We start from the raw sequence: 57671 nt of genomic DNA on the forward strand, positions 1-57671 counted from the left end.
GTGCGCTTAACTCGTTGGCTTTGTTTATATTCCATAAAATAAGTCTCCAATGTGTAAACTTATTTCAGGACGGGACAATAAATTTGCTTAAAAAGCCTCCATTTTGGAGGCTTTTTATCTATGCCAATATGTAATACGAAATATAGTTAAAACGCATTCTTATGGCGAATAGGGGCGATTAACTATCAAGTTCTGCCATTACTTCATCTGAGAATTCAACGTTGGTATAAACGTTTTGAACATCGTCTAGATCTTCAAGCATATCAATCATTTTTAAGATTTGTTTTGCTTGATCGATATCTGTAATATCGGCTTTAGTTGATGGGCTCATAACAACTTCAGCATTGTCTGATTTTAGTCCAGCAGCTGAAAGTGCATCTTGTACCAGACCAAAACTCTCAGGAGTGGTAATGACTAAGATGCCATCTTCATCAACTTCAATATCTTCAGCACCAGCTTCAAGTGCAACGTCCATGATTTGGTCTTCTAAGCTTACATCTTCAAAAGAGATTTCACCACGTTGAGTGAATAGGTAAGCAACTGAGCCAGAAGTCCCTAGGTTACCATTTGTTTTAGAAAAACAATGACGAACGTCTGGTACTGTACGGTTTAAGTTGTCGGTCATTGTTTCAACTAAAACAGCAACGCCACCAACACCATAACCTTCATAGGTGATTTCTTTTAAATCATCATTGTCTTCACCACCAGCACCACGTTGAATAGCACGGTTAATGGTGTCACGTGTCATATTTACAGAAAGTGCTTTTTCCACGACAGCACGTAGACGTGGATTACTAGCTGGATCAGGACCACCAAGTTTTGCTGCTGTAACCAATTCACGAATATATTTGGTAAAAACTTTACCACGACTAGCATCTTGTTTTGCCTTGCGATGCTTAATATTGGCCCACTTAGAATGACCCGCCATGCGTAATTTGCTCCTAAAAGACTGGGATTAGCCAGAAAAACTGTAGCGATTCTAACATAAGCGCTTTTTATTGAGAAACAGCATTAACTGGCTTTTTTTAATTTGTTAGCCGCTATGTTGTTGTATTTGTGTTTAAAGCAAGCATTATTGTGTCACTATTTTCTGTGGCTCAGGAATAATGACATTTAAACCAGTATGTTCAAGGTAGAGTTGTTGAATTGTTTTTAAATCTTGATCCAAATCAGATGGATAAATTTTAGCGAAAACACCACCTTGTTTTGTTTTAGCATTTGCAAACATTAAAACAATAGGTACATTGGCGGCTTTAGCGATATGCCAAAATCCTGTACGAATTGGCTTACGTATTTCACCATTTTTTGCTCGAGTTGCTTCAGGTGCAATGACCAAATTAAACTCTTCATTTTCATTGAATAGTTTAACCATTTGCGCAACGATGTCTTTGTTTGCATGACGATCTACAGGAATTGCACCAATCGCATGTAAAAATGGTTTAAAGGGCGCTTTAAATAGTTCTTTTTTCATTAGTGTGTGGATTTTAATGCCACAAATTTGAAATAGCGCTAAAGATAAAACAGCATCCATCATTGAAGTATGCTCAAAACCAATAAGAACTTGTTTTTTTTCAAGGATATTTTCCTCAACACGATAGTTCCAACCCGAAAGTTTGAAGGTTAATTTGCCTAATTGCTTTTTCATTGATGGTTCCTGAAAGGGGGCGACTCAAAAAGATTGATGATTCTGAGAGAAATTATCTAAAAATACAATGTTGTATTACATGTATTTATATAAATTGTTAAATAAGTTTGTAGAGCATACATAACTGTTGAGAAAATAAGCAGAGTTTAGGGCATCACCGCATTGTTTTAAGGTGTGATTTGATTGAATGAAGCTGCAATGCGTTGGATAGAATAAGCAGTGTATTGATGGATAAGGTGTAGTCTATTTACTCAGATTGAGTATTATTTGTAGAAGATAAATAAATGAAATCGCTAGGTTATCTTTAATGAAAGCTCATTAATGAATAACACTAGCGTATAGGGATTACATTAGATATGTCTAAAGAGTGCTGAGCGAGATTCTCCAGAAGCACCATCAGCAGCACTTAAGAAACGCTCAGTATGAATGTCTCGTTCAAATAAACGACTTTGCATGAGCGTTGAAATGGCTGCATCAATCATAGGTGGTGGACCACAGAGATAAGCTTTGTGACCACTACATTTATTTTCAAAAAAATCTGCAACAGCTTCATGGACAAAGCCAGTAAAGCCAGTCCACGCATCCTCAGCTTTTGGTGCATTTAAAGCTGGAATATAGCGGAAGTTTGGATATTTTTTCATTAAATCTTCAAACAGTTCACGATTATATAGTTCAGCCACATCACGTGCACCTTGGAACAAATAAATCGTACGTGTGTCACCATCATCAAGTAAGTCGTGAATCATTGACTGAGGGCTTGATAGGCCTGAACCACCTGCAATAAAGATGACATCTTTTTCATCTGATTTGCGGACAAAGAACTGACCATATGGTCCAGAAACTTCTAACTCATCACCAACATTGAGTTGCTCGTGAACATAGGTTGTAGCAACACCGCCTTGTACTTGGCGAATATGCAGCTCAATAATACCTTCTTCACTTGGTGCATTTGCAATAGAAAAAGCACGTGTGCCTTCAATACCTGGCAACTGAAGGTTGATGTATTGACCTGCTTGGAATTGCATAGTGCGATCAATCTCTAGACGCACGCCTTTGATTGTTGGTGAAAGGTCTTTAATTTCGATGACCTTAGCTTGGTAATCCTCAACCAAATAGCCTAAGAAATCTTCGTCTTCATCAACGTCAGCTTCAATGACCATGTCTGATTCAGGTTTACAGCAGCAAGCAAGAACTTTATTTTCTTCACGCTCAATGTCCATTAGGGCAAATGGTGAAGCATCACCGAGGTCATAAAAACCATCGGTAACTTGAACTTTACATGTTCCACAGGTACCGTGACCACAAGCAAAGGGTAACCAAACACCTTGACGTAATGCTGCATCAAGAATAGTTTGATCTTCTTCAACTTCAATTGTTGTACCAATTGGTTCTATGGTGACTTGATAACTCATCTTGCACCTCGCTTATACATGACTGCCGTTATACCCAGCTAGACCTGGCGTATTAAAACGTAATAAAGATTTATGACCAAAACCTAAGTCTGCTAATTTTTGCTCGGGTTGTGGCTGAATTTTATTGTGGTCAACAACATATTCCACCTTCGACCAATCAATGTTCGAAAAATCTGGATGCTGTGAAAAACCTGCTGGAAGTAGTTCATCAACAAGTTGTTGAAATGTTGCTTGAGGTGAAATTAAAAATGCTTTTGCAGAACAAAATAAAGTGTGATGATCCCAACCAATATAAAGCAAGATATTATCACCATAATTGCTCTGGGTATCGCGCGCAGCGAATTCATAATTTGGGGTAATTGCACGGACTGCCATAGTCATTCTCCTTGGAGCAAGAGTTGAGCGTTAAACTCTCTCAACTCTGCTGATATCCTATATATTTGATAAATTCAGTTGAACGGAATCAGATTAGGCTGTGTTGCCTTTCCATTTATTCCAACGTTGTTGGTCAGGAGAGCCTTCAATATCCATATTGTCTGCGCCTACATTCATGTTGTAATAGTCACGTAAAATAGATTCTAGATCAGGACCACCACAATTACCTTGTAGGATTTGGTTCACAGGTAACCATGCTTGTGCATATTTTTCTGGTTCACGTTCAAAGATGTCATGACAGCCATCTGAACAGGTATGATAACGTTCGCCTTTATAAATACTGTCGCGATAACTAAACATAGTTTGGTCACCATCCATCTCAGTAAATGTCATTGGAATCTGACAGATCTGGCAAAGTTGTGGTAAACCATCTGAATAGAAGCGTTTACCTTCTGCTTCCATTTTACGTGCAAGTTCCCAACGTGGACGATAATACTTATCAAAAGTATCTGGGTATTTTTCAGATAACCAATCCATTTCTTCGTCAGTTGGAATCCAAGTATGGAAGCCTGCAGCATGACCAAAGTTATAGAAAATCCACCATGCTTGATGTGAGACGTGTTCTTTTTCTTTCACGATCACATCAGAGTATTTAGGCATACGAATACCATAGCGGCTTAGGTCTTTAAACAATGCGCCACCCGCTTGTTCAAAGTAAACTTCCCAAGCTTCTTTCCATGACATCACTTTGTTAGGAAGCATATAGTCCATCATCATGCCGACAATCGATAGAAGTCGGGTACCACGCCAGAACCATTTGTCGATCCACTCTTGAACGATTGGCACGTTATCTTCATGTTGTTCAAGCAAGAATTTAACAATTTCAAGCCCAAGCGTCATATGACGAGCTTCATCTGATTGAGCACTAAAGCCAAATGTAACTGTAGCCATGTCACCGTTATAAGCCGCACCAGACATAAAAGGTACAAATAACAAGTTGGTGAGTACATATTCAAAAGCAAAACTAATTGCTAATAAAAACTCAAATGGACCAGCAGAGCGAGCATCTTCAAAGAAGGATTTAGGTACAGATAAATACCAAACGCGGTCATGCATGTGGGCCCAATCTTGGAAGCCATCAAAAAACTTATTGTAATGGCTCATTGCATGAATTTGAGTCTGTACATGACGTAATTCATCAATCGATTGCATTTGTGAGGCAATACGTGCACCAATACCACTAAATTGACGACCTACATGGGCATAACCTTGATATGCTTGATATTCAAGAGGTGTTACTGCTGTGAGGAACAATTTAATAGCATTTAAATAACGTTCGTTAGAAACGTTCATTTGGCCATTGTTTTGCGCAAAAGCATCAAAAATAGCGTAAAGTTTTTTCTCTTTTTCTGCTTGATACTTCCAGTAAGAATCCATCGTTAAACGAAATGGATCTTCCCATTTTGACCAATCAGTAATTTTAATCCCTTCAAATTCTTCATAAGGGAAAGCATCCTTACGATCTACATAGGAAAAATCCCAATCAAGATCGCGGCTAAGCATGCGGTAACGGTCTTTGGCATTGAGTTTCTTCGTTGCCGTCTTGGTGTTGTTTTTTGCTGGACTATTCATGCTGATTATCCTTTTCAATCTGTTTGAACATATGTGTTAACTTGGCTTTTGCTGGGTTAGACAGACATATCATTCAAAAGTTTTAATTCCACTTTAAAGTAAAGCTATCGTCGTCTTCATCTACGTTACCACCGAGGGTAATCATGTTGAGTTGTAAGGCTTGAATATCCCATTCTTGGCCAAGCTTCTCAGCAACAGTTTCAGCACGAACAACCAGTTGACCTTCACACTCCACACGGATCATAGCCGGTAAGTATTGGATCGTCGCTTCAGGATTATCTTCTTCAATCGCTTCAATGATGTAACGAGAAACATCATTATCTTGTAGTGCTAAATAAACTTTAGATGTCATGTTGATACTCCTTATACCGCGGCATCTAGGCTTAAGCCGGCTTTTTTACAACGTTCAGAGATGAGGTTTAATCCAGCATCAATTGCATCAGTTCCAAGTGCAGTCGTAGACCATGCAGAGAAAGCAGTTTTAATCAATGGTAGATATTCTTCGACCCATTGCTGCATAAGTGCTTTATTGTGCTCAGATTCAGCAACAGCTGTTTTAAATACAGTGTCTGACCATTTACGTAAGTCGTTTAGACAGTCCTGCATAAACTCTGTCAGCATGGCAACATCGCGTCCGCCATTGTTTACCAACCATTGGTCAAATTCGCCAAAAACCATACCTTGTAACATACTGTCGATAAGCAAGTTTTGTAATGTGAATAACTTAAACCAGTCTTGTTCAACTAAGCTTTCTTCACAGAGACGACGCAAAGGTTGCCAGCTTGCATCTTCCATCCATGCTTGTTTAGCAAGTTGAAGTGTTTCTCCAGTATTGTTATCCAGCAGTAGACCAATACGTGAGATATATTGAGCCATACCCAAACGATCCATTGCAGCGAAAATGCAGGCCTGAGTAATGACAGTGCCATAACCATAAGCACTACCAGACATCATATGTAAATTGGCTGTTTGCTCTACATAACGTAATGGTAATAAACACTTCGTGATTTGAGTTTTTACTTCATCAGAAAAGTTATCTGCCAAAGAACGTTTTTCGAAGAAGGCGTAATTACTTTCAGCAATATCTTGCAAACGAGCGCGGTGCTGTACATAAGCGCCATAATAAAACTGGCGAGGATCTTTAAATGCATACCAATCTTGCATTTGTAAAGCAGTATGTGTTTGATCATTTAATGTTTTTTCAGGCTTCCACAATGGGCGGTAGTGGAAGTTAGCAGCGCCTTGAACATCAAAGCTTACTTCTTGATAGCGGGTCGCAGGCTTTTTACCAAATCGACGTTCGATATAGGCATAAGTTGGGCGAATTGGTTCAAGATTGGATGTTTTAATTTCTAAAGTCATCGCTATCTCCTTATTGACTTAGGATTGATCTTCTTGATCAAGGTGTTGGCGTGCTGGGCTGAGGACAGTCGGTTCTGTACCATAACGCCATTTATCTTCTTGGGCATCATTCCAAGCTTGTTGTTCTGCCGTCATTTCCACGACTTGATTAATTTCGCAAAAATGTTGGAAGGCTTGTTGAGGCAAAACCAGTTCAACAAAAAGTGTTGGATCATGAATGGCAAAATCAAACTCAACAAATGTTGCATTACGATCACCTGTAATGCGTATGTACTTGGTGAGCTGCGTATTTTGAGGTACTTGAGTCATGTGCTTTTCCTTCTGTCTCTCTGTACTGATCGTGAAGACAACGAACAGTAACGCGACCTTGCGTTTGCTATAGCTATATCAAAAGTCGTGCCAACTTTATAAGTTATTGTTTTTTATGATTTATTTTTACATGGTCATTTAGTAATGAAAATCAATGATCTAATTTTCATGATATGATGAATTTTTTAAATCAATATTTTCAGCAAAAGATGAACATTTTCAGATAATCTTTACTAAAACAGTTGTGATTTAAGTCGAGTCTTTTACTGCGGTTTTTTTATATACTTAAAAGGTATAAAAACATGAAATTATGCTACTCAACTTTGACCACATTTTTTAGGTAATATTGAAGTCAGACATTTAGCCAAGGATGGATTTGGCCATGCCTCAAGCCAAGGATGCAAGGTTCTACAAACAGTTGTTAGAACAAAATAAAGAAATTCAGGATCTACTGGATAAAATTCACTTTGATACACAACATGGACAGATTTGGTTTGAAGAAAATCGCATGTTGTTAATGCATACAAGTATCTTAGGTTTTTTACGTAAGGACTTGTACCAAATGCTAGGTTGGGAGCGAACGAAGCGTTTTTTTATCCGCTGTGGTTATCAGGCGGGTATGCGTGATGCAGAAGTCACCATTCGTATGCGACCTAATTTGTCAGAAGAAGAAGCTTTTATGGCAGGGCCACAGATGCATGGCATACGTGGCATGGTAAAAGTGGAAGTGAACCAGCTCGAACTTTGCCATGATAAGAAAAAGTTTTATGCTGATTTTAATTGGCATAACTCTTTTGAATCTGAAGTTCATTTGAGTGACTTTGGTAAATCTGATGAGCCAGCATGCTGGATGTTACTCGGCTATGCCTGTGGCTATACCAGTTTTGTTATGGGTCAAACTATTATTTATCAAGAAGTGAAGTGTGTTGCTCAAGGAGATGATTGTTGTCAGATTATCGGTAAGCCTTTAGCTGAATGGGAAAATGCCGATGAGCTGATTCAGTTTATGTCGCCAGATTCTGTATCTGATGAAATTATAGCCTTACAGGCTGAACTCAAGCAGTTAAAAAAGAATATTTACACCGATGCAGAAGCTGACTACACCATGTTTAATTCTGTTGGTGAGTCACAAGCGTATCGTAATGTTTGTGATTTATTGAAGAAGGCAGCTGGAAGTAAAGTGGCTGTATTACTACAAGGTGAAACTGGGGTAGGTAAGGAAGCTTTTGCTCGAGGTATTCATCAAGCGAGTCAACGTAAGCAGCAGCCCTTTATTGCGGTCAACTGCGCATGTATTCCTCCTGATTTAATTGAAGCCGAACTCTTCGGTGTTGAGAAAGGTGCTTTTACAGGTGCTGTTCAATCACGTATGGGTAAATTTGAACGTGCACACGGCGGAACAATATTTCTTGATGAGGTGATTGAGCTTTCACCGCGGGCACAAGCAGCATTGTTAAGAATGCTTCAGGAAGGTGAGTTTGAGCGTGTTGGAGACTATCAAAGTCGAAAAGTTGATGTACGTATTGTTGCTGCGAGTAATGAGGACCTTCAACAGGCAGTGAAAGCAGGGCGTTTTCGTGCAGATTTATTTTATCGTTTAAATATTTTTCCTGTGAGAATTCCACCGCTACGTGAACGCCGTGAAGATATTCCTTTGTTAATTGCCCATTTTTTAAATCGTTTTGAAAATATGTATGGCAAAAATCTTAAAGGGTTGAGTGATCGCGCTAAAAGCCAGTTAATGAACTATGATTGGCCAGGAAATATTCGAGAATTGGAAAATATGCTAGAGCGTGCAACATTGCTCACTGAGGATCAACAGGAAATTAAATTGAATCATTTATTTCCAGATATATCCGAATCGCAAATGTCTGCTGTTCAACAACATGAGCATATTGATGACTTATTTAATGAGGAGTTTTCCTTAGATCAATACGAGCAAAAGATCATTCAAGCAGCGATGGATCGTAGTAAGCAGAATATTTCTGAAGCAGCACGTTTACTTGGAATTAGTCGTGCAACATTGGATTATCGTTTAAAAAAAATAGCGCAAGTCGCTTAGTGTATTGAATCGACATACGTTATAAATTTCATTTTTTAAAATGTTATAAATTGACCTAGCTGAATAAAAACTGAGGATGTTAGGCTTAAAACTTAATAGAAGATTAAGTTGAGTTGGCATATGTTTTCATTCGCATCAATCGCACTATATTTTGCAGCAGCACTCAGCTTCGCGGCCGCACTTTTACACTTTATTTGTGTGTATTGGGGAGCTGAGGGTTTTCGTTTTCTTGGCGCTGGAGAGAAAATTGTTAAACAGGCTGAAAATGGTCAATGGTATCCAAACGCTATGGCAATTATTGTCGGTTTGATATTGAGTATATTTGCGATATATGCGTTTAGTGTCGCACAAGAAAATATTTTTTTGCCATTGAGTAAATGGGTATTATCATTCATCTCACTAGTTTTGCTTGCTCGTGGTTTTGGTTTTCCTTTGATCAAGTCTCGTTTTAAGGGTAATAGTGATTTATTTTGGTATGTGAGTTCAAGTATCTGTATTGTGCTGGGTAGTTTATATGCTTTTGGTACTTATCTTGTATTTTATTCAAAATAATCTTGTTGAACTATCGGCATAATATGATGCCGATAGTGCATTTAAATGGTGGGGATTGAGTGTTTATTGCTGGGTATTTGCATTGGCCCAAGTTTTAATATCTAGTCCAGATGGTGCTTGATAAATGTTTAAATCAAATAAAGGAATAATTGCAATTAAATGATCAAAGATATCGGATTGGATCGCTTCATATTCTGACCAAGCGGTTGTGGTTGTGAATCCATAAATTTCTAAAGGTAAACCAGTGCTAGTCGGTTGCATTTGACGTACGATTAAACTGTCTTTTTGCGATACTTGTGGGTGTCTTTTTAAGTAGTATTCTACATAGGCACGAAAGGTTCCAATATTGGTTAATTGTCTTTGATTTTGATGGGCTAAATGTTCAATTTCGTGATTATAATGAGCTAATTCATTTTGTTTTTCTCTTAGATAATCTTGTAAAATTTCAAAGCCAGAGAGTCGTTTAATCGCAGCATCATCTAAAAAATGAATACTATTTTGATCAATAAAAATAGAGCGTTTAAAGCGACGAACTCCAGCATTGGACATGCCACGCCAGTTTTTAAATGTATCGGTAATGAGCTTATTGGTTGGAATAGTGGTAAAAGTTTTATCAAAGTTCTCAACAGTGACGGTATGTAAAGATATATCTACCACCGTGCCATCAGCATTAAGTGAGGGCATTTCAATCCAATCCCCAAGACGCACGATTTCATAAGATGCAATTTGTACTGAAGCAACGAGGGAAAGAATGGTATTTTGAAATACCAACATAAGAACGGCAGCCATAGCTCCAAAACCAGCTAAGACATTCAAAATATCCTTCTGTAAAAAAGTTCCTAAAATAAGTAATCCACAAACAATAAACATAATCAGTTTAATGAGCTGTAAATAACCTTTAATAGGCTTATCACGAGACCGTGGATTATCCTTGTACATCATATTAAATGTATTGAGCAGACCACTAAGTGCTAAAGTAATAGTCAAAACTATAAATGCTTGGGCCAACATTTGAATAAAGGTAATCGCTTTAATCGACAGATGAGGTACGGTGACAATCCCATTTAAAATAACCAGTGCAGGTGCTATATTGGCTATGCGTTGTACAATACTATTTTTTATGTATTGATTATAATGAGTGGCTTTAAATTTACCTAGTATAAAAAATATTCCGCGTACAACGATATATTTGGCAATGAAAGTTATAACTATTGCAATAGCAATTAAAATACCTAAAGAAGTAAGCATTTCTAACCAAGGATAATTATCAATCCAATCTTCTAGCTTTTGAATATAAGTGGGTTGTAACAAAAGTTTATCCTCATATTTTATTTATCCTCATTTTATGAAATGTAATTTACAAAAAAATTGAAATACACCTTTTCTATACATGAAGTGTTCAACTGCACTATTGACTATAAATTTATAGATTTAAAATAAGAACAGTTGTTAGATTAAATGATCAAAAATATTTATATGTTGTTCAAACTACTGAATCGCTAAATGTATGGGTGCATAGAAATGGTATAAAATGCTCATTTCAAGGTAAATATAAATGATAAAAAACCTTAAATAAGAAAAAAATACTATATATATTGTTAAAAAGAGAAAATTTTTTAAAAATGAGTGCGAAAAAGCATGAATTGAGGGAAATAATTAATGCTGAGTATTGTTACCTTATACATCAAGGGTGAGACGGGGATCGAAGAGAGTAAGTTTAGCAAAATTTGGGAGAAGGGCGCTAAACATACCCACAAGGTCTCGATTCGGCTTAGGACGCTATAGACCAAGAGTTTATAGGCACAGGCTCTGACTTACAAAGTTATGGTTGTTGAAGTGAAACATGTTGTTTTCCCTTGACCCCTTAAAAATTTTTCAGAATAAAATCTAAATAATAATTTCGTGTTTTCATCTTATTTAATTAAGCATTCCAATCCGTTAAAAATCATATTCAACATCTTTTTGAATAGCTCTATGAGTGCGTTTCATCACATTATAACCATTCAAATCCTAGCTTTGACTCCCTATTTTTCTGAGATTATTACCAAATGGTGCGTAAAGCCCTATCGTTCACGTTGGGGGGGATATAAGTGACCAGTCGTATATGCGTAATCTGACGTATTGTGGGTTTTACTCTTGAATCACACAATGAAGGAGATGAATGAGGAAGTTCATCCTATTTTAAGGAGTAAATACGATGCGACATGGTGATATTTCAAGTAGTCCAAATACAGTAGGTGTAGCGGTCATTAACTATAAAATTCCACGTCTACATAATAAGGCCGAAGTATTGGACAACTGTCGTAATATAGCGCAGATGATTAAGGGCGTGAAACAAGGACTACCAGGATTAGATCTCATTGTATTCCCAGAATACAGCACGATGGGCATTCTATACGATCATGATGAAATGATGGATACGGCAACGACTGTCCCTGGTGATGAAACTGCCATTTTTGCTCAAGCTTGTGTAGAAGCAAACGTTTGGGGTATTTTTTCGATCACGGGTGAGCGCCATGAAGAACACCCGCATAAGGTGCCATATAACACCTTAATTCTCATTAATAATCATGGTGAAATTGTTCAAAAATATCGCAAAATTTTACCATGGTGCCCTGTAGAAGCATGGTGTCCTGGTGATACTACTTATGTAACAGAAGGGCCTAAAGGTTTAAAAATTTCGCTTATTGTTTGTGATGACGGGAACTACCCTGAGATTTGGCGTGATTGCGCTATGAAAGGTGCAGAATTGGTTGTTCGTTGTCAAGGTTATATGTATCCGTCTGCTGAACAGCAAGTCATGATGTCGAAGGCAATGGCATGGGCCAATAATATTTATGTTGCTGTAGCGAATGGTACAGGTTTTGATGGCGTGTATAGCTTCTTTGGTCATTCAGCTATAGTCGGTTTTGATGGCCGTACTTTGGGACAATGTGGGACAGAAGTAAATGGTTTGCAATATGCGCAGTTATCGGTAAGTGAAATTCGTGATGCACGTAAACATGACCAGTCACAGAATCATTTATTTAAGTTATTACATCGAGGTTATACCGCAGTTCATCAAAATGGTGATGGCGACAAAGGCGTAGCAGATTGTCCTTTTGAGTTTTACCGTAACTGGGTACTTGATGCCGAAAAAACGCAGCAAAATGTAGAAAAATTTACTAGAGAAACCATCGGTGTGGCAGCATGTCCCGTGGGTAATTTACCTCATGAAGGAATCGAGAAAGAGGCTTAATGCTGATATTCACCAAGGATAGGGAGTAAATGTATGACTTTTGCGAGTGCTCGACTACAAGAGAATCAGGAATTGATTGAGCAACAGCAGTATAAACAGCAAAGCCAAATGAAAAGTGCAAGAACCTCACGGTTTAAGTTTGAACCTGATCAGGTCATGCAAACACTTAGGCAGAAAATTGTTGGTCAAGATGCTGCATTGGATGAAATTGAGAAAATGTTGCGTGTGGTGAAAGCCGATTTTAATCCAGCAGATCGACCGCTTGCTGTAACGCTGATGTTGGGTCCTACTGGTGTGGGTAAAACTGAAACAGTAAGGTTAATCAGTGAAGCACTTAATGGTCGGGCAGACGCATTTTGTCGTATAGATATGAATACGTTAGCACAAGAACACTATGCTGCTGCATTGACTGGAGCACCTCCTGGTTATGTGGGGAGTAAAGAGGGTAATACCTTATTTGATGCTGAAATCATACAAGGCAGTTTTTCTAAACCAGGTATTGTTTTGTTCGATGAAATTGAAAAAGCCAGTACAGAAGTGATTCGTGCATTACTGAATGTGATTGAAACAGGGAAATTAAAGCTAACCGCAGGTACAAAATCATTAGATTTCTGTAATTGCTTGATTTTTATGACTAGTAATGTTGGTGCTCAACAAAGTCAACACCGTTTAAATCAGTTATTGAAGTTGCCCAAATTTATGCGATCTATAGCTCAGCACTTTGATTTGGACGATCATGCTTTGACAGAAAAAGCATTGTTAAAAAAGTTTGATCCTGAGTTTATAAATCGTATAGATCGAATTTTACATTTCAATCGGGTAGAAACGGACTTTATTCCAGGTCTTATCCAAATTGAGCTAGACAAGTTAAATCAACGTTTACAAAAGCAGGGACGTCAGATTTACTTGGCTGATTCAGCTCGTCGAGCTTTGGCACAGGGCTATGATATTCGTTATGGTGCCAGAGGAGTAGGACGTAAAATACGTACCCAACTTGAACCTGCACTGGCTTATTACTTACTGCTAAAGCCTGAAAGTAATGAGATTTATGTTGAATATGGTGCAAATGGTTTTAAGCTTGCTGCATATTCAGAATAAGGCGCACGAGATTTTGGACAATATTAACGTTGTTGATATTGTCCAAGTAAATAAGAAACTGCTGCTGTACGTGTTTCCACACCTAATTTATTAAAAATATTTTCCAGATGTTTATTTACCGTTCTTGGGCTTAAGTTTAAAATTTGTCCAATATCTTTGCTGGTTTTTCCCAGTGATACCCAATATAAAACTTCAGCTTCACGAGTGGTTAACATTGGACAATAGTGCTGTGTTTCTATTGCACTATAAATTCCAGTAGCGACTTGAACTTCAATGAGGTAACTGGGTGATGATTCATCTAACTGCGTGGGACTAAGTAATCTTAATTGCAAATCAACAGGTTGAGTTTGATATCGGATTCTATAGGTTTTATTTTCTGTACTGCTCGTATTTAAATGTTGAAGCCAGTGCAGAATAAAAGTCTGTAAATCATTTAAGCTGTGATCAAGTAAATGACGTTGACAAGATGAAGTTTGCCATAGTAACTGAGCATCTTGATCTACAGCCATAACACTAAGCTGACTTGCGTCTATAGCATGCTGTTGTTGTTTAAAGCGTTTTGCATGTGCTAAATGTGTTGTTATGCGTGCCAATACTTCGTCAAGATGAAGAGGCTTGGTTACATAGTCGACACATCCAACTTGAAATCCTTTAAGTATAAATTCAGTTTCTGTCCAGCCCGTCATAAAGATGACAGGAATATATTCGGTGAGTGGATGAGCCTTGAGTTTTTGGCAACATTCAAAACCATCAACAATGGGCATATTAACATCGAGTAAAATTAAATCAGGTTGTTTTGTTTGCGCAATGTCTATGGCTTGTTGTCCTTCAGTCGCCAGTAATACTTCAAAACCAGATTTATCTAACTGTTTGTAGAGTAGTCCTAAATTTTCAGGGACATCATCAACAACTAAAATTGTGGCTGAGCTGAGATTCAGGTTTGGATAATGTGAACTTACAGACATAGAGGTGCTTCCTATCAATCAAGTCCAGAGGATAGATCTTGTAAAAGTAGCTTTAAACGTTGCAATTCGAAGTTCGATAGATAAACCAGAGCTTGCTCCCAACTTGGTTGCTGGTCTAAGAAAAGTTTTTTACAAAGTAAAAGCTGTTGTTCTAGCATTTTGATTTCACCTTGTTGTAGGAGCTGTAATAGTCGTTTTTGTTGTAAGTTTAAATCTTTAGTCTGAGTATTTGTGATTTGTGTTGTTAACCTATTTACATTGGGTAGTGTTGAAGGCATGGCATTGTCATGTTGTGCAAGAGCTTGGTCTAACTTAGGATAACTTTGTTCATCGGTACCGTTGAGTTGATACTGTATGCAATCTAATAATTGTTGTAAGTCTATTGGTTTTATTAAAAAACCTTGAATTAAATCGGCTGAAATATTTGTGGGTATTTGGTGTATAGCAGAAATCATAATGACAGGAATGCTACTGTAAAAATTTTTACGTAATAATTCTGTTGTTTCAAGGCCATCCAAGAGGGGCATGTGCCAATCCATTAAGATGAGTTCTGGTTGGAAATAAGCAACCTGATGTAAGCACTCTATGCCTGAAGCAGCTTGCTGTACGTTTATATCAAATGTTTGTAAAAACTCACAAATAAATTGTCGATCTACTGCTTCATTATCCACAACTAAAATACGACGATGTCGCAAAAGCATGTTTTGGGTAGGTTGCAGCTGTGGCAATACAGGCTGGGGGCGTTGTTGTTCAGGCATATAGAGTTTAACTTTAAATAGACTGCCCTGATTAACCTGACTACTGACACTGATTTTGCCTTCAAGCGCCTCAACGAGCATCTTCACAATTGATAAACCAAGGCCTATACCTTTAAAACCCAATTGAGCAATGTTTGTACCACGTTCGAAAGGCTCAAAAATATGTTTCAAATCTTTCGTACTGATACCACAGCCACTGTCTTCAACTTCAATATAAAGACTTTGTTGAATATAACTTACACGTAAACAAACAGCACCTTGCTGAGTAAACTTTAGGGCATTACTCAATAAATTTATAAATATTTGTTCTAAACGCTTTTTATCACTTTTAATATAGAGGGGTAATAGAGGGCTAAGATCAGTGATAAATAAGATATTTTTTTCTAAGAACTGCGCTTGAAATAATGCGATGACTTGTAGCATAAAGTCTGGAAAATCAATATCAGTCATATTAAGGTGAATTTTACCTGATTCAATATTATTGAAATCTAATAGATCATCTATCAATGAATTAAGGTAATGGCCACTGCGTTGGATAACACCTAGTGCATTGTTACTTTGTTGAGATAAGTTGCTTTCCTGTTGTTGCATGAGTTTGCTATAGCCTAAAATACTATTTAAAGGTGTGCGTAACTCATGACTAATATTCATTAAATATAGGTTTTTTGCTTGATTTGCTTGTTCTGCTTGATTACGTGCTTGCAATAAGTCCTGATGTGTTGCGTGGTGAGCATCAATCTCATTCATTAGTAATTCAGTTTGTTGTTGGCTTTCTTGTTCTGCTTTTTGCCGACTTTCAAAATTTAATAAGATCCACCAAGTCGCCACGGCCAATAGAATGGATAACATTATATAAATGTGAAAAAAACTATTCGATAAATAAACAATGTTCTCTGCTTTTGCCTGTTGTAAAAGTAAGTGCTTTTCTTGAAAGTAGATCATGGCTAAGCAAAGGGCCAAGAGCAGATTTAAACTGATATTAAGTAAGATATACAGTCCAAACTGAGTATGAACTCGTTTAAATAACCAAGTAGGTAAAATACGCATGAGGCATTGTTTTAATTGATAGGACCAACGCGCATGAGGTTTGCATAAATCATGACAACGGGCTTCTAACGAGCAACACAGTGAGCAAATATTAACTTGATAGGCAGGGCAGCTTGCAAGATCAGGTAATTCATAATCGTGTTGGCAAATTCCACATTGTGCAACGGATTGAGTCGCAATGAGTTGAACAGGCTGGCGAGCGAGATAATATTTACCACGAGTTAGATAAGCAATAATACACGCACAAAGCATTGAGCTAGCTAAGGCAATAAAACCTGCCAATGCTTTGGGGTAAATTCCAAAGTAGCCAAGATAACAGCTAATTGACAATGCTGATGAAATAATTAATGCACCAACACCGACAGGGTTAATGTCATAAAGATATGCGCGTCTAAACTCTATCCCTTTAGGGCTAAGCCCAAGTGGTTTACAAATAATCAAATCTGCAACTAATGCACCTATCCAAGCCAGCGCAATATTACTATAGAGTCCTAATATTTTTTCAACGACATGAATAACATGTATTTCCATCAAAATAATGGCAATGACGATATTAAATATGAGCCAAACTAATCGTCCAGGGTGACTATGGGTTAAACGAGCAAAGAAATTAGACCATGCTAGGGACCCTGCATAAGCATTACTTACGTTAATTTTAATTTGTGCTAGACATACAAATACCAACATGAATATCAATGCGAGTTCTGCATTAGGTAACATTTGTTGGTATGCAATCCAATATAAGTAGGTCGGATCAGTGAGATGTGAGGTGGGAACAAAATGCTGTACAGCTAGGACCAGCAATAACATACCCATTAACATTTTAATAAAACCCAAGATACTCCATAATGGGCCACCAAAAAATATTGCCCAATACCAACTTTTTTGAGCATGTTGTTTTTGTGGAAGAAAACGTAAATAGTCAGCTTGTTCGCCAACTTGAGTAATTAATGCAAATAAAAAACTTGCTGCTGCACCAAAATAAATTAAATTAAATTCTGATGAGTTCGAGCTAATACCATTGAACCCAAACATTTTTTGAAACAAATCTGGTTGATGCTGAAAAACAAATATCCAAGGTAATAGTAATAATAGTAGCCAAAAGGGTTGTGTGAGCATTTGTAATTTATTAATAAAACTAATGCCTTTGACCACTAAAGGGAGAATAATTAAAGCAGAAATTAAATAGCCTAAGCTAAGTGAGATATTCAGTGCCAATTGTAAAGCCATGGCCATGATGGCAGCTTCAAAAGCTAAAAATATAAAAGTGAAGCTAGCGTAAATTAAAGATGTAATGGTTGAGCCGATATAGCCAAAACCAGCACCTCGACTAAGTAAATCGATATCAATATTATAACGTGCTGCATAGTAATTAATTGCCCAACTTGCTAATGAGATAATCAGGCAAACTACTAGCGCAGCATAAAATGCATTATTAAAACCATATTGCCAAAGTATAGTTGCCCCAAACGCTTCCATGGCTAAGAAGCTAGCAGTGGAAAAAGAAGTATTACTCACAGTCCAAGGTGACCATTTTCTAATGTGAGTAGGCGTATAGCGTAGCGAGAAGTCCTCAATACTTTCGTTTGCTACCCAAGCATTATATTGGCGTCGGGTAGGTGTAATGCGCTGTGGTGCTTGGCGATGATGAGGTGTTTTCTGCATTCAATTGGGTAAACAATGATTAGGTGAATAGTGGTTGCTAAGTTGAATTTGAGCATTTTTTATTATTGATTGTAAAGTATTCAATAGATATACGTGATTTTACGTATTGTCGAAATTTGGATTTTAAAATAGCAAAAATATCTAATATAACTCGTATACAATATTATAAATATGAAATTAGTTAGAATGGATCGATGAATAAAGTATTAGTTTTAGCTATGACATTTGTTGTTTCTCAACAAAGTTTAGGTCAGGATTTAGATTGTAATAAATATAGTACTGTATTCAAGAATCAGGCTTATCAGAGCTATGCTTTAGCAAAAACAGCAAATTTAGATGAATATAGAAAATTTCTACAACAAACTGATTATAGTTATTTATTTAAAGATAAACATTTAGGACAGCTTTATCGTTCTGCTGCTTGGTATAGCGAAGCTGAGGCTTTGAATATGACTAAGATAAATTATGATTTTCTTCGTTTGGGAATTATTAATAATTTTAAGATTCAAGTATTGCCTGTAAAGGGCAGTTACCAATCATCATATGGTGATGTTTGTGTGATGCCGATCCAAGCACAGTATGATTTTTTAGATTTACATTTTGATAGTAAATATGATGCCATTTTAGTCCGTAGCCCTAAAACAAAAAAATGGCGTGTTTTCATCTACTTGGGTATAGAGAAAAAACAAGATATGGCTGAATTTTTCCCAGATTTTCCAGCTGATATCCGGCTTTCGGCTGCAAGCTATAATGGTAAAAACTATGCTGAAAGTTCATATTTTAATGTTCATCATTATTATGAGTTTTATCACTTAGATATGGATAAAGCCTTTAGGCAAAGAATGGAGCGCATTAAACAGGAAAATTTAGATGCATTAAAAGAAAATGGTTTTTTAAACAGTGACAAAAATTAAATAATCAAAATTGTTGATAAGAATAAGCCACTTATTTGAAGTGGCTTATTCTTATTTCGGTTAAATATACTTAAATTTTGTGCTTACCACATTAGATCGTCTGGAATGACGTATGCTGCATATGGATCTTCTTCATCAGTGGTTTGATCATTATTTTCTTGAGTATTATTGACCACAATAAAGCCAAACATTTTTTCATTAATACGTTCTGCCAAGGCTTTAGGTAAGAATGCATACTGGGCTTGATCTTTGGCAATCACTAAACTTCCGGTAACGAGCGCATTATAAATTTGCTGGTTAATATAAAGTTTTTTGATTTTGCCTTCGTCAATAAATTGATAAACAGCATCACCATCAGTATCACTGATTTTGTGCTGTTTAATCATTTGGATAATTGCTGCTTGTAGCGCTTTTTCATTGAGTTGACGTTGTTTTTCTTGATCTAAAGATTGGTCTTTAGTGAGTTTAAGTTGTTTATCTTGCTCAATTTTAGCACGTAATTCGGCATCTTTACTTTCACCAGTACGTTGCTCATGTTGTGCTTGTTTAGAAAGCTTTTTGGCTTTCTTGTTATCAACTAAACCTGCTTTTAGCAATTGTGCTTGTAAAGCATTCTTAACCATATTCGTGACTCAACTTCAATTATGTCAATTTTCTAAATCGCAACCAAATTAGCCAGTATACACAGGCCAACACTATACTCAGTGCTGTCGGAAGTAAAAAGGCGTGTAGATCATAGATCGGGTAAGTTATGGCTGCAATAACTCCACCAGTTAAAAAGCCAAAAAAGATCATCAAATGTAAAATAACTCTTCTGCGTTCGACAGCTAATCCTTTAAAGGTATAACCCAAAGCTAAACCTAAGTCAGTAAGTACACCCGAAAGGTGTGTAGTACGAATAATAGTCCCTTTATAATGACTAATCATTGCATTTTGCATCCCCATAGCAGCTGACGCCCAAAGAAGAGCATAACGTGGGTAGTAAGGTAGAAATATCCAACATAATGCAATGAAAATAGCGACCAAACTCATGGGTAAACCATAACGCTGATTAAGCTGAAATTGGCTATTCCCTAGAATAAAGCCACTATAGCTTGAACCTAGAACATAAAAGATGAGCACCCAAACCAAATAAAATGCATGATGAAAATCTTGTTGCAGTAATGCCATCGCTAAGAAACTTACATTACCTGTCATATGTGAGATTGACTGATGCAATAAGCAAAAGAGACCCAATACATTTACAATGCCCGCATTCATTGCGAGCAAAAATGTGGTAATTAAAATCCAGCGTGGTAAATGTTGTAAAGGCATAGTCTTAGCTAAAAAACCATCTAAATCAGTATTGTACTACTTTTTTGCTAACTCTACAGCCGCTGTAAATAATACATCAGTTGAGGAGTTTAGTGCCGTTTCTGTAGAATCTTGAATTACGCTAATTACCATACCAATAGCAACGACTTGCATAGCAATATCGGTTGGAATTGCAAATAAACTACAAGCAACAGGAATTAATAATAACGAACCGCCAGCAACACCAGATGAGCCACAAGCTGTAATAACAGCAAGTACAGATAAAATAAGCATTGTACTTAAGCTAACCTGCATATCTAAGGTATTAACCGCTGCAAGCGTTAAGATTGTGATTGTCACCGCTGCACCAGCCATATTAATAGTAGCCCCTAGAGGGATAGACACGCCAGAGATGGTTTCATTTACACCTAAACGTTTAGCCAGTTCAATATTAACAGGAATATTCGCGGCTGAGCTGCGAGTGAAAAAAGCAGTGATGCCACTTTCTTTTAAACATGTTAATACTAATGGGTACGGATTTTGACGCATAATAATGGCGACTAAAATCGGATTGATGACTAGGGCAACAAATAACATTGTACCAACAAGAACTGCAATCAACTGAATATAGTTCTTCAAGGTTTCTAGACCAGATTCGGCAAAAGTCACTACAACTAAACCGAAGATACCAATAGGTGCAAATTGAATAACCACTTTAATAATATGGTTAACTGCATTTGAAATATCATTGATCACTTGTTTAGTCGTATCACTACTATGACGTAATGCAGTACCTAGACCAACAGCCCAAGCCAAAATACCAATAAAGTTTGCTTCACTTAGGGCAGTAATAGGATTACTGATAAAACTGAGCAACAGATTTTTCATAATATCTGCTACATGTTCTGGTGCTTTCAAATGTGTAGCAGGATCAATAGCCAAGACGAGTGTACTTGGAAACATGATGCTGGCAAATACCGCACTAAATGCCGCAAGTAACATACCAATCACGTATAAGCCCATAATGGGTTTTAAGTTTTTGGTGCCATGACTGACATTGAAGTTTGCAATAGATGCCAAAACTAAGACAAAAACTAAAATCGGTGCGACCGATTTTAAAGCCTTAATAAATAAGTCACCGAATAGGCCGACATAAGCTGAAGCTTGAGGGAACGCAAATGCGACGAAAGCCCCAAGAATGATGGCGATCATAATGCGAGAAACGAGACTAAGTCGAGTCAAAGCTGAAAACATAAATTAAGCCTTATAAAAATCTATTTGGGCAAAAAAGGAAAGTATTCTATACCCAAACCCTTTTTTTCGCATAATCTAATTGATTAGTTATGCTAATTTTATTGAAAACAATACAGCAAGGAGGGCATTTAAAGCACTTGATCTGATTGTTCTTGTTGCTGTGTTTGCTGTTTTAAATAAGCAACAGCTTGGTAGTGCGTCAAGAAAACTTTACCACGTAATTGTTGTAACAGCACTGTATGTTGTAATTTATCCATTACTGGGCCTTTCACTTCTGAGAGATGTAATTGTATTCCGTGTTTGCCTAGATCAATATTGATATCGGCAAGTGTCTCAGCTGCACTAAGATCTATACCACTGACGCTCGAACAATTCAAAATGACATGTTGTAGGGATGCGTTCTTACTTACTTCTTGGATGATAAACTCTTTTAGACTGTTTATATTTAAGAAGCTTAAACTTTCATCAACACGTATCGAAATGATTTTGGCAAGTGTAATCGCATCATGACGATGAATATTACGAAAATGCTCTGTACCTTCAATTTGTCCTATAACAGCGATATGAGGTCGGCTAATTCGCCATAATAATAATATAAATGTAGTAATGACACCGATAATTAATCCAGAAGAAATATCAATGAACAATACTGCAAAGAAGGTTATCCACATGGCAATACCATCGGCCTTAGAATAATGCCATGTTTCAATAAATGGTTTGAAGTCTACTAGTTTCCAAATTGAAACCATAATCGTTGCAGCTAGAACAACCAGCGGTAAATGGTAGAAAAGTCCCGTAAAATATAAACTTACAACAACAATAAATATAGAGGATAAAAAGCCAGAAATAGGAGATTTGGCTCCTGCATCTGCATTGACTACAGTCCGTGATAGGCTTCCTGTCACAGGAAATGCAGCACTTACACCAGCGCTAATATTGGCTAAGCCTAAAGCAATAAGCTCCTGATTACTATTGAGTTCTCTGCGATTTTGCAATGCAGTTGCTTGAGCAATTGAAATAGATTCTACAAAGCTAACCATTGCAATCATACTGGCTCCAGGGAGTAATTCTAGAACAAGATTGGAATTCCAATGTGGGAACGTGATCGGAGGAAAACCAGATGGTATAGCACCAACAGTTTCAATACCAATATTTTGAAAATTAAAATATTGCATTATAAAGATCGTAAGAATGATTAACCATAAAGGTGTAGTTTTAACTAAAATTTGGATCCAGTTTTTATTTAGATGTCGAGTAACTAGATCACTTTGTAATAATCTAGGGGTAAATAATAAAAATAAAATTGAGCATAAACCAAAAAATACACTGGCTAAATGTATTTGAGCTTTATACTGCCAAAAACTTTGAAAAAAATGTGGGAGATTATCTATTTTTAAAGGAATGTTTAATAATAATTTAAGTTGACTCAATGCAATTAATACAGCAGATGCAATAATAAAACTTTTAATAACAGGATGGCTGATTAATCGAATGAGAAAACCAAATTTTAAAATACCAAGAAGTGTAGAAATTAATCCTACTAATATTGCTAATAAACATGCTGCTTCAATATAAGCACTTGATCCTATTTCAAATAGTGGATTCAAAGTGGCAAATGTCATCATTGAAATTAAGGCAACTGGGCCAATCGATAAAGTTGGACTACCTCCAATAAGCGCATAAATCATCATGGGGAGTACACTGGCATAAAGTCCAGTAATAGGGGGTAATCCTGCAACAATTGCATAGGCCATGCCTTGGGGGACTAGCATTGCAATAACAATAAGAGCAGAAAGTAAATCTGATTTAATATCCTGTTTTCTATAGTGTTTTAACCATGACCATGCAGGTAAATAAGTGAGGAAATTCAACTTTGGGGTCATGATTAAAATCTCATTATCACATTTAGTGATATATTATGCAGAATAAATGCTAAAAAGTCAGAGGATTTTTTCAACATTTGATAGGATATTTCACTTGAAATATAAATTACTAAGAAAAACAAGGTATAACTGCTTAAATTATTGCTGAAATATGTATGCTAACTAAATTAACTTTTTCTGTATCAAGGTGCAGAACTTATCGTTTTCAGGCAATTTTTAGCGATTGTCATTTGTAATTTAACTTTAGCTCTATATAATGACGGCAATTTTAGAAAGCGGAGACCCTCGTGGGAAGTTGTTCGAGTTTGGGGTGGTTTAAATACACCGATTTACCTATCTGAGCAAGCTGTCTTTCTATTTCGAGGAAGCCGTCTTGCAATGAGATGGCTTAAATCCAAAAAATCTTACCCATGGTTGTACAAAAAAAATCATACTATTTGTTATGGTTAATAGGTAGTCGTGGTTTATCTACTCACTAGGTCGGCTCCGCCTCAGCGATGAGGAACCGAGGATGCATTACCTTTATCTGACTGTATCGTTTTATGCGATTTTACTTTTAATTGTTTTATTTGGACAAACTGTACGTGCTGCGCCACTCATGAAAACAGATGATGCTGGCATTGTTGACCCTGGACATTGTCAAGTTGAATTAGATCAAGTTGTGAGTGATAGCCAAATTTCACAGGTTAATCTGACACCAGCATGTAATTTTGCGAATGTTGAGTTTGGCTTACCGTTGTCATGGGATGATGGTGAACAGCGTTATGCATTACAAGCGAAGAAAACGCTATTTCAAGCGGAGCGTGTACCTGTTGCATTGGCTGCTAGTTTGACATGGCAACCTAAACAACAGCATGAAAAAGATCACGTACATTTAAATATTCCCGTGTCGTATTACCTGAATGATCATGTGCAAATTGATGCAAACCTTGGGATGTATCGTCAAGATCATGATAATGAGACAACCTGGGCTGTGGCTTCAACCTATTCATTTGCAGATGTACATGGCGTGAGTTTAGAGTTTTTTAAATTAGATTCTGATAAAACCAGTAGCCAAGTTGTTTATCACTATCATGTGATACCTGATCAAGTTTCATTATTTGCATCATATGGACATGCACTTAACTCAAGTGATAAATCATGGGCAGGCTTAGGTATAAGTTGGGCTATGGCACGAAGTAAAAACAAATAACAGATATTATGTCATGCTAAATGTTTATTCGTCATGAATATTTAGCATGACTTAGTTTAAATAGATTGAACTTAAACATACACTACTTTGAGTATTCCACTTATTCAAATTTTAACTAAAACATCTTGATATATTGTGGTGGGGTTTTGAATGAGCTCTAAACTCAAAGTCATCATGGTCTAAAATGGAGCGTCAACATGATTCGTCAGCTCTGGCAGCAATTGTTTAGCCGATTTTTAAAAAAATATCATTTAAGTCAGTATTTTTTAAGATCAGCTTCTTTTAAAGAATTACACCAATCTAGTTATGCTCAGCAGGTTGGTCAACAACTTTCAACTCAGTTAAAGCAGGCAGCAAAACATAGCCATACTGAAATCTACATTGCTTATACCAGTCACCGAGATGGTTTAACTGAAAATGAAGCTGCTCAGCGCCGAGAACATTATGGTTTGAATGAGCTAAACCAAGAAAAGCCCCTGAGCTGGTGGCAACATCTTTGGTATTGTTATAGAAACCCGTTTAATATTTTACTTACGATTTTAGCAATCGTTGCTGCAATGACAGATGATATTACCGGCACAATTATTATTAGTGTCATGGTGGTTTTATCTACTCTATTACGGTTTTGGCAAGAGTCTAAATCCAATAAAGCAGCCGAAGCCTTAAAGTCAATGGTAAGTAATAGTGCTAGTGTCTATCGCCGAGAGCTAAGTTATCAGCAATTGAGCGATATGGCACAGCGTTATGGGATTGATCTTAAAGAACAACCTGGAGCAATCTTTGAAATTCCAACAAAATTTTTGGTTCCTGGTGATGTGATTCGTCTTTCTGCTGGTGATATGGTTCCAGCAGATTGTCGTATTGTCTTTGCTAAAGATCTGTTTGTATCTCAAGCGGCGATGACAGGAGAGTCAATGCCTGTTGAGAAATTTGCAGATTTACATGATTTGAATCAAGAAAATGCGATGGCTCTTGATAATATTGTCTTTATGGGGACAAATATTGTTTCAGGTAGTGCAACAGCTATAGTGTTAAGCACTGGTAATGAAAGTTACTTTGGCGCATTGGCAAAACGAGTAAGTAGCAATCAGCCTGTAAGCACATCCTTTCAAATGGGCGTTAACCAAGTGAGTTGGTTGCTGATCCGTTTTATGTTGGTCATGGCTCCAATTGTTTTATTTATTAATGGTTTTACCAAAGGCGATTGGACAGAAGCATTACTCTTTTCGCTATCAGTTGCAGTGGGTTTAACGCCTGAAATGTTGCCGATGATTGTGACATCGACTTTAGCCAAAGGTGCAGTATTTCTCTCACGTAAAAAAGTTATTGTCAAGCGACTAGATGCGATCCAAAATTTTGGCGCTATGGATGTATTGTGTACGGATAAAACGGGTACTTTAACTCAAGATAAAATCTTTTTATCTAAATATATTGATGTGATGGGCAATGTTTCTGAACCAGTATTATTGCTTGCTTATATTAATAGTTATCATCAAACAGGTTTGAAAAATTTATTAGATGTTGCCGTACTTGAACATGCTGACCAAAATATCAAGATGGAAAAGTTGCGTTATCATAAACTTGATGAAATTCCATTTGACTTTGATCGTCGCCGTATGTCTGTTGTGGTACGTACTCCAAGTAAGCGTATTCGTATCATAACCAAGGGTGCTGTAGAGGAAATGCTCTCTACGTGTTGTTCTGTGGAAATAAACCACCAAGTTGTAGATTTAACACCAGAACGCGTGGCGATGATTCAAGCCAATAGTCAAAAATATAATCGAGAAGGTTTACGTGTAATCGCCTTGGCTTATCGCGATGTGGAGCAAGAGCAGACTGCCTTTTCTATCGCGGATGAAAATAATTTAACGCTCTGTGGCTTTCTCGCTTTTCTTGATCCGCCTAAAGAGACGGCAGGCCATGCTATTGCTGCTTTGCATCAACATGGTGTTAATGTCAAAGTTTTGACGGGTGACAATGAGTTTGTAACGCAAAAGGTATGTAAGGAAATAGGCCTTGCTGCTGAACAAATGATTTTAGGTGAAAAAATTGAAACAATGTCTGACCTTGAGTTAGGTCAGGCTGTTGAAAAATATCAAGTATTTGCAAAATTAAACCCAATGCATAAAGAGCGTATTGTGATGCAGCTCAAAGCGAATGGCCATGTAGTGGGCTTTTTGGGTGATGGTATTAATGATGCTGCGGCATTAAAGAGTGCCGATATTGGTATTTCTGTTGATAGTGCTGTTGATATTGCTAAAGAGTCTGCTGACTTAATTTTGCTGGAAAAAAGCTTATTAATCTTGGAACAAGGTGTACTTGAAGGCCGTCGTACTTTTGCAAATATGCTTAAATATATCAAAATGACTGCAAGTTCAAATTTCGGTAATGTATTTTCGGTATTAATAGCCAGTGCATTTTTACCATTTTTACCGATGTTGCCGATTCATTTGCTCGTACAAAACTTACTTTACGATGTATCACAAATTGCTATTCCTTTTGATGATGTGGATGAAGAAGCTTTACAACAGCCTCAGCGTTGGCAACCTCAGGAAATAGGACGATTTATGATTTTCTTTGGGCCAATTAGTTCGATCTTTGATATTTTGACTTTTGCCTTAATGTGGTTTGTTTTTGCTGCAAATACGCCAGAAAAACAGAGTTTATTCCAATCAGGATGGTTTGTTGTGGGCTTACTCACACAGACTTTGATTGTTCATATGATACGTACAGCAAAAATACCTTTTATTCAAAGCCGAGCAGCATTGCCTTTAATGGTGATGACTGGAGTGATTATGGCAGTGGGTATTTTCCTACCAATGGGGCCATTGGCAGAATATTTTAAACTTCAAGCTCTACCTTTACATTACTTCTTGTATCTGCCTTTGATTTTAATTGGATATATGATATTGATTCAGCTTATGAAATCCTACTACATCAAACGTTATGGCTGGCAATAAGTAATGAAGTTTTTACACCACATACAACTTGATAATTTTATTGATACTTCAATTAGCTTTCTGACAGCATTTATTTTGGGTGGTCTGATCGGTTTTGAAAGGCAATATCGGCAACGTACAGCAGGTTTACGTACTAATGTATTGGTTGCATTAGGCGCAGCAATTTTTGTTGATATTGCAGTTTCTTTACATGGTGCAGATGGTGCAGTTCGAGTTATTGCTTATGTTGTTTCAGGGATTGGCTTCTTGGGGGCGGGTGTTATTATGCGTCAAGAAGGTAATATCCATGGTCTAAATACTGCGGCTACATTATGGTGCTCAGCAGCTGTTGGTGCAGCAGCAGGAGCTGATCTAATCTTAGAAGCAATATTAGCAACACTATTTATATTGGCGGCGAATACTTTGTTACGCCCAATTGTACAGGTCATTGATCGTCGTCCATTGGATGAGGAAGCTGAATTATTAAATGTGATCTATATTATTTGTGATCGGCAGTACAGTAAACAAGTTATGGAGCAGATTAATATCACTCTAATTCAATATAATTACCCACCCAAAGATATTGAAGTTGAGCCATTTGGTGATTTGGATGTTGAAATTGAAGTGACACTCATTGCAAGTTCAATTGATACAGTAGATATTAAAAACATAATTGAACACTTTAATAATCTACCTCAAGTACGCCATGCTTATTGGGATAAAAATATCGCAACCTAAGTTTATCTTTATCAATTTACAGCTAACGCTTCATACTAAACTATAAAATAGATTAGTGTGAGGCGTTATTTGTTTAGGCCATATTGATTACTTTAATGTGTTATTTAGATGCGTCTGTTGTACTCGATAGTAAACTAGAGTTGCGATCATGAGTACTAATATCGCCGAAGGAATAATAATACTTAAACCCGCCCAAGCAGATTTGTAAGATTCAATTAGCTGTCCAGTTGCTGCTGCACCTACTGCCACACCAATGTTTAATGCTGCTAAGAGCCAAGTTAAAGCTTCTGTAAGTTTGTTGTTTGCGACCTGTTGCTCCAAGATACTCATTAAACTAATCATTGTTGGCGCAAAAAATACACCTAATAAAGCGACAATAATACTGAGCATATAAACATGATTGACGAAGAAAATACCAAAGCTCATTATTGCTGTGCCTAGACTGCTCCAAAGCAGTAGGGTTTGTAATGATGATTTAAATTGAATTGCTCCAAAAGTAAGGCCGGCTAAACAAGAGCTGAGTGCATAAGCAGAGAGAACTAAACTGGCTGTTAGTGGTGCTTCTTGTTGTTGTGCAAAAGCTACACTGGCTACATCAATAATGCCTACCATAAAACCTAATGCGATCATACATGCTGCTAATAATTGAACATTGGGCAGTGAAATTACCGAACTTTTTTGGTTTTGTTCAATGTTTGTTGTTGCATGAGTGATTTGAGGTTGCGTCGTTTTTTCTAAAGTAAAAAGCACTACGCCAATAGCAAGTAAGCCAGCAGCCATGATTAAACCAGCAGGTGCATATAAGACACTCATCCCGACACAAAGCGGTGGGCCGATAATAAAAGTCAGTTCATCTAAAACACTTTCTAAAGAATAAGCAGTACGTAGTTCGGTTTGATCTCGATATAAGGCGGTCCAACGTGCACGTACCATTGCAGACATACTGGGAATAAAGCCAGCCAAAACTGAAAATATAACTAAACTCCAAAAAGGCCAGAATGAATAAGCGCTAATAGCTAACCCAGATAATCCAATCACACTCATTGCTGCGGAGATTAAAACGACAGTACCTTGACCATGTTGATCGACTAAGCGAGAAACTTGAGGGGAAATTAATGCATAACTTAAAACAAATATTGCAGAAATAATTCCAGCTCGCGCATAACCATAATTTAGCTGAGCGAGTAAGGTTATGATGCCAATGCCAATCATGGGCAAGGCTAGTCTGGCCACAAATGCAGATAAGGTAAATGCTAAACTGCCAGGTGCCTTAAAGAGCTGTAGATAATGTTTTAGCATATAAGGTTAAGATACTCATAAATGGGATGTGGAGGATTCGAAAACAAATTATACATACATGCTGTATGTATACAAGAATTATTCATACAATGTGTATGTAAATGTTAGAATGCCTGATCAATGAAACAGGGTGTAATGTGTATGGCACGGCGTAGTAAGCAAGAAATGTTGGAAACACGAGCAGCGATTTTGGCAAGTGCCCGAAAAGTTTTTGCACAACAGGGCTATGCTAAAACATCAATGGATGATTTAACCGCACAAGTGGGATTAACGCGGGGGGCGTTATATCATCATTTTTCGGATAAAAAGGCTGTGTTTGAGGCGGTAGTAGACCAACTTGATCAAGAAATGGATCAACGTTTACAACAACAATATCTGTTGGCAGAAGATTCATGGCACGGTTTTCAAAATCGTTGTCAGTTATTTTTAGCAATGGCACAAGAACAAGAGATTCAGCGAATTATTTTACAAGATGCTCCAGCTGTATTATTGGCAGATGAAAATAAGCAAAAATGTATTTCTTCACTGCAAAATATCTTAGCTGAATTAATCGAACAAAAAAAAATTATCCAGTGTGATGTTGAAGTATTTTCAAGATTCATACATGGTAGTTTAACCGAATTAGCATTTTGGATTTCACATGCAGATCAACAACGTTTAGTGAAAGCGCAGCAGAGCTTATCACTTATTTTTGAACATCTAGCATTTCATTAATTTACCCATCAATTAAAGATTTTTACTGTACAAATAATTAATGCAAGAAAGCTAAAATCATAGCTATACACTTGTATTTATTCTAAAAATTGAGTTAATTACTTGGTTTTATTTTCATTGGAATCATTTTAGAATTAGGTGCTTTCTATTTTATTTTCGCGTAACTAGTAAATGGGTTATAACTATTTTTTTGTGGTTTTAATTTTCATAGAATGCTTATAAATAAAATTTTGAATTTCGACTTTCCTAATTGTGGAGTGCTTTCATGGGGTTTAAATTAATACCAACCTTAGTATCTCTTGGTTTAACTTTTTTTATTTGGTTTTTTATTCCAATCCCAGCAGGTGTAACTCCTAATGCATGGCTATTATTTGCTATGTTTCTGGGAGTAATTGCTGCCATTATTGGTAAAGCAATGCCAATTGGTGCTATTTCAATTATTGCAATTAGTTTAGTCGCAATAACTCGAGTGACTGCAGATAATCCGAGCGATGCTATTAAAGATGCGCTCAGTGGTTTTGCCAATCCGCTTATTTGGTTAATTGGTATTTCTATTATGATTTCCAAGGGTCTACAAAAGACAGGGCTTGGTGCTCGACTCGGATATTATTTTATTGCGGTATGGGGAAAGCGAACAATTGGAATTGGTTATAGTTTGGCACTTTCTGAACTTATTTTGGCACCAGTGACACCAAGTAATACAGCACGTTGTGGTGGAATTATCCACCCGATTGTAAGATCAATTGCTACAAGTTTTGACTCTGATCCTGAAAAAGGAACTGAAGGAAAAATAGGAAAATACTTGTCATTGGTCAATTATCATTCCAATCCGATTAGTTCAGCAATGTTCATTACTGCCACAGCACCTAACCCGTTAGTTGTGGATTTAATTGCAAAGGCTACCAATAGTGAAATTCATTTAAGCTGGACGACTTGGGCACTCGCAATGTTTTTGCCGGGAGTGATTGCGCTGGCTTTAATGCCTTTGATTCTATATTTGCTTTATCCACCTGAGATTAAAAAGACCCCAAATGCTGCAACATTTGCAAAATCACGCTTAAAAGAAATGGGGCCAATTACCCTACATGAAATGATTATGCTTGCGGTATTTGGATTATTATTGCTGCTATGGGCGGGTATACCAGCAATGTTATTGGGTGATTTGTGGACCTTAGATCCAACGACAACTGCATTTTTAGGTCTCTCACTTTTGCTCTTGACAGGAGTACTCACTTGGGAGGATGTGCTTACACAAAAAAGTGCTTGGGATACTGTAACTTGGTTCGCAGCACTTGTGATGATGGCAACTTTCTTAAATAAACTTGGATTAATTACTTGGTTCTCTGGTTTATTACAAACTGGTATCGGTCAATTAGGTCTAAGCTGGGTACCAGCATGTTTATTGTTGCTCATGGCATATATGTACGCACATTATATCTTTGCAAGTACTACAGCTCATATTACGGCCATGTTCTCGGCATTCTATATTGCGGGTATTGCTGTAGGTGCGCCGCCGATGTTATTTGCCTTAATGATGGCTGCAGCATCTAGTATTATGATGACACTTACACATTACGCTACTGGAACCTCTCCAATTATTTATGGCTCAGGCTATACAACCTTAGGAGAATGGTGGAAAGCTGGCTTTGTTATGAGTGTTGCTAACATGACAATTTTTATTGTTCTAGGTGGGATTTGGTGGAAGTTTCTGGGTTATTGGTAAGTTAGTTTTTTTAAAAATATGCAGTTATATAAAAGATGCGCCAAAATCGGCGCATCTTTTATATTTAAAATTTAGATGAAATGATTTGTTAATACAATACTACTGAGCTGTATAGCCACCATCGACTAAGAGCGCAGTCCCATTAACGAATGATGCTTTGTCACTTGCTAAAAATAAAACCACATTAGCAACCTCTTCAGGACGGCCTAAACGACCAATAGGGTGTAGCTTAGCCAGATTTTCTTTTTGCCGTGCATCTGCTGCACTTAATAAAGGGGTATCTATATACCCAGGACATACCGCATTAATACGAATCCCCTTACTGGCGTAATCTATAGCTAAAGTTTGGGTCAACAATTTTACTCCACCTTTAGCTGCTGCGTAGGCTGTAACTCCTTTTTTGCCCACCCAGCTATGAATAGAACCACAATTGACAATGACACCTTGTTGCTGTTGTTCTAGCCAATATTCAATAGCTGCTTTGTTGAGTAAATAGACAGATGTTAAATTTATATCAATGGTTCTTTGCCAACGATCGAAGGAGAGCTGCTCAATTGGTGCATCATCAGCAATACCAGCGTTGGCATATACAATATCAAGGCCTGAGAATAGGTTGACTGTGTACTGAATAAGTTGTTTATTTTCTTGTTCATTACGGACATCAATTTTAAAGAATGAAGTAAGGTGGCCTTGTTGATTGAGCTCATCACTGATTATTTGCCCGTGTTCATTTAAGTCTGCAATAACAACTTTAGCACCTTGTTCACAAAATGCAGTTACTGTAGCTAAACCAATGCCACTCGCACCACCTGTGACGATTACAACTTTATTATTAAAATTCATCGTATTTGCTCTAAGTTAGTTTTGGGATTTTATTTCATCATAACTTAGTTGACAGTCGAATCAAACGGATCAGGGTGAAAAATAGCAGTAAATATGAAAGAAAATAAGCACGTTCAAAATTACAGTTTGAAGCTGTGCTTATTTTTTAAATATATCTTTTAACAAGTTGATTAATTTATTTTGTTAAAATTTACTTTAATTCACTGGAAGATTTTGATAATTCACGGCGAGCAATAATCAGTTGTTGAATTTGCTGTGTTCCCTCAAAAATATCTAAGATTTTTGAATCTCTTGCCCATTTTTCCAGTAATTCAACTTCATTATAGCCAAGTGGGCCTGCGAGCTCGACACATTTTAACGTGATTTCATTTGCAACGCGGCCAGCCTTAGCTTTGGCAATTGATGCTTCTTTTGAGTTGGGTTTACGATTATCTGCCATCCATGCAGCTTTTAACATCAGTAAACGAGCAGCCTCCCATTCAGCCTCCATTTTGTAAATTTGTGCAGCTATATGAGAGCATTTTAAATAAGGCGTACTGTAGTCATCATCTAAATAGTCTTTAAAAATTTCCTTAATTCGTTCAAGTGATGCTTTTGCACAGCCAACGGCCATTGCTGCGACTAAAGGACGTGTATTGTCAAAGGTTTCCATAACACCAGCAAAACCTTTGGCTACATCAATATCGGCATGACCTAATAAGTTTGCAGCTGGAATACGACAGTTAATAAAACGTATGACTGCTGTATCGGATGCCTTAATACCTAATTTGTGTTCTAAGCGTTCGACCGTCATGCCTGCCGTTCCTTTAGGAACAACAAAAGATTTAATAGCAGCACGGCCTAATTTTTTATCGAGTGTAGCCCATACCACCACAGCATCCGCACGTGCGCCTGAGGTTACAAAGATTTTCTCTCCATTTAAGATATATTCATCACCATCTTTTTGCGCTGTGGTACGAATTGCAGCAGAATCAGAACCACAATCTGGCTCTGTAATAGCCATTGCTGCCCAGATGCCATGAAAACGTTTCAGTTGTTCTTCATTGGCCACAGCAGCAATTGCGGAGTTACCTAAGCCTTGACGTGGCATAGAGAGAAGTAGTGCGGTATCTCCATAGCACATTTCAATTACACTGAGTGCTGTTGACATATTAATGCCATTTTTATTTTGTTCATCTTGAATACCACGTTTTGCGACTGCTGCACCTGCATTTAAGCCATCACCACCTTCGTTCATACCATCGACAAGGGCAGCTAACATGTCAAGTTCTTTGGGGTATTGATGTTCGGCTTTATCATACTTTCTAGAAATTGGGCGTAGTATATTGATGGCCACTTCATTGGCTTGATCAATCAACATTTTAAATTTTTTAGGATTTTGTAAATTCATGGTGATTCCTTATGTGCCAAAGATTTAAGCATGTAAGCCAGCATGCATGATTGCAGTTGCGCGAAGATCTCGATACCAACGTTCAACAGGATGTTCTTTGGTATAGCCATGTCCACCGAGTATTTGTACGCCATCGGTTGCAATTTTCATGGCTTTTTCAGCGCAAAGAATGCGTGCTAAATAGGCTTCTCGATGAAACTTTTGCCCTGAATCGGCAAGACTTGCTGCATTGAGTAGTAAAATGCGCATAGCATCAATTTCTATAGCCATGTCTGCAATCATGAAGGCGATGCCTTGACGATGAGAGATAGGTTCTTCAAAAGCCATACGTTGGTTAGCGTAATTGATACAGTATGCTTTGACTGCCTCGCAACACCCTATAGCTAATGCACACCACATCAGGTTTCCTAAATCTATGCATGCCGTATAATCAAAGTCATCATCACCTAGACGTTGCGCAGGTGTATTTTTAAAGATGAGTTCAACTGTTTCTGCCGCTTTTAGTCCCATGGCTGGTGATTTTTTTACTAAAATATGATCATTACGTTCTACGATAAAGATATTTGGACGTTGGTTAAATTCGGCACTCACCAATAAAATATCAGCTGTTTCCCCAAGTAAGACTAAGGATTTTTTACCGTTTAAGTAAAATTGGCCATCCTTACTATGTGCTGTGGTTTTTAGATGATATGGGTCAAATGCAGGGGTGTCTTCTTGTACAGCAAAGCTTGCTTGCAGATCTGGCTGTTCGGCAAAGGCGTAAAGATAAGTATTTTGAATCGGCTCTGAACCCCACTGAGTTATACAGTTAATCACACTAAAGTTACAAAGCATTGCCGCTGCTAAACTAAAATCACCTCGTGCCAAATGCTCTGCAATTAAAATATGACTAACAACTTGTTTTTCTGTGGCAACCCCTTGGTAGCTTTCTGGTAATGCATAAAAGTTTAGGCCAAGCGTTTGAGCATGCTGCCAAAGCTCAGGAGGAAAAATCGCTTGATGATCGGCATCGTGGGCAAGTGGGGAGAGAACTTCTGTGGCAAATTTTTGCATCGTTTCCACAGTCATCTTTTGTTCTTCAGTCAAATTAAGATCAAAGAGTTGATCGTCTTGTGTAGGAAGTCGTTGTTTTAATTGATTTGAAGACGGTTGAAAGATTTTTTGTGTACGAGAGAGCGCGCTAAAACCTGTTTTGGCTCCATGGTAAAGTGACTTTTCGATTACTTTTCTTAATTTTAGTTGATCAACTAAGTCACTTTTTGCGATTTTAGAAAGAAAGGCTAGTCCGACGCCTTGTACTTTCTTTGCCATAGTAGTCATCATTGCATCCTGTATCATTATTCGACGAGTACGCAAAATAGTGACATGCTCTAAGTTTAAAAACTATGTCGTGAATGACGATATGACTAAGTAAATATACTAAAAACCAAAATACGGTTATAAATTTTATCTATATGAATTTAATGGTTTTAATTAATACTATCGTTATATATGTGATTGAAAACTGACAAAATTGACGTGAATAGACTGCTATGGGTGGCTTGGTATGATTAAGTAAAAGATTAAGAATTGTTATTGTATGGTCTAGCGGAGGAAGTCGTGAGTACAGGGTGTAAAAATGCCATAAAAAACATTTTATGGCATTTTAGTTTGGGTTTCACTTTAAGCTGTAGTGGCAACAAAAGGTTGAATCATTGCTCGTACATTGGTTTTTGCTTCAATCACAGTCATAAAGGTGTAAGCACCTATAAATTTGCGACTGATAAACATAAACTCCTTGGGAGGGATGCTAAAATAACGTGAAGCCATAGACTTAGATGCTCGCTGCATCACACGACTATGCAACTGACTTTTTTTCCAATCGTAGCGTTGTTCGGTATCCATAACCCCTTCTGGTAGGTCAGGGTTGTTTTCAAGACTGCTAAAAGCTTCTGTCGCAAGTAAAAATACTTTAGCCATATCAGGTTTGATGCTAGGAGGCATGGCATCAAAGAAGGAGTAGCCAGTCATCGCATTGACCATTGCTTGTGGATCATGATCATAGCCAGCAATGATGAGACTGCGAGCAACTTTAAGGAGTTGAGGGTCAAATTGGCGTATTGCACCGAAATCGAGTAAAACAATTTGATCGGGTTGATCCGCTCCATTGCCTAGACGAACCAAATAGTTTCCAAAGTTTGGATCAGTCTGCATTTCACCCCATTCAAAAATTTCGCGAATCGCGATTTCAAGGGAAGCTTCGCCTAATTGGTTACGACGTTGTTGAGGAAGGGAAAGCATGACTGGACTATTAATGGGTACACCACGTTCAAAGCTCATACAGAGCACTTGTGCAGAGCAGTAGTGATCAATAATTTCAGGGACAATATAACGCGTATCTTCTTTTAATCGTGCTGCAAAACGTCGAGTTGTTTCTGCTTCTAGAGCATAATCTACTTCTCGATGCATCATTTCTCGAACTTCTTCAAACCACTGATCGAACTCACGTGTTTGTGGTACGATGCGAGTAAGTTTGAGCATATTCCTAAACAGATTCATATCTGAGTCAATAGCATCTGCTACACCAGGGTACTGAACTTTGAGAACCAGCTCTTGACCATCAGCTTTACGTGTTGCTCGATGAACTTGTGCGAGGGATGCAGTACCTAAAGGCTCTGGGTCAATTGTCAGTTCGTTCAGTTTATTACCTAGTTGGTTGTGTAACTGTTGTTGAATGACAGGCCAGTCAAGTGCCATAGTTTGGTTATTTAAAGTATTCAGTGCTTGAGTGACTTCTTCTGGTAGAAAATGTTCACCATACAAAGCCATCATTTGACCAATTTTAACAATAGAACCTTTGAGTTTTCCAATTTCCGAAACTAAATATTCTGCTTGTTCTTTCAGTGCTTTCTTACGATTTATCTCTTTATCTTCTTCACTTGAAAAAAAGTGACTTGCGCTTGAGGCTGCCCAACGGGTTCCAGCCAGTAAAGAGGCTTTGGCCAATGATAGGCGTCTGTCCATAGAGGAGGTTTTTAACTGTTTCAGCTTCTCTTTTTGATCTGACATGAACATTAAGTCCTTTATACAAGCGGCAGATAAGTGGGTCTAAGGCATCTTACAGCTTATCAGCGGATAAAAAAAGTTTAATCCTCTGAACTGCACAGGCAAATTTAAAAATAAGCTGCTTTTAAATCCGAAACTTGATTTTCATTATTTGACGTTGAGAGAGTTCTACTTTATGTGCTGTAACAAAATCCAAGATCATATTTTTGACTAGAGAGTGAGTAAACCCTAAAGCATAGCCTTTGACAATAATGATACTTGGCAAGGAAAAAAAGAAGTATTTGGCATCTTCTAAGTTAGCTTCAGTAAAAATATGGCATTCATTTAATATTTGCTGAAAGTACTGTTTTTCATTTTTAACGCGTTCTGAGTGCTCATCACCCCAATAACTTTGGCGCATAGCCAACAAGTCATTATATTTGTAACTCATGGAGAGGTTTCGTCTATAAATTTTGTTCTAGTATAAAGTGGGGATTAAATTTGTGAAGACAAGTTATGTGAAGTTAAGTCATTATTTACGATATATGGGGCAGTATAAGCAATGGATTTGACACTACAGGCTCAAAAGGTGCTGTTGTGGATGGCGGTTTCATGAAAATGTAAAATATGAATGGTATAAGATAAGTATCTTGAACACACTACGTTGTTGAATATATGAAAGATTTAAATACTGATGCTGTGAATCAACTAATTGCAGAGTATAACGAAGCCGGTAAGACACCGAATAAATTAGAGATTGGCTTTAAAACCTATGCTCGTTTAGTTGAAGATGATCAATTTTATGTTCATGTCACTAAGTCAGAAGATTCAAAATCTCGATTATATAAAGGAATAAAAATCAAGTTAGTAACAGAAAAATATCATCTCAAATTGAAATAAGAATAAAATCAAACTATAGATGAAAGAGCAACTTTAGATGGCACTGTGAAAACAGTGTCATTTTTATTTGAAACAATACGTTTTGCTTTGATGTTTATACGATAAGCGTTAAAAAAACAAAAAAAACAAGGTATGATAAGGCGTTTGAATGACCTGATCTTGGAGACGCCCTAAGTGGATCGACCGACTATAAGCCCTGAACATTTACAAGAAGCCGCTGAAAACCTTGTCAGCATACGCGATTTTATTCGCTTCGGGGTATCCGCATTACGTCAATACGATGCACACTTGGGGCAAGGTACAGAAGACTTTTTTGCTGAAAGTTCAGCTTTAGTTTTACAGACCTTATCTCTGGACTGGAATGCTGATGCTGAAATTTTAGATGCAAAGCTGTTACCAAGTGAAAAAGCTGAATTTTTGGCATTATTAGAACGTCGCATTAATGAAAAAGTACCAACTTCTTATTTATTGAATTTGGCTTATTTTTGTGAAAAACCATTTTATGTTGATGAACGTGTATTGATTCCACGTTCTCCTATTGCTGAACTTATTCAGCAACGTTTTGCGCCGTATTGCTTGGATGAAGAGGGGGGTATGCGTGAAGCACGTAATGCCTTGCCTGAAAATCCAAATCCGAAGACACCTCGACGTATCTTAGATATGTGTACAGGGTCGGCATGTATTGCGATTGCTTTGGCCTATGCTTTCCCAGATGCAGAAGTGGATGCTACTGACTTATCTAAAGACGCTTTGGAAGTGGCATCAATTAATACTGAGCATCACAATATGCAGTATCAAATTGCACTGTTGGAATCTGATTTGTTTGCCAAAATTCCAGCTGAAAATCAATACGATCTCATTGTATCAAACCCTCCTTACGTCGATGCCGAGGATATGGCAGATCTGCCAGAAGAATTTTTACATGAACCAGAAATGGCTTTGGCTGCTGGACAAGATGGTCTAGATTTGGTTCGTAAAATGCTTGCTCAAGCAGCAGATTATCTGACTGAAGATGGTTTAATTGTCATCGAAGTGGGTAATTCTGAGTGGGCAATGCGTCAAAACTTTAATACAGTTGATTTACATTGGTTGCAATTTGAAAAAGGCGGTTCGGGTATTTTTGCATTGACTGCTGAACAATGCCGCAAATACCGTGATGTATTTGTTCAATCTATTACTGCATAAGGAGTCATGCATATGGCCGGCAATAGTATAGGTCAACTTTTTCGTGTGACGACCTGTGGGGAATCACATGGTGTAGGCTTGATGGCCATTGTGGATGGTATTCCACCAGGGCTTAATTTGTGTGAACAGGATTTACAACACGATTTAGATCGCCGTAAACCTGGCACTTCAAAGTTTGCTACACAACGTAAAGAAGAAGATAAAGTTGAAATTATCTCTGGTGTTTTTGAAGGTAAAACGACTGGTACTCCAATTGGTTTATTGATACGTAATACTGATCAAAAATCAAAAGATTACGGAAATATAGCGCAAACTTTCCGCCCAGGTCATGCTGACTATACCTATACACAAAAGTATGGTTTCCGTGACTATCGTGGTGGTGGCCGCTCAAGTGCGCGTGAAACAGCAATGCGTGTTGCTGCAGGTGCAATAGCGAAAAAGTACTTAAAAGAGAAATTTGGTATTTTAATTCGTGGCCATGTCACCCAAATTGGTACTGAAGTAGCAAATGCCTTGGATTGGAATGAAGTACCGAATAACCCATTTTTTTGTGGTGATGTCGATGCAGTTCCACGTTTTGAATCTTTAGTAACATCTTTACGTGAAAAAGGTACAAGTTGTGGAGCTAAATTAGAAATTTTAGCAGAAAAGGTTCCTGTTGGTTGGGGGGAGCCAGTATTTGACCGTCTTGATGCAGATATTGCACACGCAATGATGAGCATTAATGCGGTAAAAGGTGTTGAAATTGGTGATGGATTTGCAGTCGCTGAACAGTTTGGCCATCAAACACGTGATGAGATGAGTAGTGAAGGATTTCTTGCTAACCATGCAGGTGGGATTTTAGGCGGAATTTCTTCTGGTCAAACCATACGTGTTGCAATTGCTTTAAAACCGACAGCAAGTATTACGACTCCTGGTAAGACTATTGATATTCAAGGTCAAGATACCGATGTTTTGACCAAAGGTCGTCATGATCCTTGTGTTGGTGTACGTGCAACACCAATTGCAGAAGCGATGTTAGCTATTGTACTTATGGATCACTTCATGCGTCATCGTGCACAGAATGCTGATGTGGTAGCACCTTTTTCAGCAATCGAACCCTAAGCTCAAAATTCAGTAATTTAAGATGCAAAAAAGCCGATATAACTATCGGCTTTTTATGTTGGGGTTTAATGACTTACATATTAATAAGCAGATTAGAAATTGCTTCGGGACATTCAACAGGAATTGAATGACTGGCGTGATCAATCTTTTGATAGATCGCTTGAGGAATGAGATCGGCAATTTCTTGGCCCAAGTATTCTGGTGTTGCAACATCTAATGCACCTGAGAGTACATAAGTTGTGGCTTGAATTTGTTTAATTTCATGGCGAATATCTAAACGGTTTATCGTGGCTGCTTGTAGGGCTAGCGCTAAATTTTCAGCATGTGAGGACATTAGGTGCTCAAATTCCAACTTAATGTGTTGTGGGTGGCTGTGTAAATACGCCTCACTGTATTTGATTTTTTGCATTGCCTTAAATAATTCTGCCTTTTGCACTTGATTAGAAATGAGAATCTGATGGCGCTTATGCCAAAGTGTAAGTTTATCTGTTGCTTCTTCTCGTGCTGATGTATTCACTAGTAGGAGTTTATCAATAAGTTCTGGATGTCGTGCAGCGATTCTCATGGCGACCATTGCACCTTGACTATGACCAACAAAAGTTGCTTTTTGTATTGCATTCTCTTGTAGCCATACCACAAGATCTTCCGCTATACCATCTAAATCTAAATGGTGACGCCAGGTGCTTTGGGCATGTCCTGGCATATCAAAAGCAATACAACGATATGTAGGCAAAGATTGGATGACGGGTGTCCAAAAATGCCGATCTAAAAATAAACCGTGTAAGAAGATAATGGGTTTACCTTGACCGATATCATCCCATGAATAAGTGCAGTGATTAATCGTAATCTGTCGACTATGGCTTGAGGTTCTATGCAAATTTGATAACAACAGTGAATCTTCAAATATTTGATAACGTATAATTTTATTATCTTTGATGGAAAACTTGATAATGTAGTCGCTATCTACAATTGTTTGTGTCGTTATAATTAGATGTCTAAATCGTCCAATAACAAAAACATCCGTTGCATCACTGACAATTTTGCTAATAGAAAATGCTAATGCCTTAAAAGCAAGCGTAAAATTATCTAACCATTGTTTAATTTGTTGATGACCGTAGAGAATACCGACTGTTTTTACTATAGGATCACCATCAATATGCCATACAGCTTTTTCATGAATATGTTGCAAGGCGGCTTGTGTATTGTTCTGACTAAATGCAGCTAGATAGCGTTGAACAATATCTATTTCTATGCATTGCTGATGGGTATGAGTAGGGAGAATATTCATTTTAAAACTCAATATGATGTATATGAGTTTTCAAGCTTAGAATGTTCTATATGATCTATAAATGGAATAAAATGAATGACTATTTTCCAAAAATGGAAAGAAAATGAATTGGGATGATATCCGTTTCTTTAGTGCTGTAGTTGAGCATGAAAATATTAGCCATGCTGGAAAAGCGTTAGGCGTAAGTCCTCAAACTGTTGCCCGAAAAATTACAGCATTAGAACATAAACTGGCCACAACATTGTTTATTCGTCATCCTCGTGGGTATCGTCCAAATGCAGATGCAATGAGTTTGATTGACGAAGTTAAGCATGCGGAACAACTACTTAATACTTTGCAAAACAAATTTATGAATAAGTCGCAAAGGTTTATGGGGACAGTTCGTATTGCAGCCCCAGAAATGATCGCTATAGAAGTATTATTACCTGCATTAAAGCCCTTTCTTGAGCGCTATCCAGAGCTTAATATTGAATTGATTACTGGCATTAGTACTATTGGGATTGCCAAAGGTGATGCTGATATCGCCTTGCGTTTGGTACGACCGGAGCAAGGAGCTTTAACAATTAAAAAAGTAGCAACCATGTCGAGTGGATTGTATGCACATTTAGACCATGACTTTAACAGTGAACATAGTCGGCTCATTGGTTGGGATACAACGATTGATTTGCCAGCAGTACATTGGTTAAAAAATATTACTGGACGAGAAGCCAATATTAGATTGAATAGTTTAGCGGCACAGCGTGCTGCAATTGCTGCTGGATTGGGTGTGGGTATTCTTCCATGCTTTCTTGCAGAAGGGTTGGTGCGTCTACCACAACAGATAGTGATGAAGGAAACAATCTGGCTGCTGACACATGCATCCAATGTTTCTACGCCACGAATTCGCTTGGTTTATGATGAAATTTCTATGATTATGAAGAAATATAGCGCAAAATTTGATCCAATTGTGCAGTGATGAGGAGCAATCCGTATATCACATCAGATTGCTTCCGTTCCAGTCCTTAAATTCCGTATAGATAAACCTCGTGTTTGGTCTAATTAATGCTTTCTGCACAAGTAGAGCGCATCTGTGCTGCATATGCTTTGATCTGCAGGTCCTTACTTTCCTGTGTTGTTGCTACGGGATAGTCATATGCCAATTGGGTTAATGAATCAAAAACTGCCGCATATGCTTGGTAATCTTCAGATCCTTTATCTAATTGTGCTTGCGATAAATATTGATCTTTCAAGTAGCGCTGGGAATACTCCAGTGTTTTATTGTCCTGACGTAATGTCATACTCAGCGTGGCAATATTAGAGATCGTTTGACAGTATGTCGTTTTAAAATCAGTTGCGCTAGCAAAAGTCATTGGGCTGCATAATAAAGTCAGAACAATTGTGAAGCGAGAAATTTTCGGCATTGAGTATGTTTACATTGTTTAAGATTCAAAGCTATTTTAAAGATATTTCATATTAACTCAATGAGTTAGATTTAATTGAGCTAAATAGCGTTCGATTACCATATGAGATGACTGTTCTAATTGTGCTGCATATTTCTGGTTATCTTCTCGAAGAGCTTGGATATCTATTTTGGCTTGATCTAATTCAACAATATGACCAATAAGCCATTTTTCAAAATCTTGACCTACTACTTCAGCATGGAATTGTAAAGCCAAGATATTTTGTCCGAGTTGAAAAGCTTGGTGAGGGTAATGTTCAGAACTGGCGAGTAATTGTGCATTTTCTGGCAGATCAAAAGCATCGCCGTGCCAATGTAAAACCTTAATATTTTCTAGCGGTGCTAAAATGTTATCTGTCACAGCACTGAGCTTTAACTGACTCCAGCCAATTTCTTTAATGTGTCCAGGATAGATATCTGCGCCAAGTGCTTTAGCAATCAATTGTGCACCTAGACAAATTCCTAATGTTGGCAAATTATCCGCTAGACGTTGTTTGAGTAAATCAATTTCTAGACCTAAAAAGGGAAAACGATCTCTTTCATAAGCGCTGATCGGCCCCCCTAAAATCACGACAAGGCCAGGGTGTTGTAATGCAGGTTGAAGATCATCTACGCCTGCATCGAAATAGCGGACACGAAAACCATGCTGATAAAAGATATCCTCAAATGAACCAAGATCTTCAAAGGCAAGATGTTGGATTGCGTAAACGGTTTTCATAGAAGTAAGATTGAGCTGAGTCATGATTAATTACTTGTTTTAAAATGGGTTTCAATGGTGGAAGTAAATTAAGTATCAAGTATTTTAACGAAAGATATCTTTCGCTCTATCATGTGCTTTAAAGTCATATTTGTCTAGAGATGCCTCTGAACGATCAGTAACTTTTCTATCACTTTTAGATTTACTCACTTTACATTAGCTGGATGATAAGCAATAAAAAAGCGAACCGAGGTTCGCTTTTTGGGAGATGATATTACTAAAACTTAGAAGAAGCCCATTGCTTTAGTTGAATAGCTTACCAATAAGTTTTTAGTTTGTTGGTAATGATCAAGCATCATTTTGTGGTTTTCACGGCCAATACCTGATTTTTTGTAGCCACCAAATGCAGCATGAGCTGGATAGATGTGGTAACAGTTAGTCCAAACACGACCAGCTTCAATTGCACGACCTGCACGGTAAGAAGTATGTGCCGAACGTGACCAAACACCTGCACCTAAACCATACATTGTGTCATTCGCGATACGGATTGCATCGTCATAATCTTTAAATGTTGTAACTGAAAGTACAGGGCCAAAGATCTCTTCTTGGAAGATCTTCATGCTGTTATCACCTTTAAAGATTGTTGGTTCAATGTAGAAGCCTTGACCAACATCATGACGATCACCACCACCAGTTAAAATTTGAGCACCTTCAGCACGGCCCGTTGCAATACAACCTAAGATCTTATCTTGTTGTTCTTGAGAGGCTTGTGCACCAATCATAGTGTCAGTATCAAGTGGATGGCCAGTACGAATACGTTTTACACGTTCAATCGCTTTTTCTAAGAAACGGTCAGCAATGCTTTCTTGAATTAAAGCACGTGATGGACAAGTACACACTTCACCTTGGTTTAAGGCAAACATTGCAAAGCCTTCAAGTGCCTTATCAAGATAGTCATCATCTTGATCCATAACATCTTCAAAGAAGATATTTGGTGATTTACCACCTAACTCTAGAGTAACTGGAATAATATTTTCAGTTGCATATTGCATGATCAACTGACCCACTTGAGTTGAACCAGTGAAAGCAATTTTTGCGATACGTGGGCTTGTTGCCAGTGGACGACCAACTTCAGCACCGTAACCATTTACGATGTTAAGTACACCTGCTGGAAGAAGGTCTTGAATAAGTTCAGCTAAGACCAAAATGCTCACAGGAGTTTGTTCTGCTGGTTTTAGGACAATACAGTTTCCAGCAGCTAGAGCAGGTGCCAATTTCCATGCAGCCATCAAAATTGGGAAGTTCCAAGGAATAATTTGGCCAACAACACCTAAAGGCTCATGAAAATGGTAAGCGATAGTATCTTTATCAATTTCAGAAATACCACCTTCTTGTGCACGAATACAGCCTGCAAAATAGCGGAAATGATCGATTGTCAACGGAATATCTGCTGCTAGAGTTTCACGAACTGGCTTACCATTGTCCCATGTTTCAGCAACAGCTAATAATTCTAAGTTTGCTTCTAAGCGATCTGCAATTTTCAATAAAATATTTGAGCGTTCAGTTGTAGACGTTTGTCCCCAGCTGGCTTTCGCTTTATGTGCAGCATCAAGTGCTAATTCAATATCTTCAACAGAAGATCGAGGAACTTGAGTAAAGACTTTACCGTCTACAGGAGAAATATTGTCAAAATACTCACCTTTAACTGGTGCAACCCATTGGCCACCAATAAAGTTTTGATATTGTGCTTTAAACTGTACTTTTGAACCAGGTTGATTTGGATCGATATAGCGCATAAGAATATCCTTTTACTTATTTATCAAATAGTGGTGTTACAGCAGCTCATAAAGCACTGTTTGTACTTGGAGCATATAAAGGCCTAGGTTGGAGAAAGGTAGGCGTTTAGCTAATTTTATCTTGCAGTTTTTTTTTGTATTTTATAAGGGATAGTTGACAATTTTAGTAGTATGTTGAAATACAGGATTAAAGTTCCAAACTTTGTTGGTATTTTCAGCTTTTTTAGCAATGATTGAAAGCAAAATTGAATTTGAGCAGAAAAGGGATTGACCGCTTAGAAAAAAAACTGCTAAATCATAGCTGGTTTTGCACTTTTATAATTTTACAACTGTAATTGCAATTATACACGATCAAATGCAGCGAACTACTCTATCAACGAACATAAGGATATGAGCCATGTTGAGTAATAAGGGATTAATTCAGAAGCGCCAGCATATTGAACAACTACGTCAAAATAGTAGTTTATCGTTGGTACAAGCAGATTTAGTTGGACAAAGTATTTTAAGTTCTTGGCAACGTTCTGAACAGGCACAGATTCCAACAGAGCGAGCAGCCGCGCCGATGGTTAGTACACAAGATGAATTGCCGAGTGTATTGAATAAAGCGTTGACTTATTGTGCCGCAGAATTAAAACACATTGCTGAGCAATCAAGTATGGTTGTGGCTGTTGGAGATATTGGCAGTACTATTATCTGGACTGCAGCAAGTGGAAAAATGCGTCAAGCAGCTGAGCGTGTTCATTTTGTTCAAGGTGGACAGTGGCGTGAAGATTATGTTGGAACTAATGCCCTAGCACTTTCTTTGAAGACACAACAATCAAGCTGTGTATTTTCAAATGAACATTATATGTCTTCAATTCACGATTGGGCTTGTTATGCAGCACCCATTATTGATCCTTATTCAAAGCAAGTATTAGGGGTAATTGATTTATCCACGACTTGGAATAATCACAATAGTTTAGGTTTGTTAGCAGCAGAACGATGTGCTTCAATTATTCAAAATGCTCTACTTGAATGTCAGCGTCAGCATCTGTTTATTCGGGCTTTCGCGATTCCACAAGTGTTATTTAATGGCAAAGTCTTAGTATTAACACCAAGACAAATTGAGATTTTAACAATTTTAGCGCTTTGTCCTCAAGGCATGAATTTAGAGGGTTTACATCAGGCATTATACGGTGAAAGAAAGGTGAGCATAGGTACGCTTAAAGCTGAAATGTCACAGCTTAGAGAGATACTAGGGGGCTTACTCGGTTCGCGGCCATATCGCTTGTTGGCAACAATTGAAGCTGATTTTTTACAGGCAGAACAGGCTCTAGATGCAGGGTATATCGAATCGGCATTAACATTATGTCGAGGCGTATTTTTAGTCAGAACAGAGAGTCCTTTTTTGTGTGCTTGGCGAGATTGTTTAGAGTCGAGATTGAGTGAGGCTATTTTTAAGTCACAACAAACCGATGTTTTACTTAAACACTTGGCTTATTGTCCTGAAGCAATTGATGCTGTTGAGCGTTTAATTGAGTTAATCCCAGCGGGGCATCCTGCTCATCAAGTTTTGATGAAGTATAAAGAAGAGCAGTAGCCCAAGTGATGTGAGTATGGACCTAGTCTATTTTTTCTTTTAACCAAGTAAACAGGTTTTGATAAACTTCTGCTCGCACAGGGGCTGCAGAGAGCACGAGGTCATGTATACCATTTTTAATTGTCATTACACTGACATCACCTTGTAATTTGTTTGCATATTTTTCAATGTCTTTTACAGATAAAATCACATCACTATTTTGTACCTTAGTACCCCAACGTTTAGGGTTTTTACTTTGATGAGAGTGCATAATCAGAGCTGGTATTGTTAATTTTGCACCCATATGGATTTCTTTTTGTGCCTCATATATTGCATGAATAAAACTGAGGTACACTTTGGGATAGTGTGTTGGTTTCCAATTTAAATTAAAGTCCCACTCACCATAAAAGTCTTTATGTAAGCTCTTGGTATACCAAGGATTAAGTTCACTTGGAAATTTGAGCTTAGGGAAGCGTTTGCCCAATGCACTCACACGAGGTAATGCGAGTTTCTTTTTAAAGATGTTTGTATTGAAGTCATAAAATGGGCTGTTATTCCAAAGCGCCTTAATGAAAGGATGATTTGGGTGGTGTGCTGCATATAAAGTGGTAATTAATCCACCTGTAGAATGACCTGCTAAAACAATATGATGATGTTTTTCTGTTGCAATAATTTCTAAGGCAGCAGTTATTTCAGCATCATATTCACTCAACTGGCGTACATCATAAAAGGTTTGTCCAGTGCGATATGAACGGCCATATTTATGTAAGTCAAGAGCATAGAAGTCATAGCCGTGTTGATTAAACTGTTCAGCCATTTGTGTTTGAAAAAAATAATCCAGAAAGCCATGAATATAGAGCACAGCTTTAGATGTCTGTTTGCTTGCTTTTTTGCGAACTAAAGTTGCAATAACAGGTCCTTGCTCATCTGCTGCAAAGCTAAGAGTCGTTTGTTGATAGTCGGCAGCGAGAATGTCTTGTTGATAAGGTGATTGGCTATATGCGCTAGAGTTGTTCATAAGCATTTTTGAATTTATTAATTTTGTTCTATGCTTGATGATCGGTTTACATTTGTCAATTGTTATCTGTAGTGATGAACAAAAAGAATCTACGGATAGATTCTTTTTGTGGTATTGAGGATGAGTGAAACAGGTTTTACAGGATTACATAGCAGCTTCGAAGATTGAAATAACTTGAGCTTCGTTAGCTTTACGAGGGTTAGTTAACATACAAGCATCATTCTGTGCATTCTTAGCCATCACTTGGTGATCTTCAGCTTTTACGCCAAGTTCAGTCAGACCAGAAGGAATGCCGATAGACGCTGATAATTCACGGATTGCTTCAATTGCAGAATAAGCAGCTTCAGTAACAGTTAAGCCTTCAGTGTTTACACCCATTAATTTTGCAATAGTTGCATAACGATCTGGGCAAGCAATTAAGTTAAATTCACACACATGCGGTAATAAGATTGCATTACATACGCCGTGAGGTAAGTTATAGAAACCACCTAATTGGTGAGCCATTGCATGTACATAGCCAAGCGATGCGTTATTGAATGCCATACCTGCAAGATACTGCGCATAGCTCATGGCGTCACGTGCTTCAATGTTGTCACCATTCGCAACTGCAGCACTGAGCCACTCGCTAATCATGGTAATTGCTTTTTCTGCACAAGCATCTGTGATTGGGTTTGCAGCTGTTGAAACATAAGCTTCAATGGCATGAGTTAATGCATCCATACCTGTTGCTGCTGTTAGACCTGCTGGTTTAGCAAGCATTAAGCGAGGGTCATCAATTGCAACAAGAGGAGTACAGCGCCAGTCAACAATAGCCATTTTTACATGTGTATCTGTATTGGTAATAATACAGAAACGTGTCATTTCAGACGCTGTACCAGCAGTTGTGTTAATAGCAATTAAAGGCGTCATTGGCACAGTACTTTTGTCAATACCCTCATAATCACGGATATTGCCACCACCAGCTGTAACTAGACCAATACCTTTGGCACAGTCATGTGATGAACCACCACCCAATGAGACAATAAAGTCACAACCATTGTTGTTGTATGCATCAACACCATTACGTACGTTGATGTCAGTTGGGTTTGGTTCTGCACCTGGGAATACAAAGCTATCTACACCAGCATCTTTTAAGTAAGCTACAATTTTGTCGGCAACACCGAATTTAAATAAACCTTCATCAGTCACGATAAGCGCTTTTTTTGCACCTAAGTTTTGTGCTTTCGCTCCCACTTCTTTGGCACAGCCTGGACCAAAGAGTGAGACGCAAGGGATGTAAAAACCGTTTGTTTGATCTGCGATATTTTTAAAAGCCATGGTGCGATTCCTTCTACCATTATTCCAATGTTGATTATTTCGAGGTTGTTTATCACCTTGAATTGAGTATCTCGCTTGGTTTGTATATTTAAAACCTACTAATTACCTACCAAAAATATTGATTAGTATTTTTAATTAATAAAATGGGTTGTTAGAAAATTTACCGGATAAATATAAAGTTCAAATGAGTTAATATGCAATTAAACTTATTAATAATCTTTATGTTTCAAAACTGCTTCTATAAAGAAAGATGAATAAAGCGTAATGTTGTGTCGCATTGCAGCATGAACAGAGGGCAATCTCTACTGGCTTGGCTTAACTTTTGGCTGAAAAATCGTTAGGCTATAGCAGTTTTTAAAGTTTAGGGTTGTTATGAGACAGGACACTGCACTGAAATTAATGCAAACAGGCGAAAATGTCTTTTTGACCGGATCAGCTGGTGCAGGTAAAACCTATACACTGAATCAATATATTCAATATCTAAAGGCGCGCAAAGTGACGGTTGCAATTACTGCATCTACGGGTATTGCAGCAACGCATATGAATGGTATGACTATTCATACGTGGGCTGGTATAGGCATTAAAGATGTATTGTCTGATGATGATCTGAAACGGATGAAAGAACGCAAATACTTAAAAGAGCATTTGGAAAATGCCCAAGTATTAGTCATTGACGAAATTTCTATGTTACACGCCAAACAACTCAATTTAGTCAATCAGGTACTCAAGTACTTTAAAGAATCAGATGAAGCCTTTGGTGGTATTCAGGTTATTGCTGCAGGTGATTTTTTTCAGTTACCACCTGTAGGAAAAAATGATGAACGCAACAGAGATAAGTTTTGCTTTATGTCTAGTGCATGGGTAGAGGCTAAATTTCGTGTTTGTTATTTAACTGAACAACATCGTCAAGATGACTCTGAACTTAACGGTATATTAAATGCTATACGTGCGCAAACGATTCAACCACAGCATCTAAAAGCCCTACATCAAACACAACAGCAAGACATTGGTGATACTTTTACACGCTTATATACTCATAACATGGATGTGGATAATATTAATTATCAGCATCTTAATGCGATTGAGGGGGATGCCCATCAATTTGTTGCCGTCAATGAAGGCAATGACAAACTGATTGAAACGTTAAAGTCCTCAGTACGCGCACCAGAGGAATTGAGTTTAAAGAAACATGCCAAGGTGATGTTTGTTAAAAACAATTTTGATATGGGTTATATCAATGGCAGTTTAGGTGAAGTGATTGGATTTGAAGATGATGATACTCACGGAATTTTACCTAAAGTAAAATTGACTGATGGTACTGAATTGGTTGTTGAGCCAGAAACTTGGTCAGTTGACAATGATGCAGGGAAGACTTTAGCTAGTTTACAGCAGATCCCATTGCGTCTGGCATGGGCAATCACAATTCATAAATCACAAGGGATGACCTTGGAAGCAGCAGAAATTAATCTGAGCCATACTTTTGAGAAAGGACAAGGTTATGTTGCTTTATCTCGCCTTAAATCCATTCGTGGGCTGCGTTTATTAGGTTTTAATGATCAGGCCTTGGAGTTGGACAGTTTAGCAATTAAGGCTGATCGACGTTTTCAAGAGCTTTCTGATGAGGCCGTACAACATTTTGATGAAGCCGATTTAAGCAAACAACATCAAGCTTTTATTCGTCATTGCGGTGGAACACTTAATAGTGTTGAAATTGAACGTAATGAGAAAAAACTTGCCCGTTCTGCAAAGCAAAATTACGCTACAGCAACTTTGGATGAAACGAAAGCATTGTTTGAATCAGGCTATGAAATTCAAGATATAGCCGTGGAGAGGGGATTAACACCTGCAACGATTATCAACCATTTGGCTCGATTACATCGTGAGCAAAATTTAGATATTAGTGTAGCAAGCCCTGGTGAAGAGGTTATTGAACAAGTTCGTAAAATTTATAAGCGTTTGACTAAACGTAAAAATGCAGAAAATTTTTCGGAAGATGGCAAAATTAAGTTACGTCCTATTGTTGAGGCAACCAGTCCTCGTATGGGATATGACCAAGTGCGTTTAGCATTACTGTTTATTGAATAAGATGTTAATCACAAACCCTCTATAAGGAAAGGATGTTATGCCGCATGTACATGTTGAGTATTCAGCCAATATTGAAGCATTAGATAAGATTGCTTTACTTAATGATATTAATCAGGCACTGATCTCGACAGGTCTGGTAAAGGCTGAAGATGTAAAGACGAGAATTACTGCAAATTCAGATTATTTGATTGGTCTTGCAGGAGCATCATCTGAACACGCATATATTCATGTTCAATTGGCTATTTTATCTGGTCGGACTGAAGCAGATAAGGCATTGTTACAAGATCAAGTCTTAAAGGCATTACACCAGTTTAAAGCAAGCCCTCATCTTCACTTACAGGTACAACTCAGTAGTGAATTGATTGAGATGTCAAAGGTGCTTTACCGCAAAGCGGTCATAGAAATAGCCTAAGCATATTTATAAAACAAATTGCTTTAAAAAAAGCACCCTATTTCATAATAATTAGGGTGCTTTTTTATGGTTTTTAATATCTCTTAATCAAGATAAATTCCACCATCAGAATGGACTTTAATATTGATTTTATTGAGTGAATCACCCATGCATGGGCCAGCAATACATTCACCGGTTTCTACATTGAATAATGCGCCGTGTGTAGAGCATTCTATATATTCTTGATCTTGATCAAGAAATTGGTTTTCTAAAAACTCAAGTTCTGTTTGTAGATGTGGGCAAAGGTTTTGGTAAGCATAAAATACTCCATCACGTTGAGTAATGAACATGGTGCTACCATCTTCAGTATCAAAGCTTCTGGCTTCACGCTCTGGAATATCTTCGGTCATGCAAATCTTTGTCATACTGAAACCTTATTTTATAGAGAATTTTGCTTTAACAACTTAGCATAGTCTGCTAAATCTAAACGTGGCCCATATTGTGCAACCACTTCACTAGAGATTAACACAGCAAGTTCTGCAGCACTTTGTAAACTTTGACCAGCATTAAGCGCATAGATAAAAGCACCTGCAAAGGCATCACCAGCACCATTAGTATCAACAGCTTCCACTTTACGGCCATCAACTTTAAACTGTTGATTTTCTGTAGCGATAATAGCACCGTGTGGTCCTAAGGTAATGACAACAGTTTGGCTATGTGTTTTTAATTGGCTAAGTGCTGCGGTGAGATCTTCTGTTTCGGTGTACATCTTTGCTTCTTGTTCATTACAGAATAATAAATCCACACCATCACCAAGCATTTCATCTAAACCTGTACGTGCATATTGCACCATGGCAGGGTCAGAAAGTGTAAGCGCAATTTTGACCTGATGTTGTTTGGCCAATTGGCGTGCTTGTGATACTGCAGCGCGAGCCGAATCACTTGAAGAAAGGTAGCCCTCAATATAGAGCCATTTCGATTGGGTTAACGGGCTAAAGTCGATTTGTACATCTGAAAGTTCAGCTGTTGTGCCTAAGAAGGTTTGCATGGTGCGTTCAGAGTCTTCACTAATAAGTACCATACAGGTGCCTGTAACACCTGTACTCAATGATTTTTCTGAAGTTTTAATATTCGCTTCGTGTAGTCCTTTTAAATAAATTTCTCCAAGGTGGTCATGACCAACACGACATGCATAAAAAGCATGTCCACCTAAAGCACTAAAGGCAACAGTGGTATTTGCAGCAGAGCCGCCAGAGGCTTGACCTTTATATTGTTGTGTAGATGTCAAACTTTGATGGAGTTTTATTTGTGTGTCCGCATCTGCAAGTTGCATAGTGCCTTTTTGCAAATCATGTTGCTGAAGAAACTGTTCGTCGATTCTAAACTCCTGATCAATGAGCGCATTTCCAATCGCAAAAAGGTCAACTGTTGCCATGTTTATTCATCACATTTAAATTAAAAAAACAAAGTTTACACCAATGCTCAGCTTTTCTGTAGTGAGCTGAATTAAATTCAATCTATTGATATTTATATTAACACTTATTTCATTGTTGAATGTGCATCATCATCTTCGGATTTGGCTTGTATGTCATAGATTTTAATAAAAATAGGGTGAAATAGCCTAAGTAAAAATTGTATTTCAACAATTAAGGATACAAACACAAAATAGAAATGCGAAACTATCGTAATAACAGCATAACTATAGTTATAATGCGGACTGCTTAAATATTTTTTACAAGGAGATGACATGACTGTCGATGTTACTGAAACAATCCAAAATACAATTCACCCTGCGTTTCAGTTGCTGCGTCAACATCATGTAGAAGCTTTAGACCTTCATGTTGCACAATATCAACATAAGGCCACTGGAGCGGTTCATTATCACTTGTCCTCTGAAAGTGACGAAAATGTTTTTCTTGTCGCATTTCGTACCCAACCCATGGACTCTAAAGGTGAGGCACATATTTTAGAGCATACAGTGTTATGTGGTTCGGAGAAATTCCCAGTTCGAGATCCGTTCTTTATGATGATTCGCCGTTCATTAAATACGTTTATGAACGCTTTTACCGCAGCAGATTGGACAGCGTATCCATTTGCAACACAAAATAAAAAGGATTTTAATAACTTATTAGAAGTTTATCTTGATGCCGTTTTTGCAGCGAATCTAAATCCACTGGATTTTGCACAAGAAGGTATTCGTGTTGAACTTGAAGATGGGCATCCTGTATATAAAGGTGTAGTCTTCAATGAAATGAAGGGAGCAATGAGTGCACCTTCAGACCAGTTGTATCATCAACTGGCACATCACTTATTTCCAAAGACAACTTATCATTATAATTCTGGTGGTGATCCTAAACATATTCCTGAACTCAGTTATGATGAGTTATTGGCCTTTTATCGTAGCCATTATCATCCAAGTAATGCCATTTTTATGACCTTTGGCAATCAATCGGTTTATGAATTACAACAACAGTTTGAACAATTGGCATTACATAAATTTGATCGTGGCGAAACGATTTACTCAGTAGCGGAACAACGCCTGACTGCACCAATTGAAGTTACAGAAACCTATGCTCTAGATGCAGAAGATTTAAAAGACAAAACTTATCACATGTTGTCATGGCTATTACCTGAATCGAGTGATATCAAATTACGTTTGGGTATGCGTTTAGTTGAAGGGATTTTACTTGAAAACTCAGCTTCTCCACTGCGTCATTATTTAGAAACTTGTGATTATGCTCAATCTACTGGCCCAATTATGGGGGTAGATGATTCAAATTTTGAAATGACTTTCTATTGTGGTGTTCAAGGCTCAAATCCTGAACATGCTCAACGCTTTAAGGATGGTGTTTTAGATGTTCTAAAACAAGTTGCTGAAAAACCTGTTAACCCTGAAATGGTTGAGGCGATCTTACATCAAATTGAACTCCATCAACGTGAGATTAATGGTGATGGTACGCCTTATGGCTTAACATTGATTTTAAATGGATTAGGTAGTGCAATTCACCACAGTGACCCGATCGCAGTGTGGGATGTAGATGCTGCCATTGCTGCAGTAAAACAAGAGTTGCAAGATCCAATGTGGTTGTCGAATTTGATCAAAACACATTTGCTTGATAATCCACATCGTGTGCAAATGACTTTAGTGCCAGATGCAAATAAAACAGCCCAAGATCTAGCAGAAGAGCAACAACGTCTAGCGGATATTAATGCAACTTTAACTGAAGAAGATCGAAAAGAAATCAATGAAAAAGCATTAGCTTTACAAAAACGTCAAGATTCTGTTGATGATATGGAGTTATTGCCTAAAGTTGGTTTGGAAGATGTGCCTGCAGACTTAAATATTGCTCAAGGTCAATTGCGTGAAATTATTTGTAATAATATGGATACGCCTTTACATCTTTATCATGCTGGTACGAATGGTCTGTACTACCAACAAGTTTTAATTAAAATTCCTGAGGATGTGTTGCAGTCTCCTTATTTCAATTTGTTATCAATACTCATGGGTGAAGTAGGTGCAGGCCAATATAACTACCTAGAGTTACAACAGCTACAAACTGCAGTTAGTGGTGGCATTGGAATGGGGGCTAGTTTACGTAGTGGTGTGGATGACAAAGGTACAATTAGTGCTTGGTTAACACTTACTACGAAATCTTTGGCTCATAAAATGGATGCAATTGAGTTGCTTAAATTGGCATTTGAGCAGTTAAGGTTAGATGAAAAAGATCGTATTTTAGAGCTATTACAACAGCGTAAAACACGTTGGGCATCACGTATCTCTGGTGCTGGACATAGTTATGCAATGCAAATTGCATCTCGTCAAATGAGTGCTTTAGCGCGCCGTGATTATCACAATACGGGGTTAGGTGCATTAAATTGGTTAAGTGATTTAGTACAAAATATTGAACAAGATCAGGATGCTTATGAGCATTTGATAACTGAATTAACGGCTATACATCAATTATTATTGCAAGCACCTAAACAGTTTCTGTTGGTATGTGAAGAACATCATTCTGAACAACTGATGGATGAGGTTCAGAAAGTTTGGGATAAATTACAAGTTACTAATGAGCCAGTGCAGTTAAGCACAACCATTGTAGATGATCATACTGCAGATGAGGCATGGCTAATTCAATCTAATGTGCAATTCTGCGCTTCAGCCTATCCAGCTGTAGCAATAGCACATCCTGACGCTACAGCACTCATGGTTTTGGCAGTATATTTACGTAATGGTTATCTACATAGCGCAATTCGTGAAAAGGGTGGAGCATATGGTGGTGGAGCAAGCTATGATGGTAATGCTTGTTCTTTCCGCTTCTATAGCTATAGAGATCCACGTTTAGCTGAAACCTTCCAAGATTTTGAGGCCAGTATTCATTGGTTGATGAATACTGAGCAACAGGCTTATCAACTTGAAGAAGCTATTCTTGGATTGGTTTCAAGTATGGATAAGCCTGGTTCACCAGCGGGTGAAGCTATTGGTTCATGTTATGCCTTATTACATGGTCGTCGTCCTGCATTTAGAAAACAAATGCGTGAGCGTTTATTGCAAGTGACGCTAGAGGATATTAAACGTGTTGCAAAACAATATCTGATCGATCAGAATCCGACAAAAGCAGTTGTTGCACCTATTGCAAAAAAACAATTGTTAAGTGATTTAGGATTTAATATTAAGCAAGTTAAGTCATAATAATGGGGCATATATGTTGTTCAGGTCGTTGCAATATAACAAACTCAAACTGAGTATTGTCAGCTTACTCGGTTGTGGTGTATTGAGCCAGGTGCATGCTGAGGAATTGCTACACAAGCAATATAATCCTAGCAGTGCACAGGCCTGTGCAGCATTAGAAGCTAATGCAGATCGATTATCATGCTACGACACTTTGTTTAAAATACCAGATGTTCAAAGAACAGCTTTGGTATCTGAGCGTGTAGCAGCTATTGATCTTGAAAAAGATGCACCAGTAAGTGAAAAGAAAGGGGTTACCGCAGCAATTGGAAAGAGTTTGAGTGGACTTTTTGCTGTAGAGGGGCCTCATTTTGATACAAACTCATCTTTATTAGATAAGCGTTGGGAACTGTCAGAAGGAAGTAAGCTAGGAACGTGGAATATTCGAGCCCATCAACCTGTTTATTTATTACCTGTCTTTTGGACCAGTAATAAAAATGAACGCCCACACAGCCCAAATCCTGATAATACAGTATCAGCAGAAGAGTCACAGCATTTAGATTCAACCGAATCAAAATTCCAAATTTCTTTAAAAGCTAAGGCTTGGGAAAATATTTTTGGTGATAATGGTGACTTATGGATTGGATATACTCAATCATCACGTTGGCAGGTTTATAACGAAGAAGAGTCTCGCCCATTTCGAGAAACCAATTATGAACCTGAAGCGAGCTTAATGTTTCGAACTAATTATGAAATTATGGGGCTAAATGGTCGTTTACTTGGTGTAACTTTTAATCATCAATCAAATGGTCGTTCCGATCCATTCTCTCGTAGTTGGAATCGTGTCATGCTTAACTTAGGTTTTGAAAAAGACAACTTTGCCATGATGATTCGTCCTT

48 protein-coding genes (1 of these 48 running past the window's edge) are annotated in these 57671 nt (G+C 37.7%); 19 read left to right on the top strand and 29 right to left on the bottom strand.

The window, feature by feature from the left end; all coding sequences use genetic code 11:
- Positions 1–178: 178 nt before the first annotated feature.
- The 8 genes from RFH42_RS03985 to RFH42_RS04020 all read right to left on the bottom strand — a co-directional run bounded on the left by RFH42_RS03985 (position 179) and on the right by RFH42_RS04020 (position 6735).
- On the bottom strand, positions 179–928 hold the full coding sequence (locus RFH42_RS03985) for a YebC/PmpR family DNA-binding transcriptional regulator (protein ID WP_308974278.1): 750 nt from the start codon (positions 926–928) through the stop codon (positions 179–181).
- A 144-nt stretch (positions 929–1072) separates the two neighbouring features.
- Positions 1073–1645, bottom strand: a complete 573-nt coding sequence (locus tag RFH42_RS03990) for a 1-acyl-sn-glycerol-3-phosphate acyltransferase (protein ID WP_308974279.1) — start codon at positions 1643–1645, stop codon at positions 1073–1075.
- Between the two features lie 350 nt (positions 1646–1995).
- The gene (locus RFH42_RS03995) at positions 1996–3057 is read right to left on the bottom strand and encodes an NADH:ubiquinone reductase (Na(+)-transporting) subunit F (RefSeq protein ID WP_308974280.1); all 1062 of its coding nucleotides are present in this window, start codon (positions 3055–3057) and stop codon (positions 1996–1998) included.
- Positions 3058–3069: 12 nt separating this feature from the next.
- The gene (locus RFH42_RS04000; protein ID WP_308974281.1) at positions 3070–3432 is read right to left on the bottom strand and encodes a phenol hydroxylase subunit P4; all 363 of its coding nucleotides are present in this window, start codon (positions 3430–3432) and stop codon (positions 3070–3072) included.
- 93 nt (positions 3433–3525) lie between these two features.
- A complete protein-coding gene (locus tag RFH42_RS04005; RefSeq protein WP_308974282.1) occupies positions 3526–5064 on the bottom strand; it encodes an aromatic/alkene/methane monooxygenase hydroxylase/oxygenase subunit alpha in 1539 nt (512 codons plus the stop codon).
- An 82-nt stretch (positions 5065–5146) separates the two neighbouring features.
- Entirely contained in the window at positions 5147–5416 is a 270-nt protein-coding gene (locus tag RFH42_RS04010; protein WP_308974283.1) for an MmoB/DmpM family protein, read from the bottom strand.
- Between the two features lie 11 nt (positions 5417–5427).
- Entirely contained in the window at positions 5428–6426 is a 999-nt protein-coding gene (locus RFH42_RS04015) for an aromatic/alkene monooxygenase hydroxylase subunit beta (RefSeq protein ID WP_308974284.1), read from the bottom strand.
- 18 nt (positions 6427–6444) lie between these two features.
- Entirely contained in the window at positions 6445–6735 is a 291-nt protein-coding gene (locus RFH42_RS04020) for a phenol hydroxylase subunit (protein WP_308974285.1), read from the bottom strand.
- Between the two features lie 382 nt (positions 6736–7117).
- On the opposite strand from RFH42_RS04020, the gene mobR reads away from it, so the two are divergent.
- Together mobR and RFH42_RS04030 are read left to right on the top strand one after the other, a co-directional pair.
- Positions 7118–8797 (top strand): phenol degradation transcriptional regulator MobR, encoded by a 1680-nt coding sequence (gene mobR / locus RFH42_RS04025; protein WP_308974286.1) that lies wholly within the window; start codon positions 7118–7120, stop codon positions 8795–8797.
- A gap of 120 nt (positions 8798–8917) precedes the next feature.
- A complete protein-coding gene (locus RFH42_RS04030) occupies positions 8918–9349 on the top strand; it encodes a hypothetical protein (RefSeq protein ID WP_308974287.1) in 432 nt (143 codons plus the stop codon).
- A 63-nt stretch (positions 9350–9412) separates the two neighbouring features.
- On the opposite strand, the gene RFH42_RS04035 is transcribed toward RFH42_RS04030, so the two are convergent.
- Positions 9413–10660 (bottom strand): mechanosensitive ion channel family protein, encoded by a 1248-nt coding sequence (locus tag RFH42_RS04035; protein WP_308974288.1) that lies wholly within the window; start codon positions 10658–10660, stop codon positions 9413–9415.
- A gap of 886 nt (positions 10661–11546) precedes the next feature.
- On the opposite strand from RFH42_RS04035, the gene RFH42_RS04040 reads away from it, so the two are divergent.
- Together RFH42_RS04040 and RFH42_RS04045 are read left to right on the top strand one after the other, a co-directional pair.
- Positions 11547–12587, top strand: coding sequence for an aliphatic amidase (locus RFH42_RS04040; protein WP_308974289.1), 1041 nt, complete (start codon positions 11547–11549; stop codon positions 12585–12587).
- Positions 12588–12620: 33 nt separating this feature from the next.
- Positions 12621–13685 carry an AAA family ATPase gene (locus tag RFH42_RS04045; protein ID WP_308974290.1) on the top strand — a complete coding sequence of 355 codons (1065 nt, stop codon included), beginning with the start codon at positions 12621–12623 and terminating at the stop codon, positions 13683–13685.
- Between the two features lie 23 nt (positions 13686–13708).
- On the opposite strand, the gene RFH42_RS04050 is transcribed toward RFH42_RS04045, so the two are convergent.
- Together RFH42_RS04050 and RFH42_RS04055 are read right to left on the bottom strand one after the other, a co-directional pair.
- Positions 13709–14650, bottom strand: a complete 942-nt coding sequence (locus RFH42_RS04050) for a response regulator transcription factor (RefSeq protein WP_308974292.1) — start codon at positions 14648–14650, stop codon at positions 13709–13711.
- Positions 14651–14664: 14 nt separating this feature from the next.
- Positions 14665–18120, bottom strand: a complete 3456-nt coding sequence (locus RFH42_RS04055; RefSeq protein ID WP_308974293.1) for a hybrid sensor histidine kinase/response regulator — start codon at positions 18118–18120, stop codon at positions 14665–14667.
- Positions 18121–18314: 194 nt separating this feature from the next.
- Here RFH42_RS04055 and RFH42_RS04060 point away from each other — a divergent pair, with 194 nt between their 5' ends.
- The gene (locus tag RFH42_RS04060; protein WP_308974294.1) at positions 18315–19034 is read left to right on the top strand and encodes a hypothetical protein; all 720 of its coding nucleotides are present in this window, start codon (positions 18315–18317) and stop codon (positions 19032–19034) included.
- An 83-nt stretch (positions 19035–19117) separates the two neighbouring features.
- Here RFH42_RS04060 and RFH42_RS04065 read toward each other — a convergent pair whose 3' ends face one another.
- The 4 genes from RFH42_RS04065 to RFH42_RS04080 all read right to left on the bottom strand — a co-directional run bounded on the left by RFH42_RS04065 (position 19118) and on the right by RFH42_RS04080 (position 23464).
- Complete coding sequence (locus RFH42_RS04065; RefSeq protein WP_308974295.1) at positions 19118–19657, bottom strand: DUF2058 domain-containing protein; 540 nt, start codon at positions 19655–19657, stop codon at positions 19118–19120.
- 19 nt (positions 19658–19676) lie between these two features.
- Complete coding sequence (locus RFH42_RS04070; protein WP_308974296.1) at positions 19677–20348, bottom strand: YoaK family protein; 672 nt, start codon at positions 20346–20348, stop codon at positions 19677–19679.
- A gap of 36 nt (positions 20349–20384) precedes the next feature.
- Positions 20385–21581 (bottom strand): serine/threonine transporter SstT, encoded by a 1197-nt coding sequence (gene sstT, locus RFH42_RS04075; RefSeq protein WP_308974297.1) that lies wholly within the window; start codon positions 21579–21581, stop codon positions 20385–20387.
- 128 nt (positions 21582–21709) lie between these two features.
- On the bottom strand, positions 21710–23464 hold the full coding sequence (locus tag RFH42_RS04080) for a SulP family inorganic anion transporter (protein WP_308974298.1): 1755 nt from the start codon (positions 23462–23464) through the stop codon (positions 21710–21712).
- 511 nt (positions 23465–23975) lie between these two features.
- Here RFH42_RS04080 and RFH42_RS04085 point away from each other — a divergent pair.
- From RFH42_RS04085 to RFH42_RS04095, 3 genes are all read left to right on the top strand, one after another.
- Positions 23976–24656 carry a hypothetical protein gene (locus RFH42_RS04085; RefSeq protein WP_308974300.1) on the top strand — a complete coding sequence of 227 codons (681 nt, stop codon included), beginning with the start codon at positions 23976–23978 and terminating at the stop codon, positions 24654–24656.
- 197 nt (positions 24657–24853) lie between these two features.
- Positions 24854–27616, top strand: coding sequence for a magnesium-translocating P-type ATPase (gene mgtA / locus RFH42_RS04090; RefSeq protein ID WP_308974301.1), 2763 nt, complete (start codon positions 24854–24856; stop codon positions 27614–27616).
- 3 nt (positions 27617–27619) lie between these two features.
- Positions 27620–28333 (top strand): MgtC/SapB family protein, encoded by a 714-nt coding sequence (locus tag RFH42_RS04095; protein WP_308974303.1) that lies wholly within the window; start codon positions 27620–27622, stop codon positions 28331–28333.
- Between the two features lie 87 nt (positions 28334–28420).
- On the opposite strand, the gene RFH42_RS04100 is transcribed toward RFH42_RS04095, so the two are convergent.
- Entirely contained in the window at positions 28421–29632 is a 1212-nt protein-coding gene (locus RFH42_RS04100) for an MFS transporter (protein WP_308974306.1), read from the bottom strand.
- Positions 29633–29773: 141 nt separating this feature from the next.
- Here RFH42_RS04100 and RFH42_RS04105 point away from each other — a divergent pair, with 141 nt between their 5' ends.
- Positions 29774–30346: a TetR/AcrR family transcriptional regulator gene (locus RFH42_RS04105; RefSeq protein ID WP_308974308.1), complete on the top strand. Its 573-nt coding sequence runs from the start codon at positions 29774–29776 to the stop codon at positions 30344–30346.
- A 265-nt stretch (positions 30347–30611) separates the two neighbouring features.
- Positions 30612–32069, top strand: coding sequence for a DASS family sodium-coupled anion symporter (locus RFH42_RS04110; protein WP_308974309.1), 1458 nt, complete (start codon positions 30612–30614; stop codon positions 32067–32069).
- A 99-nt stretch (positions 32070–32168) separates the two neighbouring features.
- On the opposite strand, the gene RFH42_RS04115 is transcribed toward RFH42_RS04110, so the two are convergent.
- From RFH42_RS04115 to RFH42_RS04135, 5 genes are all read right to left on the bottom strand, one after another.
- Positions 32169–32912 carry an SDR family NAD(P)-dependent oxidoreductase gene (locus tag RFH42_RS04115; RefSeq protein ID WP_308974310.1) on the bottom strand — a complete coding sequence of 248 codons (744 nt, stop codon included), beginning with the start codon at positions 32910–32912 and terminating at the stop codon, positions 32169–32171.
- Between the two features lie 190 nt (positions 32913–33102).
- Positions 33103–34302: an acyl-CoA dehydrogenase family protein gene (locus RFH42_RS04120; protein WP_308974311.1), complete on the bottom strand. Its 1200-nt coding sequence runs from the start codon at positions 34300–34302 to the stop codon at positions 33103–33105.
- A gap of 24 nt (positions 34303–34326) precedes the next feature.
- On the bottom strand, positions 34327–35622 hold the full coding sequence (locus RFH42_RS04125) for an acyl-CoA dehydrogenase family protein (RefSeq protein WP_308974312.1): 1296 nt from the start codon (positions 35620–35622) through the stop codon (positions 34327–34329).
- 342 nt (positions 35623–35964) lie between these two features.
- A complete protein-coding gene (locus RFH42_RS04130) occupies positions 35965–37350 on the bottom strand; it encodes an ABC1 kinase family protein (protein WP_308974313.1) in 1386 nt (461 codons plus the stop codon).
- A 121-nt stretch (positions 37351–37471) separates the two neighbouring features.
- Entirely contained in the window at positions 37472–37777 is a 306-nt protein-coding gene (locus RFH42_RS04135; protein WP_308974314.1) for a hypothetical protein, read from the bottom strand.
- Between the two features lie 224 nt (positions 37778–38001).
- Between RFH42_RS04135 and RFH42_RS04140 the strand changes: the two genes are divergently transcribed.
- From RFH42_RS04140 to aroC, 3 genes are all read left to right on the top strand, one after another.
- Positions 38002–38226 carry a hypothetical protein gene (locus RFH42_RS04140; protein WP_308974316.1) on the top strand — a complete coding sequence of 75 codons (225 nt, stop codon included), beginning with the start codon at positions 38002–38004 and terminating at the stop codon, positions 38224–38226.
- Between the two features lie 174 nt (positions 38227–38400).
- The gene (prmB, locus tag RFH42_RS04145; RefSeq protein WP_308974317.1) at positions 38401–39411 is read left to right on the top strand and encodes a 50S ribosomal protein L3 N(5)-glutamine methyltransferase; all 1011 of its coding nucleotides are present in this window, start codon (positions 38401–38403) and stop codon (positions 39409–39411) included.
- A gap of 12 nt (positions 39412–39423) precedes the next feature.
- Positions 39424–40515, top strand: a complete 1092-nt coding sequence (aroC, locus tag RFH42_RS04150; RefSeq protein WP_308974318.1) for a chorismate synthase — start codon at positions 39424–39426, stop codon at positions 40513–40515.
- 73 nt (positions 40516–40588) lie between these two features.
- Here the strand turns inward: aroC and RFH42_RS04155 are convergent, their stop codons facing one another.
- Positions 40589–41803, bottom strand: a complete 1215-nt coding sequence (locus RFH42_RS04155; RefSeq protein WP_308974319.1) for an alpha/beta fold hydrolase — start codon at positions 41801–41803, stop codon at positions 40589–40591.
- Positions 41804–41906: 103 nt separating this feature from the next.
- Here RFH42_RS04155 and RFH42_RS04160 point away from each other — a divergent pair, with 103 nt between their 5' ends.
- Complete coding sequence (locus tag RFH42_RS04160) at positions 41907–42758, top strand: LysR family transcriptional regulator (RefSeq protein WP_308974320.1); 852 nt, start codon at positions 41907–41909, stop codon at positions 42756–42758.
- A 79-nt stretch (positions 42759–42837) separates the two neighbouring features.
- Here RFH42_RS04160 and RFH42_RS04165 read toward each other — a convergent pair whose 3' ends face one another.
- The 3 genes from RFH42_RS04165 to exaC all read right to left on the bottom strand — a co-directional run bounded on the left by RFH42_RS04165 (position 42838) and on the right by exaC (position 45734).
- Positions 42838–43152 carry a hypothetical protein gene (locus RFH42_RS04165; protein WP_308974321.1) on the bottom strand — a complete coding sequence of 105 codons (315 nt, stop codon included), beginning with the start codon at positions 43150–43152 and terminating at the stop codon, positions 42838–42840.
- Positions 43153–43260: 108 nt separating this feature from the next.
- Positions 43261–43983, bottom strand: coding sequence for a glutamine amidotransferase (locus RFH42_RS04170; RefSeq protein ID WP_308974322.1), 723 nt, complete (start codon positions 43981–43983; stop codon positions 43261–43263).
- 239 nt (positions 43984–44222) lie between these two features.
- Entirely contained in the window at positions 44223–45734 is a 1512-nt protein-coding gene (exaC, locus tag RFH42_RS04175) for an acetaldehyde dehydrogenase ExaC (protein ID WP_308974323.1), read from the bottom strand.
- A gap of 397 nt (positions 45735–46131) precedes the next feature.
- Here exaC and RFH42_RS04180 point away from each other — a divergent pair, with 397 nt between their 5' ends.
- The gene (locus RFH42_RS04180) at positions 46132–47313 is read left to right on the top strand and encodes a transcriptional regulator (protein WP_308974324.1); all 1182 of its coding nucleotides are present in this window, start codon (positions 46132–46134) and stop codon (positions 47311–47313) included.
- Positions 47314–47335: 22 nt separating this feature from the next.
- Here the strand turns inward: RFH42_RS04180 and RFH42_RS04185 are convergent, their stop codons facing one another.
- Together RFH42_RS04185 and mdh are read right to left on the bottom strand one after the other, a co-directional pair.
- Complete coding sequence (locus RFH42_RS04185) at positions 47336–48310, bottom strand: alpha/beta hydrolase (RefSeq protein ID WP_308974325.1); 975 nt, start codon at positions 48308–48310, stop codon at positions 47336–47338.
- Between the two features lie 144 nt (positions 48311–48454).
- The gene (gene mdh, locus RFH42_RS04190) at positions 48455–49627 is read right to left on the bottom strand and encodes an iron-dependent methanol dehydrogenase (protein ID WP_308974326.1); all 1173 of its coding nucleotides are present in this window, start codon (positions 49625–49627) and stop codon (positions 48455–48457) included.
- Between the two features lie 372 nt (positions 49628–49999).
- On the opposite strand from mdh, the gene RFH42_RS04195 reads away from it, so the two are divergent.
- Together RFH42_RS04195 and RFH42_RS04200 are read left to right on the top strand one after the other, a co-directional pair.
- On the top strand, positions 50000–51712 hold the full coding sequence (locus RFH42_RS04195) for an AAA family ATPase (protein WP_308974327.1): 1713 nt from the start codon (positions 50000–50002) through the stop codon (positions 51710–51712).
- Between the two features lie 37 nt (positions 51713–51749).
- Complete coding sequence (locus RFH42_RS04200; RefSeq protein WP_308974328.1) at positions 51750–52124, top strand: 5-carboxymethyl-2-hydroxymuconate Delta-isomerase; 375 nt, start codon at positions 51750–51752, stop codon at positions 52122–52124.
- A gap of 83 nt (positions 52125–52207) precedes the next feature.
- Here RFH42_RS04200 and RFH42_RS04205 read toward each other — a convergent pair whose 3' ends face one another.
- Positions 52208–52513 carry a Rieske (2Fe-2S) protein gene (locus RFH42_RS04205; protein ID WP_308974621.1) on the bottom strand — a complete coding sequence of 102 codons (306 nt, stop codon included), beginning with the start codon at positions 52511–52513 and terminating at the stop codon, positions 52208–52210.
- A 29-nt stretch (positions 52514–52542) separates the two neighbouring features.
- On the bottom strand, positions 52543–53538 hold the full coding sequence (locus RFH42_RS04210; RefSeq protein ID WP_308974329.1) for an adenosine kinase: 996 nt from the start codon (positions 53536–53538) through the stop codon (positions 52543–52545).
- Between the two features lie 312 nt (positions 53539–53850).
- Between RFH42_RS04210 and RFH42_RS04215 the strand changes: the two genes are divergently transcribed.
- Both RFH42_RS04215 and RFH42_RS04220 read left to right on the top strand, forming a co-directional pair.
- Complete coding sequence (locus RFH42_RS04215) at positions 53851–56793, top strand: insulinase family protein (protein WP_308974330.1); 2943 nt, start codon at positions 53851–53853, stop codon at positions 56791–56793.
- Positions 56794–56806: 13 nt separating this feature from the next.
- A protein-coding gene (locus RFH42_RS04220) for a phospholipase A (protein WP_308974331.1) crosses the window boundary here: on the top strand, positions 56807–57671 show its 5' portion. It continues 302 nt past the right edge of the window; the window shows 865 of its 1167 coding nt (coding positions 1–865); its start codon is at positions 56807–56809; its stop codon lies beyond the right edge, outside the window.

Source organism: Acinetobacter rudis (assembly GCF_031157835.1).
GTDB lineage: Bacteria > Pseudomonadota > Gammaproteobacteria > Pseudomonadales > Moraxellaceae > Acinetobacter > Acinetobacter rudis_A.

What these genes read in the sequence shown, in the direction of transcription:
- RFH42_RS03985 (WP_308974278.1), bottom strand. Translation starts at nt 928, where the DNA reads ATGGCGGGTCATTCTAAGTGGGCCAATATTAAGCATCGCAAGGCAAAA.
- RFH42_RS03990 (WP_308974279.1), bottom strand. Translation starts at nt 1,645, where the DNA reads ATGAAAAAGCAATTAGGCAAATTAACCTTCAAACTTTCGGGTTGGAAC.
- RFH42_RS03995 (WP_308974280.1), bottom strand. Translation starts at nt 3,057, where the DNA reads ATGAGTTATCAAGTCACCATAGAACCAATTGGTACAACAATTGAAGTT.
- RFH42_RS04000 (WP_308974281.1), bottom strand. Translation starts at nt 3,432, where the DNA reads ATGGCAGTCCGTGCAATTACCCCAAATTATGAATTCGCTGCGCGCGAT.
- RFH42_RS04005 (WP_308974282.1), bottom strand. Translation starts at nt 5,064, where the DNA reads ATGAATAGTCCAGCAAAAAACAACACCAAGACGGCAACGAAGAAACTC.
- RFH42_RS04010 (WP_308974283.1), bottom strand. Translation starts at nt 5,416, where the DNA reads ATGACATCTAAAGTTTATTTAGCACTACAAGATAATGATGTTTCTCGT.
- RFH42_RS04015 (WP_308974284.1), bottom strand. Translation starts at nt 6,426, where the DNA reads ATGACTTTAGAAATTAAAACATCCAATCTTGAACCAATTCGCCCAACT.
- RFH42_RS04020 (WP_308974285.1), bottom strand. Translation starts at nt 6,735, where the DNA reads ATGACTCAAGTACCTCAAAATACGCAGCTCACCAAGTACATACGCATT.
- mobR (WP_308974286.1), top strand. Translation starts at nt 7,118, where the DNA reads ATGCCTCAAGCCAAGGATGCAAGGTTCTACAAACAGTTGTTAGAACAA.
- RFH42_RS04030 (WP_308974287.1), top strand. Translation starts at nt 8,918, where the DNA reads ATGTTTTCATTCGCATCAATCGCACTATATTTTGCAGCAGCACTCAGC.
- RFH42_RS04040 (WP_308974289.1), top strand. Translation starts at nt 11,547, where the DNA reads ATGCGACATGGTGATATTTCAAGTAGTCCAAATACAGTAGGTGTAGCG.
- RFH42_RS04045 (WP_308974290.1), top strand. Translation starts at nt 12,621, where the DNA reads ATGACTTTTGCGAGTGCTCGACTACAAGAGAATCAGGAATTGATTGAG.
- RFH42_RS04050 (WP_308974292.1), bottom strand. Translation starts at nt 14,650, where the DNA reads ATGTCTGTAAGTTCACATTATCCAAACCTGAATCTCAGCTCAGCCACA.
- RFH42_RS04055 (WP_308974293.1), bottom strand. Translation starts at nt 18,120, where the DNA reads ATGCAGAAAACACCTCATCATCGCCAAGCACCACAGCGCATTACACCT.
- RFH42_RS04060 (WP_308974294.1), top strand. Translation starts at nt 18,315, where the DNA reads ATGAATAAAGTATTAGTTTTAGCTATGACATTTGTTGTTTCTCAACAA.
- RFH42_RS04065 (WP_308974295.1), bottom strand. Translation starts at nt 19,657, where the DNA reads ATGGTTAAGAATGCTTTACAAGCACAATTGCTAAAAGCAGGTTTAGTT.
- RFH42_RS04070 (WP_308974296.1), bottom strand. Translation starts at nt 20,348, where the DNA reads ATGCCTTTACAACATTTACCACGCTGGATTTTAATTACCACATTTTTG.
- sstT (WP_308974297.1), bottom strand. Translation starts at nt 21,581, where the DNA reads ATGTTTTCAGCTTTGACTCGACTTAGTCTCGTTTCTCGCATTATGATC.
- RFH42_RS04080 (WP_308974298.1), bottom strand. Translation starts at nt 23,464, where the DNA reads ATGACCCCAAAGTTGAATTTCCTCACTTATTTACCTGCATGGTCATGG.
- RFH42_RS04085 (WP_308974300.1), top strand. Translation starts at nt 23,976, where the DNA reads ATGCATTACCTTTATCTGACTGTATCGTTTTATGCGATTTTACTTTTA.
- mgtA (WP_308974301.1), top strand. Translation starts at nt 24,854, where the DNA reads ATGATTCGTCAGCTCTGGCAGCAATTGTTTAGCCGATTTTTAAAAAAA.
- RFH42_RS04095 (WP_308974303.1), top strand. Translation starts at nt 27,620, where the DNA reads ATGAAGTTTTTACACCACATACAACTTGATAATTTTATTGATACTTCA.
- RFH42_RS04100 (WP_308974306.1), bottom strand. Translation starts at nt 29,632, where the DNA reads ATGCTAAAACATTATCTACAGCTCTTTAAGGCACCTGGCAGTTTAGCA.
- RFH42_RS04105 (WP_308974308.1), top strand. Translation starts at nt 29,774, where the DNA reads ATGGCACGGCGTAGTAAGCAAGAAATGTTGGAAACACGAGCAGCGATT.
- RFH42_RS04110 (WP_308974309.1), top strand. Translation starts at nt 30,612, where the DNA reads ATGGGGTTTAAATTAATACCAACCTTAGTATCTCTTGGTTTAACTTTT.
- RFH42_RS04115 (WP_308974310.1), bottom strand. Translation starts at nt 32,912, where the DNA reads ATGAATTTTAATAATAAAGTTGTAATCGTCACAGGTGGTGCGAGTGGC.
- RFH42_RS04120 (WP_308974311.1), bottom strand. Translation starts at nt 34,302, where the DNA reads ATGAATTTACAAAATCCTAAAAAATTTAAAATGTTGATTGATCAAGCC.
- RFH42_RS04125 (WP_308974312.1), bottom strand. Translation starts at nt 35,622, where the DNA reads ATGACTACTATGGCAAAGAAAGTACAAGGCGTCGGACTAGCCTTTCTT.
- RFH42_RS04130 (WP_308974313.1), bottom strand. Translation starts at nt 37,350, where the DNA reads ATGTCAGATCAAAAAGAGAAGCTGAAACAGTTAAAAACCTCCTCTATG.
- RFH42_RS04135 (WP_308974314.1), bottom strand. Translation starts at nt 37,777, where the DNA reads ATGAGTTACAAATATAATGACTTGTTGGCTATGCGCCAAAGTTATTGG.
- RFH42_RS04140 (WP_308974316.1), top strand. Translation starts at nt 38,002, where the DNA reads ATGAAAGATTTAAATACTGATGCTGTGAATCAACTAATTGCAGAGTAT.
- aroC (WP_308974318.1), top strand. Translation starts at nt 39,424, where the DNA reads ATGGCCGGCAATAGTATAGGTCAACTTTTTCGTGTGACGACCTGTGGG.
- RFH42_RS04155 (WP_308974319.1), bottom strand. Translation starts at nt 41,803, where the DNA reads ATGAATATTCTCCCTACTCATACCCATCAGCAATGCATAGAAATAGAT.
- RFH42_RS04160 (WP_308974320.1), top strand. Translation starts at nt 41,907, where the DNA reads ATGAATTGGGATGATATCCGTTTCTTTAGTGCTGTAGTTGAGCATGAA.
- RFH42_RS04165 (WP_308974321.1), bottom strand. Translation starts at nt 43,152, where the DNA reads ATGACTTTTGCTAGCGCAACTGATTTTAAAACGACATACTGTCAAACG.
- RFH42_RS04170 (WP_308974322.1), bottom strand. Translation starts at nt 43,983, where the DNA reads ATGACTCAGCTCAATCTTACTTCTATGAAAACCGTTTACGCAATCCAA.
- exaC (WP_308974323.1), bottom strand. Translation starts at nt 45,734, where the DNA reads ATGCGCTATATCGATCCAAATCAACCTGGTTCAAAAGTACAGTTTAAA.
- RFH42_RS04180 (WP_308974324.1), top strand. Translation starts at nt 46,132, where the DNA reads ATGTTGAGTAATAAGGGATTAATTCAGAAGCGCCAGCATATTGAACAA.
- RFH42_RS04185 (WP_308974325.1), bottom strand. Translation starts at nt 48,310, where the DNA reads ATGAACAACTCTAGCGCATATAGCCAATCACCTTATCAACAAGACATT.
- mdh (WP_308974326.1), bottom strand. Translation starts at nt 49,627, where the DNA reads ATGGCTTTTAAAAATATCGCAGATCAAACAAACGGTTTTTACATCCCT.
- RFH42_RS04195 (WP_308974327.1), top strand. Translation starts at nt 50,000, where the DNA reads ATGAGACAGGACACTGCACTGAAATTAATGCAAACAGGCGAAAATGTC.
- RFH42_RS04200 (WP_308974328.1), top strand. Translation starts at nt 51,750, where the DNA reads ATGCCGCATGTACATGTTGAGTATTCAGCCAATATTGAAGCATTAGAT.
- RFH42_RS04205 (WP_308974621.1), bottom strand. Translation starts at nt 52,513, where the DNA reads ATGACCGAAGATATTCCAGAGCGTGAAGCCAGAAGCTTTGATACTGAA.
- RFH42_RS04210 (WP_308974329.1), bottom strand. Translation starts at nt 53,538, where the DNA reads ATGGCAACAGTTGACCTTTTTGCGATTGGAAATGCGCTCATTGATCAG.
- RFH42_RS04215 (WP_308974330.1), top strand. Translation starts at nt 53,851, where the DNA reads ATGACTGTCGATGTTACTGAAACAATCCAAAATACAATTCACCCTGCG.